Below are 57,077 nucleotides of genomic sequence, written 5' to 3'. Positions count from 1 at the left end.
GGGCAGGACAGTTGGGTCGCTGCCGAGCCACGCCGCCGCCCACCAAAGGGCCAGCAAGCCGAGCAGCGAAACAGAGAGGGCCGTGATGTCGAAGCGGGCGTCGTTCATGGGCCGAGCCTGTCACAAATGTGACCTTTGCCAAAGCATCTCCGGCCTTGGTGAGACCTTAGTCGCATAGGGTCGCATGGCGCACCGGAATAGGCTGCGACAGATGTCAGGGATCAAACGCATATCTGCTTGTCTTCTGGGTGCCATACTGTGGAGTATGTCGCTGGTCGCGAGCATGGCCGAACCCCTGCCGCGCGAGGTGCTCGCGCCTTACATCGTCCCGCCCATGTCACTTGGGGAACAGATCAACGATCAGGGCGTCTGGCAGCTGTTGAATTCCGGCGGGGCGGAGGCGGGATATGTGTTCGAGACCGAGCCGATGGCGCCGCTGCCGGGCTTTTCCGGTGCCGCGATCAATATGCTTGTCGTGCTTGATCTGGACGGCCGGTTTCTGGATGTGCAGTTGATCTCGCACAACGAGCCGATCTTTGTCTCCGGCCTGCCCGAGAAGCTGTTTTACGATTTCTTCAAGCAGTATCGTGGGCATTCTATTTCGGACACGCTGGTTGTCGGCTCGCCCTATGGCGCGGGCGGTGACGGGTCGGCGCTGGTCTATCTGGACGGCGTGACCAAGGGGACGGCCTCGGTCCGGATCGCGCATGAGAGCATTCTGGCGGCCGCCTTGCAGGTCGCACGGGAAAAGATGGGTGGGATTTCATCCGGTCCGCCCGCTTATCCGGATCCGGAGTACCGCGAGGATCTGACGTGGGATGATCTGGTGGCGCAGGGCATTGCGACGCGGAAGGTTGTCACCAATGCCGAGATGGATGTCGCCTTTGACGGCACGCTTTGGGAGGATGACGACCCGGAGGCCAAGGATGATCCCGACGGCACCTATCTGGATCTTTGGGTGGTCGACATCGGTGCGCCCTCCGTCGCTGAGGCCGTGCTGAGCCCGAGCAGTTTCGAAGAGCTGCAAGGCTTCATGGAGATTGCGGATACGGATGAGCCGGTGCTGGTGATCGAGGCTGGACGGCACGGGCTGGTGACCGACGAGTTCGTGCGCAACACCGCGCCCAACCTGATCAGCGCGGAACAAGGTGGCTTTCCCATCGCGTTCCGCGACAGCGATATCTATGTCGAGCTGAACGACGCGCTACCGAACGCGTTGCATAATGCGGTCTATGACGGGGCGGCGCTGATCCTGCGGACAGACCGGCGGCTGGGCTTTGATCCGGCGAGCGAGTGGGTGCTGAAGGTCAAGGCGCTGCGCGAGCACGGATCGTTCCAGCCGGAGATCGGGTCGGTCACGTTGGACGTGCCGCATGTGACGCCCGAGCGGTTCTACAAGCGCCCCGAGGTGATCAAGCCCGCGCCGCCCTGGGTCGATGCGCTGCGCAATCGGGCGGTCGATTTGGTGGTGCTGGGTGTGTTTCTGGTAGGCCTCGTCGCCTTGCTGCTCTTTGGGCAGAACCGGCTGGCTGGGTCGCCTTGGTTCACACCGCTGCGCTTGGGCGTCCTGGCCTTTGTCGTGGGCTTCATCGGCTGGTGGGGGCAGGGGCAGTTGTCCATCGCGACGCCCTTGGCCGTGGGCCGCACGGCGCTGGACGGGGGCAGCTTTGCCTTCCTGCTTTATGACCCGTTTTCACTGGCGGTCTGGGGCGTAACGATCCTCGGCTTTGTACTGTGGGGCAGGGGACTGTTTTGCGGCTGGCTTTGCCCGTTCGGTGCGTTGCAAGAGTTCGCCAACCATCTGGGACGCCTGCTGCGCCTGCCGCAAGTCGAGCCGAATGCGTTCTGGGACGCGCAGTTGAAGAACCTGAAATATGTGGTTCTCGCAGTGCTGGTGACGTTGATGATTAGCGCGCCCGCGGCACTTGACAAAGCCATTGAGGTGGAGCCGTTCAAGACGGCCATCACCACGTTCTTTGTCCGCGAATGGTACTACGTCGCCTATGCCGTCGCACTGCTGGTGCTGTCGATGGTGCTGTTCAAAGGGTTCTGCCGGTACCTCTGCCCGCTGGGGGCCGTAATGGCCATTGGGGGTCTGGTGCGGGGCCGCGACTGGATCGCCCGGCGGGCCGAATGCGGCTCGCCCTGTCAGCTGTGCAAGGTCAAATGCAGCTACGGCGCGATCAAAAAGACAGGCGAGGTCCAGTATTCCGAATGCTTCCAGTGTCTTGATTGCGTGACCATTCACGAGGATGAGCGTCAATGCGTGCCGCTGATCCTGGCGGCCAAGGGGCGCAAGCTGGGGATGGCCGCAGAATGATGGATCGGCGTCGTTTCCTGGCTGTTGCCGCCTGCTTCGCTGCCACGCCCGCGCTGGCGCAGCGGCATGGATGGGCAGGTCGTGCCTTTGGCGCTAAGGTGTCGATTGAACTGCATGGACCCGCGGATGTCGCCGGTCCTGCATTGCAAGAGGCCCGCGCCCTTATTGCAGAGATTGAGGGCCTGTTTTCGCTTTACGATCCGGCTTCGGAGCTTGCGAAGCTCAATGCTAAAGGCGCACGCAAGGTCCCCGCGCGGTTCACGGACCTGATGCGGATTGCGGATGCGGCGCATCAGGTCACCGGTGGCCTCTTTGACCCGACGGTTCAGCCACTCTGGCGCGCGCTGGTTGACGGCGGTGATGTCGAGGCGGCTCAGGCAGGCATTGGATGGGATCAGGTCACACGTCAGGGTTCTTACGTGACAATTGCGCCAGGACAGGCGCTAACCTTCAACGGCATCGCGCAGGGGTTCGCGACGGACCTCGTGTCGGACATGCTGCGCGCCCGCGGTTTTGAAAGAACTCTGGTCAACGTCGGTGAGCATCGCGGTACCGGCGGGCCGTGGCGGCTGGGCCTATCCGATCCGAGCCATGGGATGCTTGCCATGCGCACCATCGAAAATCGGGCAGTGGCCACGTCGAGCCCCATGGCAACGCCGGTCGGCCCGAACGGGCACATCGTGCATTCGGTTCAGTTGCCGCGCTGGTCTACCGTGTCGGTCGAAGCAGATACTGCCGCGATGGCCGACGCCTTGTCGACCGGACTGGTGCTGGCAGATCTTGAGCAGGTGAAACAGGTGCGCCGCGAACCTTATGTGCACCGGATCACGTTGGTGGATCCGGGCGGTGACCTCACCACACTCTGAAATGACAAAGGGCGGGGAAGCTCCCCGCCCTCTCAGTTTGATCTCGCCGAGGATCAGCTTGCAGCTGTCACGGCCCGGCCCGTCATCACCTTGACCAGATGCGCGCGGTATCCGGCGGATCCGTGCAGGTCCGCAATCATGTTGTCCGCCGAAACGCTCAAGCCTTCAAGCGCCGAGGCGGAGAAGTTGGCGCTCAGCGCCGCTTCGGCCTCGGTCCAGCGGAACACACCTTCGTTCGAGGCACCGGTGACAGCCACGCGCACGCCGTCCGCGTATTTGGCAACGAACACGCCGACCAGGGCAAAGCGCGAGGCAGGCTGGACGAACTTCTGGTAGTTCGCCGCCTGCGGGATCGGGAAGCTGACGGCGGTGATGATTTCACCTTCTTCCAAGGCGGTATCGAACATGCCCTGGAAGTAGTCATCCGCCGCAATCTCGCGAGTATTGGTGGCGATGGTCGCGCCCGAGGCCAACGCTGCTGCAGGGTAGCACGCCGCAGGGTCGTTGTTGGCAAGCGAGCCGCCAATGGTTCCCCGGTTGCGCACCGCCGGATCACCGATGTGCGAAGCCAGCGCCGACAGAGCCGGATAGCTGCCATCGGCGGCGACCGTGGCATGAGTCGTGGCGCCGCCGATGCGCAGGCTGTCACCATCCCGTGTGATCCCCTGCATCTCGGCCACACCTTTCAGCGACACAAGCGTGGACGGGCTGGCAAGTCGCTGCTTCAACGTGGGGATCAGGGTCTGTCCCCCACCCAGCGCCTGCGCGTCCTCTGCCGCCATGGCCGCGACAGCGTCCGCAACCGTAACCGGCGTTTCAACATCAAAGTTATACATCTCTTGTTCCTTTCATCTGAAACAGAGTGCGGGTTCTCGCTTCCCTGTTTCAAAAAAATCCCGGGGGTCCGGGGGCTGGCCCCCGGTCCTGCCCTCTCAGATCATTGCATCGCTTCCCAAACGCGGGCGGGCGACACGGGCATGTCAATATGGGTCACGTCCTTGCCCCCCGACTGCAGCGCGTCGATGACCGCGTTCACCACCGTGGGCGGCGAACCAATCGCGCCGGCCTCACCGCAGCCTTTCACCCCAAGCGGGTTGTGGGTGCATGGCGTGCCCTGGCTGTGATCCACCGCGAACATCGGCAGGTCGTCGGCACGGGGCATGGTGTAGTCCATGTAAGACGCGCTCAGCAGCTGGCCGTTCTCGTCGTAGGATGTGTTTTCCAGCAGCGCTTGCCCGATGCCCTGGGCCAGACCGCCCTGCACCTGACCGGTCACGATCATCGGATTGATCACGTTGCCGAAATCGTCCACGGCGGTCATCCGCTCGACCGTCACCTTGCCGGTCTCCGGGTCCACCTCGACCTCGCAGGCATAGGCGCCTGAGGGATAGGTGAAGTTCGCGGGATCGTAGAACGCCGTTTCCTCCAGCCCCGGTTCGATGTCCTCGAGCGGGTATTCGTGGGGGATGTACGCCTTCAGCGCGACCTCACCGAAGGTCACCGACTTGTCCGTGCCCGCGACCGAAAACACGCCGTCAGCCAGCGTGATGTCATGCTCGGACGCTTCCAGCATATGGCCTGCGATCTTCTTGGCTTTGTTGATGATCTTTTCGGTCGCCCGCACCACGGCAGAGCCGCAGACCGCCAAGGAGCGCGAGCCGTAGGTGCCCATCCCAAACGGGATCTTGGACGTGTCGCCGTGCACGATGTCGATGACCGCGGGGTCGATCCCCAGCATCTCGGCCACCACCTGGGGGAAGGCCGTCTCGTGCCCTTGCCCGTGGCTGTGCGCGCCGACCATGACGCTCAGGTTGCCGGTGGCGTTCACACGCACCGTGGCCGCATCATAAAGGCCCACGCGAGAGCCCAGCACACCGACGAGGTTCGACGGCGCGATGCCGCAAGCCTCGATATAGGCGTTGACACCAAAGCCGCGCAGCTTGCCGTTCTTCTCACTTTCGGCCCGGCGTGCAGCAAAACCTGCCACATCCGCGACCTCTTCCATCTTGTCCATGAGCGCATCGTAGTTGCCCGCGTCATATTCCAGACCCGCAGCGGAGGCGAAGGGGTACTGATCGGGCTTCACGAAGTTCTTGCGGCGCAGCTCGATGGGATCCATGCCCAACTCACGCGCGGCTTTGTCGATCACACGCTCGATGGAATAGGTCGCCTCGGGCCGACCGGCGCCGCGATAGGCATCTACGGGCGCGGTGTTGGTGAACACGGCCTTCACGTTCACATAGACCAGCGGCACCGTGTAGTTCCCGGCCATCAGCGTGCCGTGCAGGAAGGTAGGCGTCGCGGTCGAGAAATTCGACAGATACGCGCCCACATTCGCCTTGGTATCCGTGCGGAAGGCGAGGAATTTTCCGTCCTTGTCCAGCGCCAGTTCGATCTTGGTCACGTGGTCGCGGCCATGGGCGTCGGTCAGGAACGACTCCGTCCTATCTGCCGTCCATTTCACAGGGCGGTTGAGCCGTTTGGCCGCCGCCAGCACCAGCGCCTCTTCACCGTAGTGATAGATTTTCGAACCAAAGCCGCCGCCCACGTCAGGCGCAATCACCGTCAGCATGTTCTCGGGGATGCCGAGGACAAAGGCCGAAATCAGCAGCCGCGTCAGGTGCGGGTTCTGCGAGGTCGTGTGCAGCGTGTATTCACCTGTGCTGGCCTTATAGCTGCCGATGGAGGCGCGGGGTTCCATCGCGTTGGGGACGAGGCGGTTGTTCACCAGCTCCAGCGTGGTGACGTGATGCGCGTTCTTGATCGCGTTGTCCGTCGCTTCGCGGTTGTCCTCGATCCAGCCCCAGTCAAAGCATTGGTTGGTGCCGATCTCGTCATGGACGAAGTTCGAGCCGGAAAGGGCTGCGTTCATGTCGACGATGGCGTCGAGTTCCTCGATATCGGCTTCAATGGCTTCAACTGCGTCGCGCGCCTGTTGGACCGTTTCTGCGATCACGGCGGCGTAGGCGTCACCCACGTGGCGCACCTTGCCATGTGCCAGGACGGGCCGCTTGGGTTCCTTCATCGGCTCGCCGTCGCGCGAGTTGATCAGCCAGCCAGCGGGGTTGCCGCCCACTTCGGCGAAGTCTTCACCGGTGAACACGGCCAGCACGCCGGGCATCAATTCGGCGGCAGAGGTGTCGATGGATTTGATCGTGCCGTGGGCGACGGTCGAGCGAGCAAAGACCGCGTAGGTCTGTTTCGCCAGCGTGATGTCGTCTGTGTATTCGCCGGTTCCGGTCAGGAAGCGGACGTCTTCGCGGCGCACTGTGGCGGCGCCAATCCCTGTGTCCTTGGGCATTGTCTATCCTCCCCTTATTCAGCGGCGATGGCGGTCACGTCCTGACCGGACGCCGCCATGATTGCCTTGACGATGTTGTGGTAGCCGGTGCAACGGCAGATATTGCCTTCGAGGTACTCGCGGATCTCTTGCTCTGACGGCTTGGGGTTCTCCTTGAGAAGGGCCGCCGCCGACATCACCATGCCGGGTGTGCAGAAACCGCATTGCAAGCCGTGGTGATCCTGAAACGCCTGCTGGATCACATTCAGCGAGCCATCAGCATTCGCTTGCCCTTCGATGGTGTCAACGGTCGCACCGTCGGCTTCCGCCGCCAACATTGTGCAGGACTTTACGGCCACGCCGTCCACATGCACGACGCAGGCGCCACATTGCGATGTGTCACAGCCGATATGCGTGCCCGTCAGGCCCTGATCGTCGCGCAGAAAGGACGCCAGCAATGTGCGTCCTTCCACGTCTCCGGAAACGGTCTTGCCGTTCACCGTCATGGTTACCTTGGTCATTCGTTCCTCCCTTGGAATGTCTGATATGTTGGTCCGCGCCTAGCTGACGAGGCGCTTAAGCCAGCCCTTCTTGGGTGCGTCTTCTGACGTCTCCGGCTCTGGTTCTTCGGCAGGCGCAGGGGCGCCCACGTGGTCCTGGAAATTGTTGAAAAACTGGTCCGCCATCTTCTTGGCAAAGCCATCGATAATACGGCTGCCGAGCTGGGCGAGCTTGCCGCCGACCTTTGCTTCGACATCGTAGTGCAGCACGGTCTGGTCACCTTGCGCCTCAAGCCGCACCTTGGCGCCGCCCTTGGCAAAGCCCGCGGCGCCACCCTTGCCCTCGCCCGCGATGTTCACGCTCTCGGGGGCCTGCATATCCGACAGGGTGACTGCCCCTTTGAATGTCGCCTTCACCGGGCCGACCTTTTGCACTACTGTCGCGGTAAAGCCTTCCTCCGCCGTGCCCTCCATCTCCTGGCAGCCGGGCACGCAGGCCTTCAACACCTCGGGATCGAGGATCGCGGCCCAGACCGTGGCCCGGTCGGCGTCGATGACACGTGAGTCGCTGAGATTCATGGAATGCCCCCCTTTTGCTTGTTTGAAAGCCTATGGCGCAGGGGGCCCATGCACCATTCGACCAAGTGTGTACGACCAAAGTCGTGCTTATCTTTCAGGGGTTTGGTGGGTCAGGCCGTATTTCTCATAAATCGCCGGAATCCGCCCGTCTTGCAGCGCGTAATTGATCGCGTCGTCGACGGAATAGGACAGCGGGCGATAGCGGAAATTCACGGCCACGCCGAGGGTCCACTGGCTGACGGCAAAGCCTGCGAGCGGGGGCTGGTGCACACCGCTTGTGTCGCTCAGTCCGTGCTCCAATTCTCCCAAGGGACCCATGACCGCCTTCACCTCGCCGGTGTTCAGCGCCTCCATCGCCTCTGCCGTTGTGGTGAAGCGGCGGATGTTTGGCTGCAACTGACCCCCCACGAAACCGGACAGGTAGAAGTCCGAGATCGAATCGTTTTCGACTCCCACGGTGTCGAACCGGAAATAGGCGGGGACCGGCTTTTCTTCGGGGTAGGTCGCCTTGTCATAGGCAATCGCGATGCTTTCGCCTGCGTACTGACCGGTGAACACCACCTGCTCCACCCGGCACTTGAACGCACTGTCATAGGGGATGCGCATCATCACGTTGGCGATACGGCCGCCGATCAGGGCGCCGCGCCAAATATTGTTGCGCAGGTCCGCGTCCAAGTTCTCGCCCGCAGCCACGAAATTGAAGCGCGCCTCGACACCCAGATCCTCAGCGATGATACGAGCAATCTCGATGTCCACACCCATAGGTTCACGGCCCTCTTGCCACGAATAGGGTGGGTAATCCTCGTAGACGGCGAAGAGCATGTGCCCCTGGTCCTGGATCTGGTCCAGCTCCTTGCCGACGATGTCCCGCCCCACATTCTGGGGCTTGGGCTGCGGCACGTGATCCGCACAGGGATCAGCAGCGTGCGCCTGCCCAAGGGACAGACCCAACACCACCAGGGAGAAGATCGTTTGTCGAAATGTCATGCCGTCAGTTTGCGGCAGACAGACCAATCGTCAAGGCTTCGGACGCCGACTTGTATGCGCCGGGCGTCCCGTCGATCAGGTTGGCCGCGCGGAAGGCCACGCTGTCGGCCACCGGGGCACCAGACAGCGTCGGGATTTCGCCCGCGATTTCGCCAAGCCGCGCCTTGAGAGCGTCGGCATCGGCACCGCTTGCATCGCTGATGTACCCCGCCAATTCGTCACGCAGCGTTTTCAGCTCGTCCGCAACCTCTTCCATGGCAACATCATCCGGGCGCGCCTCGATATACGTGCGGATAGCCCAGGCGGCTTCTTGCCCCAAAAGCTCACCAAAAGCGGGCATTTTGGTGATGCCGTTCTGGGTGTAGCCCTCGACAAAGCGCTCCATGTACCATTCGTCGCCGTATTCTTCGGCCTCAAGGAACCGAAGGTCGGGTGCCAGACCGCCCGAGACGACTTCCAGCCCGTGGCAGCGCGCGCAGTTCTGGTTGTAGCCCGAGGCGCCGATTTCGATGGCGCGCAACCAGGTTTCCTCGCCCACCTTGTCGGCGCGGTAGGGGTTCTCGGTCAGCCAATCCCCTTCGATCGCGGGCAGGCCAGTGGTGTCCACGGCTTGCGGCGCGACGTCACCATGGGCGACAGCAAGGGTTGCAATGGCCGTCAATGCGCCGGCCAGCAGAAATCTTTTCTTGGATGTGCTTTTCATCACATGCCTCCCTGACATGAGTGCTCCTCTTGCCTTCTGTCCTAAGGCACAGGGCGGGGGTGGGATATTCGACTTTGGTTGTGGGCCTAAGGGAGTAAGACCATGGTCCTATACACACCCAATTCCCGCTCAAGTTAGCCTTGAGGGAGCGGGAGGAAAATTCGTGAAACACCTTGTTTTAGGTGCGCTCTTTGGGGGTGCACTGGCGGCACCCGTCTGTGCAGAGATCACGCTAAGTATCGGGTATTTGCGGGTTGAGCAGCCGGTGCCTCCGACCCTGTCGAACCTTGATCCGATCCCGGAAAGCAATGGCCTTGCGGGGGCTCAGACGGGTCTGGCGGACAATCTGACGACGGGCAAGTTTCTCGGCCAGAAATACGAATTGACCGTGGCAGAGGTGTACGAAGGCGAAGATCCACTGGCCGCCGCGCGCGACCTGTTGGCTGCGTCCCCGTACCTCGTGATTGACGCCACGCCCGAAGACATCACCGCCATTGCCGATCTGGCCGAGGCGGAAGGTGCAATATTGTTCAACACCTCTGCCGGTGATCTGGCCCTGCGCGATGCCGAGTGCCGGGGAAACCTGCTGCACACCCTTGCCTCTGACGCGATGCGCACCGATGCACTGGCGCAGATGCTGGTGAAGAAGCGCTGGGACGATCTGGTCATGATCACCGGCACGCACCCCGCCGACATCAGCTATGCCGAGGCGATGCGCCGGTCACTCACCAAGTTCGGTCTGTCGCTGGAAGCGGAAAAGGAATGGGCGTTCGACGCCGACATGCGCCGCAATGCGTCGCAAGAGGTGCCATTGTTCACGCAGGACTTCGGCGACTACGACGCGCTGATCATCGCGGATGAGGTGCACGATTTCGGGCGCTACGTCCTCTATAATACATGGGAAGCCCGGCCAGTGGTTGGGTCCGAGGGGCTGTCGTCGGTGGGCTGGTCGCCGGTCATAGAACAATGGGGCGCGGCGCAGCTGCATTCCCGGTTCGAGGAAGAACACGAGCGCGAGATGACCGCGCAGGACTACGCCGCATGGGCTGCCGTCCGCACGCTGGGCGAGGCGGTGACGCGCACCAATGCGACCAACCCCGAAACCCTCCGCGCATACATCATGTCCGATCAGTTCGAGCTGGCGGGCTTCAAGGGCCGTCCGCTGACCTACCGCAACTGGAACGGCCAACTGCGCCAACCCATCGCCATCGCGCACCCCCGTGCGCTGGTGGCCCAAGCCCCGCTTGAGGGGTTCCTACATCAGACCAACGAACTTGACAGCCTGGGGCTCGACCGCCCCGAAAGCAATTGCGAGGCCTTCCAATGATCCGTTTGACTGCGATGTTTTCCCTGTTGACGTCCACCGCGATGGCGGGCGAGATCTGGGTGACGAATGAGAAGGATGACACCATTTCCGTCATCTCGACCGAGACGCTTGAGGTCATCAAGACTTATGATGTGGGCGAGCGCCCGCGCGGCATCCTGTTCAACAGCGACTTCAGCCGCTTGTATATCTGCGCCTCCGACAGCAACGCAGTGCAGGTGATGGACCCGAACTCGGGCGAGATCCTGCACGAGCTGCCCTCGGGCGACGACCCGGAACAATTCGTGCTGCACCCGGATGATCGGCACCTCTACATCGCCAACGAGGATGACGCGATCACGACAGTGGTAGACGTCGAAACCCGCAAGGTTGTGGCGCAGATTGATGTCGGCGTGGAGCCGGAGGGCATGGCCGTCAGCCCCGATGGCAAGATCGCCATCACCACGTCCGAAACCACGAACATGGCCCACTGGATCGACACCGAAACGCAGGAGCTGTTTGCAAACACGCTCGTCGACAGCCGCCCGCGCCACGCCGAGTTCATCAAGGACGGAGCTGAGATGTGGGTGAGTTCAGAGATCGGCGGGACGCTGACCGTGTTCGATACCGCGACCCAGTCTGAGAAGGCCAAGATGAGCTTTGAGGTGCAGGGCGTCCACCCAGACCGCGTGCAGCCCGTGGGCTTTGAGTTTACTGCCGGTGACACCCACGCCTTTGTCGCACTTGGGCCGTCGAACCATGTCGCCGTAGTCAATGCCGAAACCTATGAGGTCGAGGATTACATCCTCGTCGGCCGTCGCGTCTGGCACATGGATTTCAACGAGGATCGGTCGATGCTGTTCACTACCAACGGTGTGTCGGGTGACGTAACGGTCATCGACGTGGAAAAACGCGAGGCCATCAAGTCCATCAAGGTAGGCCGCTTTCCCTGGGGGGCCGCATTCCGGCCTACCGGATCCTAATCACTGAATTTCGGGAGGAAACCCAATGAAGACCCTGGCTTTGATTGCCGCAATGGCGCTTGCCGCGCCCACACTTGCGCTGGCAGACAATGACGATGATGATGGTCCCGGCTTCGGTGCGGCTGGCCTGCTTGGCGGCAGCAACAAGGAAGACCTGCCGCCGATCATCCTGTCGGCAGGCGAACCGATTGCACCCGAAGGCGCATGGGAACTGAAATCCGGTACGTACTACGAGTTCGAAATTCAGGGCGACGGCAGCCAGGAACTGGCGTTAGTAGGTCCAGAGTTCTTCCGCGCCATCTGGATCGACGAGATTGTGGTGGAAGGCCTCGAAATCCGCCCGCTCGGCCTCGACAGCATCGAGTTTGATGAAGCGGGTGAGATGGAGATTGGTTTCGTCGCGATCAAACCCGGCGCATACTACATCAAGATCCCAGGCACATCGGGCGAAACGCAACGGTTGGACATTACCATTAAATGATAGGGCTTGAGGCCGCAGGCCTCAGTTATTCTTACGGACGGAAAAAGGCGCTGGAGGATGTCTCTTTAAGCGTCTCTCCTGGTGCGTTTTGCGCTCTGCTTGGGCCGAACGGAGCGGGGAAATCCACGCTCTTCAACTTGCTGACACGGTTGTTCGTGGCGTCTGAGGGGCGGATTGTCATTGCAGGTCACGACCTGCGCAACAACCCACGAGCGGCGCTGGCCGAATTGGGCATCGTGTTTCAACAAACGACGTTAGACCTCGATCTGACGGTCCAACAGAACCTGAACTACTTCGCGGCGCTGCATGGCCTGTCAGGCCGCACCGCGCGCGCCCGAATCGACGCCGCACTGGATCAACTCGACATGCGCGAGCGGGCAGGGGAAAAGGCGCGCGCCCTGAATGGCGGGCATCGGCGTCGGACCGAGATTGCACGCGCCTTGCTGCATGATCCCAGTGTGCTGCTGCTGGATGAGCCAACCGTGGGTCTGGATGCCGCCGCACGGGCATCCATCACGGACTACGCGCATACGCTGGCCGATCAGGGCAAGACAGTCCTGTGGGCCACACATTTGACGGACGAGGTGCAGCCTGACGACGACCTGGTCATCCTGCACCGCGCAAAGGTACTGGCGCAGGAGAAAGCGCGGGACATTGCAGGCGACGTGAGCCTCAAAGATCGCTTCCTGTCCATGACCGGAGCCGAGGCGTGACCGCCTACATCACCTCCATGCGCGCCATCGTGCTGCGCGAGGCGCTGCGGTTTATCCACCAGCGCGAACGGTTCATCGCGGCCCTTGTCCGGCCTCTGGTCTGGCTGCTCGTTTTTGCCGCCGGGTTCCGCGCGGCCCTCGGCCTCAGCATTATCCCGCCCTACCAGACCTACATCACCTACGAGACTTACATCGTCCCCGGCCTGTGCGGCATGATCCTGCTGTTCAACGGGATGCAATCGTCGCTCAGCCTCGTTTACGACCGCGAGATGGGGTCTATGAAGCTGCTCCTGACCTCGCCCCTACCGCGCGGATGGCTGCTCTTTTGCAGGCTGGTGGGCTCGACGGCCATTTCGGTCCTGCAGGTTTATGCCTTCCTCGCCATCGCCGCCCTGTTCGACATCCGGATGCCCGCGTGGGGCTATGTCACCGCGCTGCCGGCGCTTTTGGTCGCGGGGCTGATGCTGGGGGCGCTTGGCCTGCTCCTGTCGAGCTTCATCAAGCAGCTTGAAAACTTCGCGGGCGTGATGAATTTCGTCATCTTCCCGATGTTTTTCTTGTCCTCCGCGCTCTACCCGCTGTGGAAAATGGCGGAAAGCTCGGAACTGCTGCATGACATCTGCGCGGTGAATCCATTTACCCATGCGGTCGAACTGATCCGCTTTGCGCTTTATGTCGAATTGAACCCTAGCGCGCTGGGATGGACCCTACTGGCCACTGCGATCTTCGCGGTTGCCGCGCTGGTCGGCTACGATCCCGCGCGCACGCGGATCGGGCGCAGGGGCTAGGGCGCCATATCGCTCACGACTGTCGCGGGCTGACCGCCCAGCGTCACAATGCGGTTTGCCAGGCGTTTCGCCTCTTCCTCTGCATGCGTCACTAGGATCGTTGCGACGCCGTGCGATGCCCTAAGGCGGGCAAAAAGCGCCATCATCTCTTCCACCAGATCGGGATCGAGCGAGACAAAAGGTTCATCCAGCAACAACACATCAGGCTTCACCGCAAAGGCGCGGGCGAGTGCGAGGCGCCGCTGCTGGCCCAGGGACAACTGGCCCGGAAAATCGGCGCCGCGCCCCTTCAGACCCACATCGTGCAAGGCCGCCGTGACGTCTTGATCCGACGCCCCGGTGGGCAGCGCAACGTTTTCGGCAACTGTCCGCCAGGGCAGGAGGGTCGGTTCCTGAAACACCATTGCGCTGGTGCCGCACAGATCAGACCTGCCATCAAAATCCGTGTTCAACCCTGCAATGACGCGCAGCAGGGATGACTTTCCGATCCCGGATGGCCCGACAAGCGCCAGCGTATCACCACGATCCAGTTGAAAGGATATGTCCCGCAGAACGGGCTTGCCCCGATAGGCCAGCGCCCCTAATCGCAGATCAAGCAGTGGGGCCGTCACCTAGCTGCCGGAGTGCAGGAAGGTGCCGGCAGGCAGTTCCCTTGCATCGCCCACCAGGTCTTCACCTCCTAGCTCGACCATCAGGGCCAGCATCCGGGCGGCGGCCTCTTCATCGACCGGACCGGCGTCGGGAATGCCCGCTCGGAACCCGGCCTTAAGCGCGTCGAATTGCGCGTCGGTCTTGGCATTCATCCGGTCGCGCAGACGGTCCCATTCCGTATCATCCGACGCAAGCAGGTTCTTTGCATCACGCGACGCTGCGGCCAGACCGTTCACGAGATCAGGATTGTCCCGCAGCATCTCACCCTTGATCACATACCCCAGAAGCGGCGTGTTCGGATCAAGTCCGAGCGCTGTGGCAGCCTCCGCCACATCCACCAACTTGCGCATCCCCGACGCTTCCATCTTGGCAAGGAAATGCCAAAAGTTGATCGCGGCATCGACCTCGCCCGAGAGCGCCGACTTGAAGATCAGCGGCGGCGCGGCAAAGACCTGTTCGGTTTGCGCCTCAAGATCAGCGCCGTGGGCCTGGGCGGCGTAGGCTTGCAGGATCAACCAACTCTTGTCCAAGGGGCCGCCTGCGATCCCGATCTTGGACCCGGCCAGATCGGCCAGCGACTGCGCGGGGCTGTCTTGCGGCACCATCACACCACCCACGGCCTTGGAGTACGGAATGAAAACATAGTCCTTGCCCGCCGCCCGCTGCCGCGCAACCCACAGCCAGTCAGAGACGATCACATCGGCCCCTCCACCCTGAAAGGCGACCTTGGCCGCGGACCCGCCCGCGACACCCTGCACCTGCAAGTCGAAACCATTGGCGGTGTCAAAGCCATGATGCTTGATCGTGTCGAGTTCCCAATTCACGGTGCCGAACTTCAGGACCGACGCGCGCAACACAGGCGTGTCTGCAAGGGCAGCGGTGGCCAGAACTGCTGCGGCGATGGCCCCGCCAAATGCTTTGAAAAACATGCGTTGATCCTCCCGTATCACGTTAAACCTAGCAACATCGGGCCGCGCCGGAATACGACCAAAGCCGCAGGTCACGCACGGGGCACCTCAAGCGCGGCGGTGTGGAATCAGTCAAGTGGCCCCAAAGCGCTCAACGCATGAACCGACTCGCAGCACGACCAAAGTCGCACGCGATATGTCAAGTTCCCTCGGGTCTTACGACCATTGGCCAATACCTGTGTGCCGGGTTTGCGCAAATAATTGATGTAGGGCGAAGGCTGTGCCGCATCTGTTCACCGCTTTCGCAAGAACTGCCCACCAACGGGTTTTGGGAGGACTACATATGAACAGATTTATCGCAGCCGCAGTTGCGGGGGTCCTTGCGACCTCAGCCGCATTTGCCGAGGGCGTCACGGAGGAGATGCTGGCAAATGATACGGCGTCCACGGGTGACGTGTTGACCAACGGCATGGGCCGCCACCTGCAGCGCTACTCGCCGCTGGAAACGCTCAACAAGGACAACGTGAAAAACCTGGTGCCCGCGTGGGCCTTCTCGCTGGGGGGTGAGAAGCAACGGGGTCAGGAAACGCAGCCCATCGTGCATGATGGTGTCATGTATATCACCGGCTCCTATTCCCGGATGTACGCAATTGACGTCAAGACGGGGGAAGAGATCTGGCAGTACGACGCCCGCCTGCCCGAAGGGATCCTGCCCTGCTGTGACGTGGTGAACCGCGGTGCCGCCATCTATGGCGACAACATCTATTTCGGCACGCTCGACGCCCGCATCGTGGCGCTGAACGCCAAGACAGGCGACACGGTCTGGAACAAGAAAATCGCGGACTACAAAGCGGGTTACAGCTATACTGCCGCGCCGCTGATCGTTGACGGTCTGGTCATCACCGGCAACTCTGGCGGTGAGTTTGGCATCGTCGGTGCTGTTGAGGCGCGCGATGCCGAAACCGGAGAGCTGGTCTGGTACCGCCCCGTGATCGAAGGTCACATGGGAATGCTCAACGGCGAAGAAAGCACCATGACCGGCACGCTGAACGCAACATGGCCGGGCGATATGTGGAAAACGGGTGGTGGTGCAACCTGGCTTGGTGGCTCTTACGACGCCGATACAGACACGCTGGTCTTTGGCACGGGCAACCCCGCACCCTGGAACTCGTGGCTGCGCGATGCGGGCCAGAACAACGATGGCACGGGCGACAACCTTTATGCCGCCTCGCGTCTGGGCATCGACCCCAAAACGGGCGAGATCAAGTGGCACTTCCAGACCACACCGCGCGAAGGCTGGGACTATGACGGCGTGAACGAAGTGGTCGCTTACGAAAACCGTGCGGGCGAGAAACGCTTTGCCACCGCAGACCGCAACGGGTTCTTCTATGTCCTGAACCGCGAAGACGGCGCGTTCGTACGCGGCGTGCCCTTCGTCAAGGACATCAGCTGGGCCGAGGGTCTGGATGAAAACGGCCGCCCGATCTACAACGAGGCCAACCGCCCTGGCGATCCCGCCGAAGCAGCGGATGGCAAGAAGGGCGAGGTTGTATTCGCGTCGCCCTCGTTCCTGGGCGGCAAGAACTGGATGCCGATGGCCTTCAGCCAGCGCACAGGCAACTTCTATGTGCCCTCGAACGAGTGGGGCATGGACATCTGGAACGAGCCGATCACCTATAAGAAAGGTGCTGCGTATCTGGGCTCGGGCTTTACCATCAAGCCCAACTACGAGGACCACATTGGCAGCCTGAAGGCGATCGACCCCGACACCGGCGAAACCAAGTGGGAGTTCAAGAACGACGCTCCGCTCTGGGGTGGCGTGATGACAACCGCGGGTGGTCTGGTGTTTACCGGTACGCCCGAAGGCAAGTTCATCGCCTTTGACGACGAGACGGGAGAAGAGCTTTGGTCCTTCCAGACAGGCTCGGGCATCGTGGGTCAGCCGATCACTTGGGAGCAAGACGGCGAACAGTATGTTACCGTGATCTCCGGCTGGGGCGGTGCCGTACCGCTCTGGGGTGGTGAAGTGGCGAAAAAGGTCAACTACCTGAACCAAGGCGGCATGCTCTGGACCTTCCGTCTGCCGGAACAGCTGGCCTCCGCCAACTGATCCAATCAAAACCACCGAGACGCCTTCGCATCAGCGGGGGCGTTTTGTCTTGTGATGTAAGACCTTTTGACAGGTGACCGCAGGACGCCACGCAGGCTAAGCTGCACGTATGGCGCTACAAACATCACCCCTGTCCGAACCCACCGAAACCAAGACGCCGCAAGGCTGGGCGCTGGTGATCGACGATCATCCACTGTTCTGCGACGCGCTGGAACTCACGCTTCGGTCGGTCGCCAATTTCGACAAGGTGGTGACCGCCGACAGCCTGCAACGCGGGCTTGAACAGCTCGCCGATGATACCCCGCCCTCGCTGATCCTGCTGGACCTGAACCTGCCGGACGTCGACGGCCTTGACGGGTTGATGCGGCTCAAGCGCACGGCAGAGGCAACGCCGGTGATCATCGTGTCGTCCATGACCGACAATTCGATCATCGCGAATTCCATTGTGGCCGGGGCGCAGGGCTTTGTCCCGAAACACTCGCACCGGTCGGTGTTCCGCGACGCCATCGAAACCATCTCAGCGGGCGACATCTACAAGCCCGCCGGTTTTGTCGAAGGCAACGGGGCCGAGGGCAAGGACGACCACCTCGCCCGCCTGTCATCCCTCACGAACCAGCAGGCGCGCATACTCGACCTGATTTGCGAGGGCAAGCTGAACAAACAGATCGCCTTTGACCTGTCGATTGCCGAGACCACGGTGAAAGCCCACGTGACGGCCATCATGCGCAAGCTCGGGGTGCAAAGCCGCACGCAGGCGGTGCTTGTCGCGCAGGAAGCCAAATACTCAAATGTCTTGCCAACCGGCGACTGACGCTCATATCTTGAACGTCAGGGAGAGAGTAAATGACATTGCAGTCCAAGGCCGGAAGGCTTGAAGGACGTGCTGTGGCAGACAGGTATGACATCCTTCATACCGCAGAAGTGCGCGCTTCAACGACGTCGCCCGTCAAACACCTGAAACGCAAGCTGGGCGAAGGCCCGTTTGCGCTGGTCGCACTTTTTGTCACCCCAGCCGTCGACTTTCACGGCGTCGTGGCCGAGGCCGAGGCGCTGTTTCCGGACGTCGACGTATTGGCCTGCACGACAGCGGGCGAGATTGGAACGACAGGCTACGAAGAAGGTCTAGTGGTCGCCGTTGGCTTTCCCGAGGCCGGGTTTGCCACCACCTCCCTGATGATCCACGATCTCGACGCGCTCGACATTCAGGACACCGTTGATCAGATCACACTGGAACGGATCGCCCTGCGGGACAAGACACCCAATCTCAGCGAAAACTTCGCCTTCCTCGTTGTCGATGGCCTGTCGCTCAGCGAGGACACGCTCGCCGCAACCATCGCCCCCGCCCTGCGTGATTTCCCGATTTTTGGTGGGTCGGCAGGGGACGGCACCGCTTTTTCCCAGACCTTTGTCGCGCTGAATGGCGAGGTGGCCAGCAACGCGGCCATTCTGACGCTGGCGCGCAGCAAATATGAAACCCGCGTTTTCAGCCTGAACCACCTTGTGCCGGGCGACACGCAAATGGTCGTCACCGGCGCTGATCCTGCCCGACGCATCGTCAAGGAAATCAACGCCGAACCCGCTGCGCGCGAATATGCCCGGCTGGTGGGCAAGGATCCCGACCAGCTTGACCGCTTCACCTTTGCCTCACATCCGGTTGTGGTCCGCATCGGCGACACCCACCACGTGCGCGCCATTCAGCAGGTCAACGACCACGGCGAATTGGTCTTCTTCTCCGCCATCGACGAAGGCATGGTACTGACTGTCGCGTCGCAGGAAAACCTGTCGGCCCACCTGCAGGACAAGCTGTCAGACCTGGGCCGCCCGGACGCACCTGCAAACATCATTGGCTGCGATTGTATCCTGCGACGGATCGAGGCGGAGCAGTCGCAACAGACCCGCCAAATCTCTGACGTGCTCAGCACGTACCGTGTCACCGGCTTTTCCACCTACGGCGAACAAATCGGCCCGCTGCACGTGAACCACACCATGAGCGGCGTTGCTTTCTACCACCCGACGTGCCCAGACGAGGCGGGCGTCTGATGTCTCTGATCAACCCCGACGACTCGCTCGAACGGCAGAACGAAAAGCTGCTTCAAATCTCGCACGCCCTGATGCGCCGGGTGGAGCAGAAGACGGAACAATCCGGCTTTGCCTACCAGCAGTTCGAACGTGCCGCCCTGCTGGAATCCGAAGTGCGCGACCGCACCCGTGATCTGGAACGCACGCTGGACCTGTTGCAGGACTCCAACGCCCGGCTCGAACAGGCCAACCGCGAAACCGAAAACGCGCAGGCCAACCTGACCGAAGCGATCGAAACTATCAACGAAGGTTTCGCGCTCTTTGATCAGGACGACAGGCTTGTCCTTTACAACAGCCGGTTCTGCCGGGATTTGCAGGATGTGGAGCCACTTCTCAAGGAAGGTCTGACATTCAAGGACTACGTCAACTACATCTCGACCAGCCGCTTCCTGGCCCTGCCAGACGGTCAGACCGCCGACGAATGGGCAAGGCTGCGCCTCGAACGGCACCGCGAGGAACACGTGGTGTTCAACGTCAGCCTGATCTGGGACCGCTGGCTGCAAGCCTCCGAACACCGCACCTCGCGCGATGGCACCGTGATCCTGCAAACCGACGTGACCGACATCATCCGGATGGAGCGGCAGGAACGCGACAAGATGCGCCACCAGGAGGCGCGCAAGCTGCAAGCCACGCTCGATCACCTGAACCAGGGGGTTTGCATCTTTGATCACGACAAGACGCTCGTGGGCTGGAACAAGCGGATGGATCGCCTGCTCGACATCGCGCCCATTCGGCTGCGCGACACGCTCAATTTTGACGACCTGATGGAACAGTTTCGCGAAGAGCTGGTGTTCGACACCAGCTTTCCCGCCGAGCGGTTCATCAACTGGACCAACCGCACCCGCACTCGCGAACCCATCGCCTTCGAAGTGACGCGCAAGGGCGAACAGATCTACAGCATCTTCGCGCAGGAGATGCCCGACCGCGGGTTCGTGATCAGCCTGACCGACGTGACATCCGAACGCGCCGCCACCCGCGCCCTGTCCGAAGTGAACGAACGTCTCGAAGGGTGGGTCGAGGAGCGCACCGCCGAACTGGAAGAGGCGCTGAGCGAGGCCGAACGCGCCAACGCCTCCAAGTCCCGCTTCGTCGCTGCCGCCAGTCACGACCTGTTGCAGCCCCTCTCAGCGGCCAAGCTGTTCGTTTCATCCATCGCCGACCAGACCGACAATCGGTCCATCAAACAGGTAGTGGCCAAGACAGAAACCGCCCTGCAAGGGGTCGAGCAGATCATCGAGGCGCTGTCGGCCATCTCAAAACTCGACGCAGGCAAGGCGGTCTTCGATGTCCAACCCGTTTCGCTCACCGAAATCTTCAACCCGCTGCGCGACGAACTGGCCCCGACAGCGCGCGCCAAGGGGCTGACATTCTCTCTCGTGCACAGCGGCCTGACCGTGGTCAGCGACCCCGGCTACCTGCGGCGCATCGTGCAAAACCTGCTGTCAAACGCCATCCGCTACACCGACGAGGGGCGCGTGCTGGCCGGGGTCCGCCGTGTGGGCGACTTTGCCCGGATCGAGGTGTGGGACACCGGTTGCGGCATCCCGGAAAAAGATCAGGGCGCGATCTTTCAGGAGTTCAAACAGCTTGCGCCGGGGGCGGCCAATGCGGGCCTTGGCCTTGGCCTCGCCATCGTGGAACGCGCCTGCAAGGGCCTGCGCCATCCGCTCGAGCTGTGGTCGAAGCCGGGCACCGGCAGCTGTTTCTCCCTGATGGTGCCCGCGTCGGCCCCGGCCGCGCGGTTGCTCGACCCGCACCGCGCAACGCCATCCAACGCCTTGCGCGACCTCAGCGGCCTTCTTGTCATGCTGGTCGAAAACAACCGCAGCGTTGCCCAAGCTATCATGCACCTGATCGAAAGCTGCGGTGGCGAGGTAATCCTGGCCGAAACGGGTGAAGAAGCGCTCGAGACAATTTCCGAGATCGACCTCGTGCCTGACGTGTTCCTTCTCGACTACCAGCTCGGCACCGGCATGACCGGCGTTGAGCTTTACGAAGACATCCTGTGGCGCTACGGCGATGTACCCGCCGCCATCGTCTCCGCCGACCGCACCACCGAACTCAGGGCGCATTGCAAACGGCTGGGCCTCAAGCTGCTGGCGAAACCGGTGAATGCGCAGCGCGTTTGCGATTTCCTGAGCGAGGGATACCGTCCCGCCATGGCTGATTTTACATAAATCAAATTACCTGTCGCTTTCCAGAATGCGCCGCAAGATGTGCCGCCTGTGGTCCTGCCCACCAAAAAACACACCCAGCACCCGCACCTCGCCACGCACCTCATCCGAGATAAAGTAGAACACTGCCTGATCCTTGGTCACGTGCCGCAACCCATCCATGATCTGCGGTGCGAGCGTCCCCTGAAATGGCAGATCACCCAAGGCCGCCAGCGCATCCTCAATCCCGCGCACACGCACCGCGGCACGGTTCAGGGCATCCTCCAGCGGATCGCCCAGATCGCGATAGGACTGAAACAGGTGGTCAAAGATGATCTCGATGTCCACGTCGCAGGCTGCGCTGCGCAGAACCCTATAGCCCGTGGGCACGGGACTGGGCCGCAATCATGTCCTCGGTCCGGCGGCGACCTTCCTCTGCCGTCACAAACGGCCCCTCCGCCCGCTCGGCAAAGAACGCCTGAAGCGCTGCCAGCTCGGCCCGCTCGCGTTCCTCCTCGGTCCTGACGAGTTCCAACCCGCGCTGCACCACCGCACTTAGGCTCGCATACTGCCCCTCCGCCACAAGCTGACGGGCAAACTCATCCTGTTGATCCGTGATCGAGACTGAGGCTTTGACAGACATCATACGCTCCCATTGCTACTGAGTAGTATATGGGCGCGCACCCGATCCATGCAAGTCAGTTCAGATCCCGCAACAGCCGCCCGTGCTTCTTGCTCTCTGCAATCACATCCCGCAGCGTCCGCAGCCCCTTGCCCTCCAGCAACGGGATCAACCGTACCAGCGCCTCCGCAGTCACCTGCGCGTCACCCAAGGCGGTGTGGCGCCACTCGGGCGGAATCGTGATGTCGAGCCGATCACAGAGCGCGTCGAGCGTATGCTCCTCCGTCGTGCCAAAGACGATCGCTGACAACAGCACGGTGTCCAGCACGGGATGATCCCACTCCACCCCCATTGCGCCCGCGCCACGACGCAGAAAGGCTATGTCAAAGGGCGCATTATGCGCCACCAAAACCGCATCCTGACAAAACCCGTGCAATGCCCGCCCGGCTGTCGCAAAGTCGGGCGCACCCGCCACATCCGCATCCGACACATGATGCACAGCGGTCGAGGCCGGCGGGATCGGACGCCCGGGGTCCACATAGCTTTCCAGCACCTCACCCTCGACAATACGGCCATTCAAAACACGCACAGCGCCCAACTGCACCACGTCATCATCTGCCGTGGACAAGCCCGTCGTCTCGGAATCGAACGCCACGAAACACAACTCGGACAGGGTCGTGTCCTGCAAATCCTCTGCATCGCCAGCATTCAGCAAATCGAAATCGTAGACCAAGGGTCGGGCCGCCTCCGGCGACATAGGCTCCTCCGGCATCTCGATCAGCAGCATGTAGCCCGCCCCATCCAGCGGCTTGAACTTCGCAGCAAAGGTGGTCAGCGCATCCTTGTCCCGCAGGTCAAAGGCAACCTCGGCCCCCGTCTGGTTCATGGTCGATTTCGCGCGGCCCAGATCGGCAGCATAGAAATAATCGACCAACGGCGCCTTCAGCCGCGGCGGCGCAATACCGGCAAGAATCTCCGCGGCCTGCCCGTCATAAAGGACAATGCCCATCCGCTCGTTCACCATAATCGTGGCAACCGGGATCTCGGTCAGAAGCGCGGTCAGCCGCTCCGCCTCTGCCTGCAAACGCGCGGTCTTGTGAGCGACCTGCGTCGCGCTGTCCATGACGCTGGAACTCAACACCTCCGACACGGCCTGCGCGGCGGGGGCAAGATCCCCCAGATACCGCGCCGCATCGGCATCCACCTCACGCGCTACACCGGAATGGGCGCGCAGGCGCAACTCTGCCGCAAGCGCGTTTATGGGTTTGGCGACATTCTCGTCAAAGAGCAGCCAGACCACAGCCGCCAGCCCCGTGTTGAGAAATGCAAAGAGGACAAAGGCAGTGACAAACGGCCCGCCCGGCAACGCGGCATCACCCCGCGCCCAGCCAAAGTAAAGCGCCCCCGCCGCCAGCGCCGCGCCACCCGCCGCCATCAGGCAGAAGAACAGGAAGATGCGTAGGCGCAGGGACAGGCGAGTCAGCATCTCACGCCCCGCATACCATGCTCAGGATCGGATCGTCCCCAGGCATCGCCTGCCAATCGGCGTCGGTGACACTGCCATCGGCCCCAAACTTCGCCCCGTCGATCAGCACAGCGGACCGGGCGCCAGCGCAATCCAGCAGCATCGGTGTCTGGTTCACCGGCGACCAGCGGCCAAAGAAGTACAGATCCACCATCCGTTGATCCGGCTGCGCCTCGTTCCGGCGCAGGTTCGCAACATCCACCGCGACAAAGCGCTTGGTATAGGGGGCCACCTGTGTCCAGGGCCGGAACCAGCTTTGCTCGTCCACGGTCATCGCAATCTCAACCCCGTCAGGCAACCGCTCCGCCGTGCGCCCGAACCACGTGTATTCATTCGAAATGGTCATCCCAATCATCCCGGCCCCCGCTGCCACTGGCATCAGCCACTTGGGCAAGCGCCGCCCGGTCATCAAATTCAGAACCATGACCAGACCCGCGGCGCCGATGCCCGCGAAAACCGTCGCAATCAATTCCACAAACATGGCCTACCCCAATGCTCCCTTGCCCGTCCCCAGTGCGGATTGCATGGTTTTGACGATGACAAACGCCTCCCGCAAGTGGCTGCGCTCAAAACCCGACAAGACGTCCGGCGGCAGCGTATTGCCCGGCGCCTCGCCCTCCCTGATCTGCCGCGCCTGCCGCCGCAGCCGCGTGGTGGCGATCATATCATAGGCGTCAATCAAATCCGCCCCACCGCTCGATGACATCGCGCCGGTCTCCAGCGCCGCCTCCAACCGCGCGCGCGTGTTCACCGCCGTCACCTGCCCTTGCAGGGCATAGACACGGCCCAGATCAACCACCGGCACGACCCCGGTATGCTTCAGATCCAGCGGTGTGCGCGGCATGCGGTTGAACAGACCCAAGGGCGGCGCGTGCTTCAGCGAATTCGACACCATGTGTGCGACGAAAATCGAGTTACTTGCCGCCTTCGCCAGCGTCTCAGCCTGCAAGTCGGCAAACAGGCTCTCCTCCCCGCCGATCGCCCGCAGATCGAACATGACGGAGGCGAGCATCTGCGCCTCCGGGTTCGGCTTGGCGATCCACCCGTCGAAGTAGCTACGCCACTTCGACAAGGGCTGACACCAGCGCGGGTTCGTCGCCATCATGTCGCCGGGGCAGTAGACGTATCCACAGGCGTGCAACCCGTCGCTTACGATCTGCGCCAGCTTGGCAAAGTAAAGCATATCGGCGTCAGAGACTTCATCCGACAGGATCAAGCAATTGTCCTGATCCGACACCCCGGTCTGCTCACGCCGCCCCTGGCTGCCGCAGGCAAGCCACAGGTACGGCACAGGCGGCGTGCCGATTTCCTCTTCGGCCATGGTCAACAAACGGCGCGTGACGGTATCGGCAATGTCAGTGATCAGCCGCGTCACCCCATCATGCCGCGTCCCCGCACCAACCAACTGCGCCAACAGACCGGGAATGCGTGCCGTCACCTCGGCCATCGCCTCCACATCCGGCGCCTCAGCGACTGACCGCACCAACTCGGCGGACGACAACGCCTGAAAGCGCGTCAAATCAGTCTGGGTCACGATGCCCACCAAACGCTCTGCATCGACAATCGGAACGTGACCGATATGGCGCTCCATCATCATGTGAAGCACATCCAGACCCAGCGCATCGGGCGGCAACGTCAAAGGCGCGGGCGTCATCACCCGCTCCACGGGTTCTTCCGGGCTCAGACCACCGGCAACCACCTTCGCATTGATGTCACGCACCGTGACGATGCCGCGAAAGCTATCTTGATCGACAATGCAAACCGATGAAATCCGGCGCCCGGCCATCAACTCCGCCGCCGCGCGGATGGTGGCATCAGGCCCACAAATGACCGGATCGCGCGTCATCAACTCGTCCACCGGCAAAACGGTCAGATCCTGCGATGACATCGGCTACCTCCCGGTCAAGAACATGGCCTGCCCACGAGCATCGCGGACAGGCCGATCATTTCAAGGCGCATCGCAGGGAAGAGAGGGCCGCGATGCGCCCAAAGGGCCTTAGTGGTCGGCGGCTGCCGCACCCGCTCCACGCGGGATACGCACGCTTTCCACCAGGTCCTTGATCTCTTGCGGGGTCTCCTTGGTCATGCCGGACACCACGTAGGCGACCGCGAAGTTGACCATGGCCCCGATCGCACCGAACGATGTCGACTTGATCGGCCCCAAGAGCGGGTCAGCATCCGTGAACGAATTGGTGTCCGGGATAAAGAACCAGCCCTTGTGCAGGAAGATATACAGCAAGGTCACAACCAGACCGGCCAGCATACCCGCAACCGCGCCCACGTTGTTGATGCGGGTCGAGAAGATGCCCATCATCAGCGCGGGGAAGATCGAGGCCGCAGCCAGACCAAAGGCCAGCGCCACCGTCTGGGCCGCAAAGCCCGGCGGGTTCAGACCCAGGATCACAGCCACCACAATCGCCGCGGCCATCGAAATCCGGGCCGCAAGCAGCTCTGATTTCTCGGACATGTTCGGCGTCAGTTGCCCTTTCAGCAAGTCGTGGCTTACCGCCGACGAGATTGCCAGAAGCAGACCCGCCGCCGTGGACAGAGCAGCCGCAAGACCACCCGCCGCCACAAGGCCGATCACCCAGCCCGGAAGGGACGCGATCTCAGGGTTGGCCAGCACCAGGATGTCACGGTTGAACTTGGTCAACTCGTTACCTTCCCAGCCGTTTGCTGCGGCACGTTCCTGCAACTCGGCATTTGCGTCGTTGTAGTACTGGATCTTGCCGTCACCGTTCTTGTCTTCCCAATCCAGAAGACCGGTCTTCTGCCACGTCGCCATCCACGCATATTCCGGATCGCTGTCGATGGCTTCGACCGTCACGGCTTCACCCGCAGTCCCATTGGGCCACATCAGTTCCGAGATGTTCAGGCGCGCCATCGCACCAACGGCAGGGGCCGTCAGGTACAGGAGAGCAATGAACACCAGGGTCCAGCCAGCCGACCAGCGGGCGTCAGACACCTTGGGCACCGTAAAGAAGCGCATGATGACGTGCGGCAGACCCGCGGTACCGATCATCAGCGATAGGGTAAACAGCACCATGTTCAGCGTCGAACCATGCGCCGCCGTATACTCGGCAAAGCCAAGGTCGGTCACGATCTGGTCCAGCTTCGCCAGCAGCGGCTCACCGCTCTCGGTCGACCCAAACAGACCCAGCGCCGGGATCGGGTTGCCCGTCAGTTGTAGCGAGATGAAGACCGCCGGAATAGTGTAGGCGGTGATCAGCACGCAGTACTGCGCCACCTGGGTATAGGTCACACCCTTCATGCCGCCGAACACGGCATAGGCAAACACCACACAGGCACCGATCAGCAGACCCCAGGTCGTGTCGATCTCAAGGAAACGGCCAAAGGCAATGCCGACACCCTGCATCTGACCGATCACATAGGTGATCGACGCCACCAGAAGGCAGATCACGGCCACCAGGCGCGCAGTCGAACTATAGAACCGGTCACCGATGAACTCGGACACCGTGAACTTGCCAAACTTCCGCAGGTAAGGGGCGAGGAGCAGCGCCAGGAGCACATAGCCCCCGGTCCAACCCATTAGGAAGGACGAGTTGTCGTAGCCGGTAAAGGCAATCAGACCCGCCATCGAAATGAACGAGGCCGCCGACATCCAGTCCGCCGCAGTGGCCATGCCGTTCGTGACAGGGTGTACGCCGCGACCGGCGGCGTAGAACTCGCTTGTCGAACCCGCGCGGGCCCAGACAGCGATGCCGATGTACAGCGCAAACGACGCGCCGACAAACAGCAGGTTAAGTGTAAACTGATCCATGGCGATTACTCCTCGTCCACGCCGTATTGCTTATCGAGCTTGTTCATCCGCCAGGCGTAGAAAAAGATCAGCGCCAGAAAGACGAGGATCGACCCCTGTTGCGCGAACCAAAAGCCCAGGTCCGTCCCGCCAACCTCGATGCCGCTGAGAAGCGGACGCAGGATGATGCCAAAGCCAAAGGACACGAGCGCCCAAATGACAAGTGATATCAAAATCATACGGACGTTGGCCGCCCAATAGCCCTTGTCCGTTTCGGACGCTTTGGCAATGTTTGTGGTTTCTTCCGCCATGGCGGCTCCTCCTTTGGTTTCAGTGCGGGGCCGCGCGTGGCCCCTTCGGTCGGTGCAGGTGCCCGGAGGCTCCGGTCACCGCATAATTCCTCCAGTTTGTGCGGTCCGGACCCGGCATGCGATGATGCAGATCATGGGCGGCGGATACGCGGCCCCGGACATACCGGGGCCACCCTGCCCCCACGCACACGAAGGGCAGGCGCGGCCAGACACACGCCGCGTTGGTACATTTGTCAGGACACGCCGGTTGTCAGGTGGCGGCGCCCTTCACCATCCCCGACAACTCGGTCGCGATCACCTCGATCGATCCCATCGCGTCGATGGACTGCAGCACGCCCTTGGCATGGAAATAGCCAAGCAGCGGCGCTGTCTTTTTGTAGTATTCCGTCAGCCGCAGCTTCAGGCTTTCGGCATTGTCATCGGCCCGAACAGGCTGCCCCGCGGCACGCGCCTCTTCGGCACGGCCCACGATCCGGTTCACCAGGATCTCGTCGTCAACCTCAAGTGCGATAACTGCATCCAACCGGTGCCCCGTCTTTTCGAGGAGCGCACCCAGCGCATCAGCTTGCGCCAGGGTTCGCGGGAAACCGTCAAAGATGAAGCCCGCAGAGTTGCCCTCCATCAGCTTTTCTTCGATCAAGCCAATGACGATCTCATCCGTCACAAGCTCACCCCGCGCCATGACCTCAGCCACGCGGTTGCCCATCTCGGTGCCGGACGCCTTGGCCGCACGCAGCATGTCGCCCGTCGACAGCTGCACCATGCCGTGCGTGTCCACCAGCCGCTGCGCCTGCGTCCCCTTGCCCGCCCCCGGAGGGCCAAGCAGGATCACGTTCACGGGCCGCGTCTGCGTATCTACCGTCGCTCCGTCCATCAGTCGTCGCTCCGGTTCATGCGGTTCTCGATCAGGTCATCGACAACCGACGGATCGGCCAGCGTGGACGTGTCACCGAGCGAACCGAAATCATCCTCGGCAATCTTGCGCAGGATACGGCGCATGATCTTGCCTGAGCGTGTCTTAGGCAGGCCAGGCGCCCACTGGATCAGGTCGGGCTTGGCAATCGGGCCAATCTCGGTCCGGACCCAGGTTTCCAGCTCCTTGCGCAGCGCGTCCGAGGGCTCTTCACCGTTCATCAGGGTGACATAGGCATAGATACCCTGCCCTTTCACATCGTGCGGATACCCAACCACGGCGCTTTCCGCGACCTTGGCATGGGCGACCAGCGCGCTTTCGACTTCCGCGGTACCCATCCGGTGACCGGACACGTTGATCACATCGTCCACACGACCCGTGATCCAGTAATCGCCATCCTCGTCCCGACGGCACCCGTCGCCCGAGAAATAGTATCCCTTGTAGTCCCCGAAATAGGTCTTCTCGAACCGCTCGTGGTCACCCCACACGGTGCGCATCTGACCGGGCCAGCTGTCCTTGATGCACAGCACGCCCTCGATCCCGTTGCCGTCCAGTTCGATCCCGCTTTGCGGATCCAGAACGACAGGCTGCACACCAAAGAATGGCTGTTGCGCCGAACCGGGCTTAAGATCAGTTGCACCCGGCAGTGGGGTCAGCATGTGACCCCCGGTTTCGGTCTGCCAGAACGTATCGACAATCGGGCACGCGCCCTTGCCGACAACCTCGTGATACCAGGTCCAGGCCTCTGGGTTGATCGGCTCACCGACCGAGCCCAGCAGGCGCAGCGACGACAGGTCGTACTTCTCGACCCACTCATTGCCGGCACCCATCAACGCACGGATCGCGGTCGGCGCGGTGTAGAACTGCGTCACCTTATGACGCTCGCACACATCCCAGAAGCGGCCAGCATCCGGGAAGGTCGGCACGCCCTCGAACATGATGGTGGTCGCGCCATTGGCCAACGGGCCATAGACGATGTAGCTGTGGCCCGTGACCCAACCCACATCCGCGGTACACCAGAACACGTCACCTTCGTGATAGTCGAACGTGTACTGATGGGTCATCGCGGCATAGGTCAGGTAGCCGCCAGTCGTGTGCACAACACCCTTCGGCTGACCCGTGGACCCGGACGTATACAGAATGAACAGCGGATCCTCGGCACCCATCTCGGCAGGGGCAGCATAATCCGAGGCTTCCAGCGCCATCTCGTTGTAATCATAGTCGCGGTCGGTCCAGGTCGTCTGACCGCCGGTCCGCTTCACCACCAGACATTTCACGCTGTCCTTGCAATGCAGCAGCGCCGCATCCGTGTTCGACTTCAGGGGTGTCTCCCGTCCGCCTCGGGGCGCGTAATCAGCGGTGATGACAACCTTGGCATCACAGCCGTTGATCCGCGCCCCAAGCGCGTCCGGGGAGAAACCGGCAAACACGATGGAGTGGATGGCACCGATGCGGGCACAGGCCAGCATCGCATAAGCGGCTTCCGGGATCATGGGGAGGTAAATGACAACCCGGTCGCCTTTGCGAACGCCCAGCTCTTCCAAAATGTTTGCCATCTTGCAAACAGAGCGGTGCAGTTCGCGATACGTGATATGTTTCGGCTCGACCTTCGACGTATCATCCGGTTCCCAGATGATGGCCGTCTGATCGCCACGCGTTTCAAGATGCCGGTCGATGCAGTTGGCCGCCACGTTCAGCGTACCATCCTCAAACCAGCGAATGTCGATATTGCCCGGCTCGAAGGACGAGTTCTTCACCTTGGTGTAGGGCTTGATCCAGTCCAGCCGTTTGCCCTGCTCACCCCAGAACGCTTCGGGGTCGGCCACAGACGCGGCGTACATCTTGGCATAGCCATCAGCATCCAGATGGGCGCGGGCTTTCGTCTCCTCCGATGGCGGAAATGTCGCCGCATTCGGCGTGCTTTGAATGTTCATGGTGTCTCCTCCGGTTTGGGCTCTGATCCGCTTTGCATCGGCTTCATCACCCGGGGCGTGTTCAACTCGCCTGTTGAGGATCACCATACACGGTTCTGTAAAATCGCGCTTTGTCTGCTGGTGTTATTGGATTTTTTTGTAAATTTTTGTTCTGCCAGACGATGCAGTTTGTAAATGATTTTATATTTGTCTCATTTTTTCCAAGGTTTTCGGTGCTCTAGCGTTTTCACGCAAAACGGGAACGGTATCCGTTTGCATACTGTTAGCGGACAACAGTTCGAGGTCCGCCCCTGTGACAAATTGTCAACCCAACCTGACAGACCGGGTGCATACCCAGAATCACGTAGTTTTCGACAACCTGAGTCGCGACTCAGGCGCTGTGGGTCAGCGCCATATCGTCCTGCGCCGCCACCGGCAGCCAGATCTCAAAACAGGCGCCACCGGTGGTACGGTTGCGCGCCCGGATCAAACCCCCTGCCCTTTGGATCAGGGTTTGAGAGATCGACAGGCCCAGCCCAGTCCCCTCTGCCTGCTTGGTGGTGTAGAACGGGGCAAAGACATCATCGACCCGCTCCGGCGCAATACCCGGCCCGGTGTCTTGCACCGCCACACGCACACCCTGTACGCCCTCCTGCACTGCATCTTCGGCCTCGATGGTGAGGGTCCCCTGCCCATCCATCGCCTGCACCGCATTCATGATCAGGTTGATCAACACCTGCTGCATCTCTCCGGGATCAATCCGCACGTCGTTCAGCGCGTTCAGCTCCGTCACAACCTCAATCTCGGTCTGCGAGATGACGTGATTGACCAGGACCAGACAATCTGAAATCACCGGCCCGACTGGCACGCTGTGTTCCACATCCGCAAACTCACCCGGCCGCGCAAACTGCAACAGCTTGCCCACGATGGTCCGGATGCGCGCCACCTGCCTGTCGATCAGCCCCAACTCGGTGCGGATCGCATCGCCATCCTCGCCGAGCGTTTCGCGGATCACATCCACATTGCCCTGAATTACAGCCACGGGATTGTTGATCTCATGCGCGACACCTGCCGTGATCTCCCCGATCGAGGCCAGCTTTTCGCTCATCACCAGTTGCCGGAACGTCTCTTCCAGCTTTTCATTCGCGCTCTGCAACTCGGCCGTCCGCTGCGCCACGCGCACGTTCAATTCCTCGTCCCGCTCCTGCACCTGATCGAGCAGATCATCGAGGTGCCCCGCCACTTCCCCGATCTCGCCCGTGCCGCCGCTCTCGCCGTTCCGCGCCGAAAGATTGCCGCGTCGGACCAGGAACATGGTGTGGGTCATCCGTTCAAGCGGCGCAAAGATCCCCTTGGCCAGCCACAGGAACACCGGCGCCGACAACAGCAAAACCGCAACAAAAGCGCCCAGAATGACAAGGAATGCGTTCCGCTTGGCAATCGTAAACGGCTCTTCCAGAACGCCGACATAAAGCATGCCCACATAATCCCCGAAGCTGTCCGTAAGGGGTAGATAGCCCGAGATATACCAGTCATTCACCACGAAGGCCCGGTCGAGCCACGTGCGCCCCTCGCCCAACACCTTGCCGCGCACGGCGGCTGAGACGCGGGTGCCAAGGGCGCGCACATCCTCGAACAGGCGCACATTTGTCGAAACGCGCACGTCCTCAAGAAACAGAGTGGTCGTGCCTTGCCGCGACCCGCCCCCAACGGCGTCCTGATAAACAAGCGCATTGATCGTATCGATGAAGCCCAGGTTCCGGTTCAACAGGATGCCCCCCACCAGCACCCCATCGCGGCCCGGCAGCGACACCGGGGTGGCCGAATGAATGACCATCCCCCGATCCTCGACGGTGCGATCAGTGGGCACCGCGGCTTCGGTATCAATCAGCGGCAAGCGCGCTTGTGCCGCGAGCTCAGGCGAAATGGCCGCAAGCGCCGCGCCTGAGAAAATGTCGATCTCGGTCCGCCCCTGCCCTGCCGCCGCACTCTGTTCGACGGGCCACTGGTCCGTCACCGCGTCGCGCGGCAGATAGTAAAGAAAGTCCAACTCAAGCGCGGCGCGCTTGTCTTCAAAAAAGACGTCGAAGCCTTCGGGCGGCGTCTGTGCAAACTCGACCGATCCGGCCACCGCCTGCACCTCATCCCCGGTCTGTACCATCAGCCGCGACAGGTACTGCTCCGCAATCCGCAGGTCGCTTTCCACATTCGCGATGAGTACCTCGTCATAATCCGCCGTCCACCGCGTCATGCCGAGAAAGAGCAGCAGCGGCATCAGCACGACCATCGGCGCGAGGGCCAGGATCAACAGACGGAAACGGACGGAGTTCATGGGCGTACGCTAGCGCAGCGGGTTGTTTTCCGCAAAGCTCCGGAAAAAGGCGAGGTAGGCGCGGTCAGCATCCCGCGGTGGCTCCTTCGACGCGGCCCAGGCGCGCCACTCCTTTTCCACATGGTAGATATCATAGCCCGGATAGCGCAGCCGCGCAGTCTCGTAGGTCTCGGTGCGCAACGCGGGACCTGCTGCTTCCAACCAAGCGGGACGGGGTTTCAATTCTTCGGTCGTGTTTGTCATCCGCGCCTTGCGCCCAACCTTGGAGAATGTGAGTTCGCGCTCCGCCTTAACGGTCCCTGCTCCGTCCTTGCGCCACCATTTCAACTCGATATGCGTCACACGCCGCCCGGTCTTCACCGGCTCAATCTCGACCATGTAGTCCGACAGCATGTTCACTTCGGCCACCGCCGGTTCAATCGCCCGCAGCTTGAGGTTTGACCAGGATGTCAGCTTGCCCTTGGGCACGCCAAGCACGCCCCGCAGATCATCCAGCGCAAATTTTTCAGACGACCGATAGCGCAAGTTCCCCCGCTTCTGGATCATCTCGTAGAGTGTCAGCGCGTATTTGGAACTCAGCGCAAACATCACCTCGCGCTGCAGGCGGGCAAACACGGTCGAATCCTTAATGATCTTGCGCAGGCGCTGCGGGATCTCGTATTCTAGCACCCCGTCGCGCCGCGTCGTCTCGATGTTCCCGCCCAGCAGTTGCACCCGCTCGATGGCATCCTCGCCCTCATGGGTGACCTTCACCTTGACGATGGCCGACATCAGCCGCTCGACCGACTCCCCTACCCTATCATTGGAATTGTGCGACCCACGCAGATCAGATTTCGAGATCACATGCGTCACCGGCTTTTCAATCGCGTCCCAGGCATTCTCAAGCAGCTGATTATAGATGCGCCGATCCGCCAGCGTCAGAGGCGTAACTTCCACCAGGTCCACCAGCTCACCCGGCTTCACCAGGCTCTGCGCATTTGGCCGGGCGTCAATGGTCCGGTAGGATTGTGTCGGGCGTTCCGCCATGCTGCTCTTCTCTTACCTCTGACGGGCAGTGTGGCGTAAGAATAACGGCGTTGCCGAGAGGCGTCCACAAAAAGCGGGGCACCCAATTTGTAAGGTTAAGCGAACTGTGCGGATTCGAGGCTTCGGGGAAGTGATTCGAAATACACCAGAAAATCAAAGGCCTGAGTCGGAGCACGGACAAACCCAATACGTAAGGATTAAGGCTCACCCGAAACGTAAGAGTAAGCGCCCCGAGACGTAGGAATTGCCGTCCCGGAACGTAAGCCAAACCGCCCCGGAACGTAAGCGGTAGAGCCGTTTGGGCTTTGAAACACAGGGATTTGCGCAACCTGAACATAGAACTCTAAGAATCCTGAATAGAGCGTGTTTTTAGATTTAGATTTCCAGGTAATTTCGGGGCAACCGTCTGGGATGCTACTCCGAACGCACACATCTGGGTTAGGCTCGGCTAAAAACAGTCTAATACTTCCATACATCGAAGCATCGGGGCGCAGCTTCTGACCATTTGCGCCCCTCCCGCAGATTTCCGCTTTTTTCGAACCCTTCCCTAAAAGTTTGCACTTGAGGCAATCGCCCGCACCCGTCATGATTCGGACCAACACCCCCTGAAGAGGTCCGAAATGGAGCAGTCCGCCCTACCCCCCGTCTCCCTCGAGGAGTTGGACAAACTCGCCACCCGCGCGTCCACGGTTATCGACCGGCTGCGCGACAGGCTGTATGCCCCCGGCGCACAAAAGTCGCTCGACCTGCGGTTCAACGTCAAGCGCGCTGCGGATATGGTCGGACGCAGCGACAAACTGATCCGCGACGCCGAAGCGGATGGTCGGCTGCCGATGCCAGAGAAGGATCCAACCACTGGACGACGCACGGGCTACAGCCTTGCCGACGTCAACCGCATGCGACAGGTGTTCGGCACCCTGCCCCAACGCGCCGACAGCGATCCGGCGATGGTTCTTGCCATACAGAACTTCAAAGGCGGTGTCGGCAAGTCCACGATGGTCTGCCACTTCGCCCAACACCTCGCGTTGCAAGGCTACCGCGTTTGTGTCGTGGATTGTGACAGTCAGGCCAGCACAACCTCCGTCTTCGGCCTCAACCCCGACGTGGATGTCGATGAAGAGGAGGACACGCTCTACCCCTTCTTCCGCCACGGCGGGCCGCAAGACCTGTCCTACGCTCTGCGCGCCACCTACTGGCCAAACATCGCGCTGATCCCCGCGAACCTTGGGCTCTATGACGCCGAGTACGAATTCGCCGCCCGCATGGCGCGGGAGCAGGTCTTCGTTTTGGACCGCCTGCGCAACGGATTAGAGACGATCAAGGACCGCTTCGACGTCATCCTGCTCGACCCGCCCCCTGCCCTTGGGATGCTGTCGCTCTCTGTGCTGCGCGCGGCAGATGCCTTGGTCATCCCTGCCCCGCCGAACAACATCGACTTCGGCTCCACCGCGCATTTCCTCAAAATGCTGGGCGCCACGCTCAACGAACTCGCCCGCCACGGGGGTACGCGCGATTATGCCTTTGTTAAGATCCTCGCAACCAAGATGAACGACTCGAAATCGGCGCATATGGCGATCAAACGGATGATGGACGCGGTCTTCCCCATGGACATGTTGCAATCGGTGCTCAAGGACAGCGCCGAGATCGACAATGCCGCGGCGAACCTGTCCACCGTCTACGAGCTGACCGGCCCGGCCACCCGGACCGAGACGCACAAACGCTGCCGCGCCTACCTGGATGCCGTCTGTCGCGAGATCGAGGTGTTGATCCGCAAGACCTGGCCAAGCCATCACGCGCAATTGCGCAAGGAGGGACTGCTATGACCCGCAAGCACGATGCAATCTTTGACGATGTCCTGAGCGATTTGGAAGGCGTTCCCGATGCGTCTGACCGCGCCGGGGCACGCTTTCTAAAGCGGACGACCGCGATCAGCGATCGGCTGGCTGGCGAGGTTGAGGAAAAGACATTGCGCTGGGTCGATCCGGCCCGCTGTCGCATGTGGGCGCGCCACAACCGCGATTACGCACTGCTGACCGAAGACAATTGCCGTGACCTGATCGACGGTATCCGGTCTCAGGGTCAGCAGGAATTCCCGGCTATCGTGCGGCCTGTCGATGACGAGGAGTATGACTTCGAAGTGATCTGCGGCGCCCGTCGCCACTTCGCCGTATCCTGGCTGCGCAACAACAACTACACGCAGTACAAATATCTGGTTGAGGCGCGGCAACTGTCCGACGAAGAAGCGTTCCGGCTGGCGGACATCGAAAACCGCGACCGTGAGGATATCTCGGATTATGAACGCGCCTTGGACTATGCGGACGCAGTTGCGCGCTACTACGGCGGCAAGCAAAAGGCGATGGCGGAGCGGTTGGAGGTGAGCCAGCCCTGGCTGTCCCGCTATCTGCAACTGGCAAAGCTACCGCAGGCTATTGTCGAGGCGTTTCCGAACATCCGCGAAATCCGCGAGCGCAATGCGCGCGAGCTGAAGCCGCTTTTGTCCCAACCAGATACCTCCCGTGTCGTGTTGGAAGAGGCTGGCGCCATCGGGCGCGAACAAGCGCAAGCGCGCTCTGGTCGAGGGTCGTTCGTGGATGCAGCGACAGTGATGCGCCGCCTGACGCGCGCTGGACGGCCCGCGATGCCAAAGCCTGAACCAACTGGAAAGGTCTACCGCCGCAGCACGCATGATCGCGGGATCGAGGTGTCGCGCAAGGGGCGTAAAATCCATGTGGAGTTCGATGCGGATCTAAGTCGCGCTCAACTGGAAGGGGCGTTTTCCGCCTATTTGAAAACCGAATTTGACGGCTGAATTGGAAAATTGCCCATGGGCAATTTCTGATCCCGCACCCGAACATTGCCCGTGGGCAATTTTTGTTACGCGGACAATCTGACCACACCGAATAGAGCCATGCGACCCGCCAGCGACAAGCTGGCGGGTCGGCAGAACAGGGGTGGTATCCCCCCGAAAAACCGTTCAATTTCAGGCAAAATAAAGCAATGGGAGGATCGGCCATCGTCGATCTGTGGGAGGGTCTGCGCCACGCATTCTGGCTGATCGTCACGTTCGATGCCGAACTGGCGGACATCGCGTTGCGCTCGCTGCGCGTGACGCTGACGGCTCTTGTGATCGCCTGCCTGATCGCGTTGCCCTTGGCCGCGTTGCTCGCTGTACGTCGCTTCCGGTGGCGGCGCGCAACCATTGCTGTTCTTAACGCCTTGATGGGCCTGCCGCCGGTCGTCGTAGGGTTGATTGTTTACATCTTTCTGTCGCGTTCCGGCCCGTTTGGCGCGCTTGGCCTGCTGTTCACACCGACGGCCATGATCATCGCGCAGGTGATCATTATCGTCCCGCTCATCGCCTCCATCGCGCATCAGTCTCTGCGCGAGTTGTGGGCCGAATATCACGATCTCCTAATCTCCCTGAACGTCACGCAGATGCAAAAGGTGCGCACGCTGCTCTGGGACGCACGCCGGGCGCTCCTGACGGCCGCATTGGCGGGCTTTGGACGGGGCATCGGAGAGGTCGGTGCCATCATGATCGTCGGCGGGAACATCGATAACGCCACGCGCGTGCTGACCACTGCCATCGCGCTTGAGACAGGTAAGGGCGAGTTTGCACTGGCATTGGCCCTGGGCTTTGTCCTCATCGCTCTGGCGCTCGGGGTAAACCTGTTGATCCACTGGGTCGGCCAGACGGAAAGGGACAGTCGATGGTAAGCGACCTCTTTCCATTGACGCTGAAAGGGGCGGAGACGTCTCGGCGCGGAAAGCGGCTCGTCGGGCCGATTGATCTGTCGCTGGACGGGCAGGGGCTGTGCGTCGTCATGGGCCCCAACGGGTCCGGCAAGACGACGCTTTTGCGCCTGATGCACGGCACAGCGCGGCTGACCGGCGGGACCGTAAAGTGGACCTGTGACACGGACACGGCGCGTCATCATCAGGCCTTTGTGTTTCAGCAACCGGTCGTGCTGCGGCGTACGGTGGAAGAGAACTTGGCCTACCCGCTGCAGCTGCGTGGTGTCGCGCGGAAAACGGCGCGCGCGGCGGCGCGGGACTGGTCCGAAAAGGTCGGATTAGAGCCGCATCTGCAGCGCCGCGCGATGGTCCTGTCGGGTGGCGAACAGCAAAAGCTGGCCATCGCACGCGCCCTCATCACCGACCCCACGCTCGTGTTCCTGGACGAGCCGACCGCCTCGCTCGACGGGCGCGCCATGCGCGAAATCGAAGCGATTCTGCTGCAGGCCAAGGCGGATGGAACACGTTTGATCCTGTCGACCCATGACATGGGTCAAGCACGCCGGATCGCGGACGAGGTAGTTTTCATGCTCGGTGGTAAGGTGCACGAAACCGGCGCCGCGCCACAATTCTTTGACGCCCCCCAAACGCCCGAAGCACGGGCCTTTCTGCAAGGAGACATCGTGGAATGAAACAGAGAGTGTTCTTCGCCTTCTTGGCTCTGATGGCAGCCAGCGTGGCCCAGGCCGCGGACCAGATGCGCATGGCGGTCACCACGTCGTTCCATAACTCCGGTCTCGCCGATGTGCTGCTGCCCGAAATCGCAAATGATCTGGACCTTGAGGTGCAATTGCTTGTGGTCGGCACAGGCCAGGCGCTCAAGCTGGGGGAGGCGGGTGATGTCGACGCGATCCTCGTGCATTCCCGCATGGCCGAAGAGGCCTTTGTCGCCGACGGGTTCGGTACGCACCGGCGCGAGATCATGTATAACGATTTCGTCTTTGTCGGCCCGTCCGAAGACCCTGCCGACATCGCGAGCGCGGAAACGGCTGCTGAGGCGCTCCAGCAAATTGCGGCGTCCAATGCGGCTTTCGTCAGCCGTGGTGACGACAGCGGGACGCACAAGAAAGAGCTGAGTCTATGGACCGATGCGGACCTGGCCGCCGACACGTTCGGCGAATGGTACCGCGCCGTGGGCGCCGGGATGGGGGCAGCCCTGAACACGGCGTCGGGCCTCAACGCCTACATCCTGTCGGACCGCGCAAGCTGGCTGAATTTCGGGAACAAGGGCGAATTGGCGCTGCTCTTTGCAGGCGATCCGGTGCTGTTCAATCAATACGCCTATCTCCCCGTGAACCCGGAACGCCACCCACATGTCAAATCCGAGCTGGTGATGAAGCTGGAGGACTGGCTGACCTCGGACCGGGCGAAGGCGCTGATCGACGGATACAGGATCAACGGCGAGACCCTGTTCGTCTTCAACGCACAACCTGTCTCTAACTAGACGGTTTTGGCTTCTTCTCTTTAAAAATATGTCGGGGGCGCGGGGGCAGCGCCCCCGCATCAGTCGGATTGGTCCAGCGAATTCAAAACCATCTCAGTGGCTGTGGCCGCCATGATCGCCTGTATCCCCGTGGACCGCGAACTGGTCCAGGCCCGCATCCTGCGGCTGGATCGTGCGGTAGGCTTCGCGTACGCCGGCCTCAGTCAATTCGCGCGCCACGGTCAGCAACGTATTGGGATCGTGGTCTTCGCATAGCTCGATCATTTGCGACAGTTCCTCGGTCGCAACAGGGCGTGCAGCCTCGACTGAGGGCGCGCCGTAGTAAGTGACGAAGTGCTGCGCCAGCAAGTCGGTCAGCGTCTCCAACTCGGCCTGTTCCATTTGTGTGACCGCGACAAAGGTCACACGCCCACCGGTCTCCAACCCGAACCAGCCGTTGGCAAAGGCTTGGCGCGCCTTACCCGTCAGGTCGCCTTCGCCCCAGTTTGAAAACTCGAATCCGCCGGAAATGCACCACTCGCCCGTGCGGGCAGGAGAGGCAAAGACGTTCATGTCGCTTTCGTCAAAGTGGATCGCGCGGGCGAGTTTCATGTCTGTGCCTCCAGCACTTTGGTCAGCGGGATCAGGTGGGTGGTGGTGTCGTCGCGCAGAAGCATTCCGAAATCCTCATCCACACCCAGGAATGTGCCGGTTAGAGACTGGTTTTTCACATCTTCACCGATCCCGTGCGCCAACCCACGCCATTCGGAATGCAACGGCGCGGAGCCTTCATCTTCCCAACGGTTCAACCAGTTCAGCGTATGTCGCGCCCAAGCTTCCAGCAGGGTAGGGGGATCAACCTCGGCGCAGCCTTCGGCGAAAAGCGCGGTTTCATCCGGCGTGTGCCCCATGTCTTCAGAGGCGGGGATCAGCGGCAGTGTGAAGCCGATGACCAGCCAGTCCGGTACAGCATCGCTATCGGCCCCCGACGCCATCGCCCTGAACCCACCGCAGCGCGCGCCGTTCACGCGAATGCCGCCCCACCAGTCGAGATGCACGGCGACCTCGGGCGGGGCCAGTGCGCCAAGCGCGTTTTGAAAGCCCACACCGCAGAGCGGTAGCATGGTCATCGCCTTGGCCAACGGCACTTCGGGGGCGAAGACAAGCGCCGCCTCCATCTCTGCTGCACCCAATTTGTAAGCGATCAGACCCGCGTCACAGCCCAGCGTCGCGCGCATGACGGCGTGGTCAAACGCACTGTTCGGGGCTTCCTCGCCCCACATCAGCGGGGGGAAGGTGACGGCTGCCTCGCTCATGCGGCCCCCTTCTTGACCAGGTCGGCGGCGACCTCCTGAAACGCGCGCGCCTGCGCGCTGTCGGGCTGGCTGACGGTGATTGGCGCACCGCCATCGGCGGCAAGGCGGATCTGCAGGTGCAAGGGCACTTCGGCCAGCAGGGGCACGCCCAGCTTCTCGGCTTCCGCTTTGACACCTCCATGGCCGAACACGTGTTCCTCATGCCCGCAGTTCGAGCAGATATGCGTGCTCATATTCTCGATCATACCGACGATGGGCACGTGCAGTTGTTGGAACATATCGACGCCTTTGCGCGCGTCGATAAGGGCCACATCTTGCGGTGTAGAGACGATTACGGCCCCATCCACCGCGAATTTTTGCGCGAGCGTCATCTGCACGTCACCGGTGCCCGGCGGCAGGTCGACGATCAGCACATCCAGCGCACCCCACTGCACCTGAGACATCATCTGCTGCAGCGCGCCCATCAGCATCGGGCCACGCCACACGACCGCCTGATCGTCGTTCATCATCAGGCCTATGGACATCATCGTGACGCCGTGGTTGCGCATCGGCAGGATGGTTTTCCCGTCGGGCGATGCGGGGCGTCCCGAGACACCCAGCATGCGCGGCTGGGACGGCCCGTATACATCCGCATCCAACAGACCCACGCGCCGCCCCTGTTGAGCCAGTGCGCAAGCGAGGTTGGCGGACACGGTGGATTTACCCACGCCGCCCTTGCCCGAGGCGACCGCCAGAATGCGGTCGATGCCCGGCACTTTCTGTGGCCCTTTTGGCTCGGCCGGGCGCTGTGGTTTCAGATCGGGCGGCGGTGCCTTTTCCGTATGTCCGGTCAGCACAATCGCGACGCTCTCGATCCCGTTCAGCGCACCCAAAGCCGCCTCGGCCTGCGCCTTCACACCCTCATAGGCGGCGGCCTGCGCCGGGTTGATCTCCATCACGAAGCGCACGGTGCTGCCGTCCACGTTCAGCGCGCGCATCACACCTGTCGATACGATGTCACCGCCCGGTGCTTCGATCCCTTTCAGGACCTCCAGCACCTCATCCCTGCTTGTCGTCACGTGTCAGTCCTGTCCCGTGATCTCGCCCGACACTTCATGTGTCATATCAAGCTCTTCGATGGTGACCACGGCCTTGACCTTGTAGGTCTTGCCGCCTGTCTCGGCCTCGCGCATCGCTTCCTCGATGGCTTGCTGGGACGTTACGCCGACCTGTTTCAGGAACTTGCGCATGGACATGTTGAAATCGTCGCTCATGGGGCTTCCCCCTCCCTCTTGTTGACGCAGCGCAGAGCGGGACCGTAGGCTGGACCCATGCGCATGTTGGTACTGATCTTGGCCCTGTTGCCCGGTTTGGCAATGGCCGATGACAAACGGGTGGTGTTCTATGCCCCGCCCGTGCTGGTCGAAAGCGGGCTGATCAAGCATATCGCGCCGCGTTTTTCGCTGAAAACCCAGGTTAGGGTCGAAATTGTGGACGATCCCGGCAGCGCCGATCTCGTTCTGGGGTCCGACGGCCGCGCGCTGTTTTCCGGGCTGGGCCAGACGTGGCACATGGATCTGCGCGGTGACGGAAAGGGCGCGCAGCGCTTTGCGGACTGGCTGACCTCCGACGTGGGCCGCCGCACGGTACAGGGGTTTGCGCCGGATGGAGAGGCGCTGTTCACTGAACCGCAGGTGCAGGAGCGCGTCGTGGCCGAGGTCGAGATGACGGGCGATGCCATCGCGGGGCAGGGCGTGTCCTGGGCCAAATGCGGGCGCTGTCACGTGACCGAGCGGGGCAGGGGCGGCTTCGGAATAGGTTCGACGCCGAGCTTTTTCGTCATGCGCGGGTTCGAGGACTGGCAGGCGCGCTTTGCGGGCTTTTACGTGCTGAAACCCCACGCGGCCTTTACCCAGCTTGAGGGCGTAACCGATCCGTTTCCCATCGACCGCCCGTCGCCCATCGCGCCTATCGAACTGACGCTCGACGACCTTGAGGCCATCCTGGCCTACGTGGCCGTGCTGGACCCCGCCGATCTGGGCAAGCCGCTCGAACATCAGTGATCGCGCCGTTTTGACAGGTAGTCGTCGGTGGTGCGCACACGGGGGCGTTCGCCGCCCTGGAACGGATTGTCGTCCGCGTGGAACTGCGCTTGCACCCGGCAATTGTCGCACATCTGGATCATCCGCAGCTTGTCGCCCGAGAACATGGCGTGATCCTTCAGCTTGTCCGTGATCCGGTCGATGGCGGATTTAGAGCCGAAGAGCGCGCCGCATTCGATGCAGGGGAACGGTTCTTCCTCGTTCAGGATGGTTTGTGTCAGCGCTGCGTCGGTGAGGTTCAGGCGCGGCTCGTAGGTGATCGCATCCTCGGGGCAGATATTGGCGCAGAGGCCACATTGCAGGCAGGCGTCTTCCTGGAACCGCAGTTGCGGCTTGTCGGAATTGTCGCCAAGGGCACCCGAGGGACAGAGCGAGACGCAGGACAGGCAGAGCGTGCAGGCGTCCGTATCGACCAGCACGGCCCCGTAAGGCGCGCCGTCGGGCAGCGCGATGGTTTCGGTGCCGGGGTGAAGGGCCTTGGCCGCTTGCCGGGTGATCTGCCGCCGCGTGCCCATGGGGCGGACGGGTGTGGCGACCGGGGCAGGGGCCTCGGCGCCGTAGAGCGCGTCGCTCATCGCGTCGGGGTCGGGTGTGTCGAGAAGGGTCGCCATGCCCGCGCCTGCGATGGCATTGGTAAGCGCGATTTGTGTCTCTAATGCGGGGATATCGGCCTTGGGGCCGGGCAGCACCGTGACGTTCGCGAAGCTTGCGGCGAGGGCTGCGACCGCCTCCGCATGGCCGAAGGCGCCGATGGCCGACATCTCCAGCGGGATCACGTCGGCGGGCAGGCCGCGGCCGTGGCGGGCCGAGAGCCGGATCATCTCGGCCCCGTGCGCGTCGTGGACCAGAAGGCGTGGGGCGGTACCGCCTGCGTCGAGGAACGCCTTGGCCATCGTCTGTACCCGCCGCATCGTCAGATCGACCGGCGGCGCGTCGTAGGTGATAGCGCCCGAAGGGCAGGCGGCGGAACAGGCGCCGCAGCCCGCGCAGATCATCGGGTCGATGGCGACGTGCTCGCCTGCGGAGGTGATGGCGCCGGTCGGGCAGAGGTCGAGGCAGTTGGTGCAGCCGGTCTGTTCGGCGCGGGAATGGGCGCAAAGCAGGGGGGTGGTTTTGACGTAGAGCGTCTTTTCAAACGTGCCGGTGAGGTGCGAGGCGGCAAGGATGGCTGCGGCGACGCCCGGCGCATGGCCGGGTTCGGCGCGCAGGTAGCCGTCGCGCTTTTCATGGGCCGGGAAGAGGGGCGTGTCGCCGCGCAGGTCGAGGATGACGTCGCATTGCGATTTGGCGCCGTCCTGCGGGTCGGTAAGGGTGAAGGCCCCGCGCCCGCCCGGTTCGATCTGTTGCAGGGCGTCGATGACCACTTCGAAATTGGCGAAGGCGCCGGACGCGCGGCGCAGTTTGCCCACGACCACGTCGAAGTCGCGGGTGTCAGGAACGTCGCTTGCATCGCTCAGCAGGACGGTGACGCCCAGGTGATCCTTGAGTTGTTCTGCGGCGTCCAGCGCCACGTCGGCGGGGCCAAGGATCAGGCACAGCCCCTCGCTGACCACATCCAGGGTCTTCTCTGGCTCACCGGGCAGCATGGCGTCGGCGACGAGTGCGGACATTTTGGGCAGTTTTGGAACGTCATCATCGCTCCACCCCGCCCGGTCGCGCAGGTCGAGGGTGGGGGGTGCGGGCAGGTCCAGACCCTCTGCCAACTCCTCGAAAACGCGGGCCTGCTGGGTGCAGCAAAAAACTGCATCGCCCCCTTCGAGGGTGGCTTGGGCGCGGTCCAACTGGGTGGTGCAGAGGGCGGAACAGGGGGGGCGGACGTCGAGGCCAGTGGCCTGCGACAACCCTTCGGCATCGATGGTCTGGGTGCCCAAACAATCGCATGTAATCAGTGACTTGGCCACGTGTTTTCCCCTTGCTGCGACGGCTGAAAAGCCCGTCGTCCGGCTTGATGTTTGGCGTAGCGTAGCCCCGATTCGCAGGCGTTCACAAACCGATTTCTTGTGTCGCGACCGCGCCGGACGGTGCCGAATTGGCCCAAGTGATTCGTGCTTCGGTATACGGCGGTATTCCCGACTGAAACGCTCATGATGGACATTTCGTCCATTGCGCTGCGGATCGGTGGGACAGGGTGGCCAAATTGCCTTTGCTTCCGCAAACACCGTGAAACCTCACATAAGACGCTTCTCGGATCAGAAATTAGGCAGTTTGATAACTGTACGGAGGAGATAGGTTGATCCGAAACCCAGACAAGTACCAGTCCATGCCTTTGGGCGTTGTTTTGCGACGACTGCCCGGCGTGACGCGGTGGGCCGCCTATTCCTGGAAAGCCGTGGCCGTTCTACCCGGTGCCGGTCCCGCCGATTGGCAGGAGCTGCGGCGCGAGGGCGAGGCGGTGGAATACCACGCTGCGACCCTGCAGCTGGATCTGCACGGAGCGGAGACCGAAGCCTATCTGCACGGTCTGTCCGCCGAGGTGCCCAGCATTTATGTGGTGATGCGCGAGGGTGTGAGTGATCAGCCGCTGGACGTCGTGCTGGTCACGGCGTCGCCCTACGAGGCGCAGGATTACACCGACAGCGGTGAAGAGATTGTCGAGAAGGTCGCGATGCCTGCCGGGCTGGTGGCGTGGGTGCAGAACTTTGTCACCAACTTCCACGAGGAAGAGGTGTTCATCAAACGCAAGCGAGACAAGAAGCGGACGGACTTGACACAAGACGGCATTGGCGATCCGCGTATTGCGACGGCGGCGGACATTTATGCGTCCCCCGCACGGCAGCGGAGGCGGGTGCATTGAGCGCGCGTGACTTCTGGTCCCGGCGTCGTGCTGGCGTGGAAGCCGAAGAGCAGGCGCTGGAGGCGCGTGCGGTTCAGGCTGAAGCGGCGAAGCTGGAAGATCGGCCGGATGAAGAGATCCTCGCCGAGCTGAACCTGCCGGAACCCGAGACGCTGGACAGCCCCAATGCGGTCCGTGACTTTCTGAAAGCTGAACTGCCCCAACGCCTCAAGACCCGCGCGCTGCGCCGCTTGTGGCGGTTGAACCCGGTGCTCGCCAATCTGGATGGGCTGGTCGACTACGGTGAGGACTTCACCGACGCGGCCATGGTCATCGAGAAGATGCAGACCGTGTACCAGGTGGGCAAGGGCATGGCGACTGCGTTCCTTGAGGACGAAGACGATGAGGATGTCGAAGAAGCCCCCGCCCAAGAGATGGAAGAAGAGGAAGAGGCGCCGCTGATTGTGGCTGCCGAACCTGTGCCTTTGCCCGAGCCAGAACCCGAACCCGTCGCGATGCCGCAACGCCGGATGCGCTTTGCCTTTGACACTGCATGATGGACGACCCGAAGATGACAGCCGCTGAAGATATTCAAATCGCAGACATGGATCGGGCCCGCGCCGATCTTTACAACTTTCTGGGCGCGCTGCTGGCCGGTCCGCCGGACGAAATGTTGCTGGCGCAGACCGCTGGTTTGTCCGGGGATGACACTGAGCTGGGTCAAGCCATCGGCACACTGTCGAAGCTGGCGCGCGTGACCAAACCCAAGGCGGCGCAGTCCGAGTTCAACAAGCTGTTCATCGGTCTGGGTCGGGGCGAGTTGTTGCCGTTTGCCAGCTATTATCTGACCGGGTTCCTGAACGAAAAGCCGCTGGCGGTGCTCCGTCAGGATATGACCCGCATCGGGATGCAGCGGTCGGAAACCGTGTTCGAGCCCGAGGACAGCATTGCCAGCCTGATGGAGATGATGGCGGCCATGATCGTGGGCCGCTTTGGCACGCCCGCCGATCTGGGCGCGCAGAAAGAGTTCTTCAACAGGCATATCGGCCCCTGGGCGGGCCACTTCTTTACCGATCTGGAAGAGGCGAAAACGTCCGTTTTCTACACGCCTGTCGGGACGGTGGGGAAGATTTTCATGGCCGTGGAGGCGGAAGCCTTCCGGATGAGCGGCGCCGACTGAGGCGTCAGGGTGGGCAGGGAGACCTGCCCGTAACAGCGAGAGGAGACGATCGCATGACGAAGAAAGACGAGCGCGCATCGCGCCGTGACTTTCTGAAGCTGGCTGGAACCACGGCGCCCGTTGCGGCGGTGGCGGTTGCGACCGGTGCGCAGCAGGTCGAGGCGGCAGAGCCCGACCTGAGCAAAGAGACCATGCAGGATACCGCGCACACGCGCGCGTATTTTGACAGCGCCCGGTTCTAACGCCGGATGGGAGGACGCCACGCCCGGGAATAAGCCCGGACGGGGCAGGGGATCAGCGACTGGTTGCGTGACGCCCGACTGCTGAGAGCCAAAGAAGAAACCAAGCGAGCGGCCCCGGCAAGGGGGTGCAAGCAAGGGGAGAGCGATATGCTTAGGAAAAAGACCAACGGGGTTGCGAGACGCCCCCAGCGGACAAGTATCCTGACTGAAGCAGCCAACGCTTCGGTAGACCGGCGCGCGTTTCTGCGCGGAACGGGACTGGTGATCGGGGGCCTGTCGGCCATTGCCGCCACGGGCGGAACCGTCACCCAGGCCAACGCTGCCACGGCGGCAGCGGGCAAGGTGGAATTGAAGAAATCGGTGTGCACGCACTGCTCGGTCGGCTGTACGGTCGTCGCCGAGGTGCAGGACGGCGTCTGGACGGGTCAGGAGCCCGGCTGGGACAGCCCGTTCAACCTGGGCGCCCACTGCGCCAAGGGCGCCGCGGTGCGCGAGCACGCCCATGGTGAACGCCGCCTGAAGTATCCCATGAAGAAAGAGAACGGCGAATGGGTCCGTATCTCGTGGGAGCAAGCCATCGACGAGATCGGCGGCGGCATGATGAACATCCGGGAAGAAAGTGGCCCGGACAGTGTCTATTGGCTGGGATCGGCCAAGCACAACAACGAACAGGCGTACCTGTTCCGCAAGTTCGCGGCCTACTGGGGCACGAACAACGTGGATCACCAGGCGCGGATCTGTCACTCGACCACTGTTGCGGGTGTTGCGAACACATGGGGCTACGGCGCCATGACCAACAGCTACAACGACATCCATAACTCCAAGGCGATCTTCATCATCGGCGGCAATCCGGCCGAGGCACACCCTGTGTCTCTGCTGCACCTGCTGCGCGCCAAGGAGCAGAACAATGCCCCCGTCATCGTGTGTGACCCGCGCTTTACTCGCACCGCAGCCCATGCGGACGAGTATGTGCGCTTCCGTCCCGGCACCGACGTGGCGCTGGTCTGGGGGATCCTCTGGCACATCTTCGAGAACGGGTGGGAGGACAAGGAGTTCATCCGCACCCGCGTCTGGGGCATGGACCAGATCAAGGATGAAGTCGCCAAGTGGACGCCCGAGGAAGTCGAGCGTGTGACCGGTGCCCCCGGTTCGCAGCTGAAGCGTGTGGCCCGGACCATGGCCAACAACCGCCCCGGCACCGTGATCTGGTGCATGGGTGGCACGCAGCACACCAACGGCAACAACAACACCCGCGCCTACTGCATCCTGCAGCTTGCCCTTGGCAACATGGGCACGTCCGGTGGCGGCACCAACATCTTCCGCGGCCACGACAACGTGCAGGGTGCGACGGACCTTGGTGTTCTGTCCCACACGCTGCCCGGTTACTATGGCCTGTCGGCAGGCGCATGGGGCCACTGGTCCCGTGTTTGGGGTGAAGACCCTGAATGGCTGGCGGGTCAATTCGCCACCACCACAGGTGCAGATGGCAAGGAAAAGGCGCTGCAGAACCTGAGCGGTATTCCCGTGTCGCGTTGGATCGACGGCGTTCTGGAAGACCCGGAGAACACGGACCAGGCCGCCAAGGTGCGTGCCATGGTGCTGTGGGGCCACGCGCCCAACTCGCAGACCCGGATGGTCGAAATGAAGAAGGCGATGGAGCAGCTGGATATGCTGGTCGTCATCGACCCCTTCCCGACCGTCTCTGCCGTGCTGCATGACCGCACCGATGGGGTGTACCTGCTGCCCGCCTCGACCCAGTTCGAGACGCGCGGGTCGGTCACTGCATCGAACCGGTCCATCCAGTGGCGTGAGCAGATCATTGATCCGCTGTTCGAGTCCAAGCCCGATCACGAGATCATCGCGCTCTTTGCCAAGAAGTTCGGCTATCACGACCGGATGTTCCGCAACATCCAGCTGGAAGAGGATGGTCTGACCCCGAACCCCGAGGACACGCTGCGCGAGATCAACCGCGGCATGTGGACCATCGGGTATACCGGCCAGTCGCCCGAGCGGATCAAGACTCACATGGCCAACCAGCACACGTTCGACCGGACGACGCTGCAAGCCATCGGGGGGCCTGCCGACGGTGACTATTACGGGATGCCATGGCCAAGCTGGGGCACGCCCGAGATGAACCACCCGGGCACGCCGAACCTCTATGACATGTCGAAGCCTGTGGCTGAGGGTGGTCTCACCTTCCGCGCGCGTTTCGGTGTCGAGCGGGACGGTGACAACCTGCTGGCCGAGGGGGTCTATAGCGTCGGGTCGGAAATTCAGGATGGCTATCCCGAATTCACGATGCAGATGCTCATGGATCTGGGCTGGGACGGTGATCTGACCGACGAAGAGCGGGCGACCATCGACGCCATCGCAGGGCCGGGCACCAACTGGAAGACCGACCTGTCGGGCGGCATCCAGCGGGTCGCGATCAAGCATGGCTGTGCGCCTTTCGGGAACGCCAAGGCCCGCGCGGTCGTGTGGACCTTCCCCGATCCGGTGCCGCTGCACCGCGAGCCGCTTTACACCAACCGCCGGGATCTTGTTGCGGATTATCCCACATACGAGGACCGTCACGCCTACCGGCTGCCGACCTTGTATGCGTCGATCCAGAAACAGGACTTTTCGAAGGACTACCCGATCATCCTCACTTCCGGCCGTCTGGTCGAGTATGAGGGCGGTGGGGACGAGACCCGTTCGAACCCGTGGCTGGCCGAGTTGCAGCAGGACATGTTCATCGAGATCAACCCGCGTGACGCCAACAACCTTGGTGTGCGGGACGGTGCGCAGGTCTGGGTCGAAGGGCCCGAAGGCGGCAAGGTCAAGGTGATGGCGATGGTCACCAACCGGGTGGGCGAAGGCGTGGCCTTCATGCCCTTCCACTTTGGCGGTCATTACCAGGGCGAGGATTTGCGCAGCAAATATCCGGAGGGGGCTGACCCCTACGTGCTGGGTGAATCCACCAACACCGCCCAGACCTATGGCTATGATTCAGTAACCCAGATGCAGGAGACCAAAGCGACTCTCTGCAAAATCTGGACAGCGTAAGGAGGAGACGACATGGCATTAGGAGGACAGGCACGCGCCAAGTTCCTATGCGACGCCGAGCGCTGCATTGAATGCAACGCCTGTGTCACGGCCTGTAAGAACGAGCATGAAGTGCCCTGGGGCATCAACCGCCGCCGCGTGGTCACCATCAATGATGGTGATCCGGGCGAACGGTCGATTTCCGTGGCCTGCATGCACTGTTCCGATGCACCTTGTATGGCGGTCTGCCCGGTAGACTGCTTTTACCAGAACGAGGAAGGGGTGGTTCTGCACTCCAAGGACCTCTGCATCGGGTGTGGTTATTGCTTCTATGCGTGCCCCTTCGGCGCGCCGCAATTCCCGCAGGCCGGCAACTTCGGCAGCCGCGGCAAGATGGACAAATGTACCTTCTGCGCCGGTGGCCCCGAAGAGACCCACTCGACCGCCGAGTTCGCCAAGTACGGGCGCAACCGGATCGCTGAGGGCAAGCTGCCCATCTGCGCCGAGATGTGTTCGACCAAGGCGCTGCTCGCCGGTGACGGCGACGTTGTGTCCGCCATCTACCGCGAGCGTGTCGTGGCGCGTGGCTTCGGCTCCGGCGCCTGGGGCTGGGGCTCTGCCTACGGCCGTCAGGACGGCTAAGCGACGGGGACCACTGGCCAGTGTGCTTAGCCAGCCGCGGTGATCCCCTCTGGCCCGGACGACGGCAAGGTCGTCCGGGCACTCTCAATCAAAAAAGCGGGTGAATGCCCGTTTCCGCATCGGTGTGCAGCGAGGTTTCGCGCGCTCCGCTTCTGTTGATTTGGGTTCGACCCCCGCAGGGACTAGCAACGGCGCCATGATGTTTTCTTATCTTGAAAGGTTCACCATGCATCGTCTTACCTCTGCGCTGACTGTCAGCGCCCTGCTTATGTCTGCTGCACCTCTGCTGGCACAGGACGGCCCGCCGCTGGAGTCGGTGGATTCCCGTGTCAGCTACGGCTTGGGTCTGCAGATTGGCGAAAATCTGGCCCAGAATGACGAGTTGGAGTTTGACCTCGACGCCTTTGTTCAGGGCATCGCTGATGTCGAGGCGGGGGCCGATCCGCGTCTGGACCAAGAGACAATCGTCGCGGCTTTCGAGGCACTGAATGCCCGCGCGTCCGAGGCGAAACTGTCCGAGAATACGGAATTCTTGGAAGAGAACGGTGCGCGTGAGGACGTGACCACCACCGACAGCGGTCTGCAATATCAGGTGGTCGAGGAAGGCACAGGCGAAACCCCGGCCGAGACCGACACTGTGACCGTGCACTATGAGGGCCGTCTGTTGGACGAGACTGTCTTTGACAGCTCGATCGAGCGTGGGGAGCCTGCGAGCTTCCCCGTCAACGGCGTCATCCGGGGCTGGCAGGAGGCCCTGCAACTTATGAAACCGGGTGCCAAGTGGGAGGTCTGGATTCCGTCCGAGCTTGCCTATGGCCCCCAAGGTGCGGGTCAGGCGATTGGCCCCAACGAAGTGCTGAATTTCACCATCGAGTTGATCAGCATCGACAGTTAACGCCGCGTCCTTGCGCGGCATATGGAGAGACATGACATGCTACGCGCATTTCTGGTTTTGGTGCTTTGCCTGGGGCTGATGCCCTTTGCAGCGCCTTATGCCGCCGCTCAAGAGACGCAAGACACCATCGACCGCTCCGCCACCGGCGGGGCGCAAACGCTGGACGACATCCTCGCCCGCCAGCGCGGGGAAGAGGTGGCGCCGAAGACCGGCGATGCCGCAAGCAAGGCCCGCGATCTGTCGGGCCAGCTTGGGACTTTGGGTGGTTCTTCTGACCCCGACCTGTGGCGTGCGTTGCGCTACGGGTCGGCTGACATCACCGTGTCGTCGGGCGGCGAGGTGGCGACAGTTCTGGTGCAAGACGGCGGCATGGGTTGGCTGGAGTTCCGCAAAGGGCCGCTTGCCACTTACGGTGGCTATCTGCTGCTGGGTACCATTGCGCTGCTCATTGTGTTCTTTGTCCTGCGGGGCAAGGTGAAGCTGGACTATGAGAAAACGGGTCGTACCGTGACCCGGTTCAAGAGCTTTGAACGGGCGGCGCATTGGCTGCTGGCAGGGTCGTTCATCTTGCTGGGCGTCACGGGCCTGCTGACCCTGTTTGGGCGGATGTTCATCGCGCCCTACATCTCGAAAGAGTTCAACGCGACGCTGTTGATGGCGTCGAAGTATATCCACAACAATGTGGCCTGGGCCTTTATGGTCGCTTTGGTTGCGATCTTTGTCATGTGGGTCTGGCACAACATTCCGAACCGCACTGACATCACGTGGTTCGCGCAAGCTGGCGGCATCGTGGGGTCCAAGCACCCGCCCGCCAAGAAGTTCAATGGTGGGCAGAAGATCATCTTCTGGTCGGTGATCCTGCTGGGGGGGTCTATTTCTCTGTCCGGCGTGTCGCTGCTGTTCCCCTTCGAATTTCCCATGTTCATGAAGACTTTTGACCTGATGCGCAGCGTCGGGATCGAGAGCCTGCCGATCTACGGCCCGCTGCCCACGGCGATGGCCCCGCATGAAGAGATGCAGTACGCGGCAGCCTGGCACGCCATCGTCGCCTTTGTCCTGATGGCGATCATCATTGCCCACATCTACATCGGGTCGGTCGGCATGGAAGGGGCCTATGACGCGATGGGGTCGGGCGAGGTGGACGAGGCCTGGGCCCGCCAGCACCACTCGCTGTGGCTGGAGGAGTTGCAGGCACAGGACAAGGCCGCGCCCAAAGATGCGACGCCTGCTGAGTAGCCTGTTTCTGTGCCTTGCCCTGCCGGTCGGGGCGCAGGAATTCACCACCTACAAAGGCCACGGTGGACCCGTCATGGGTCTGGTCGTGACCGGGGATGGCACGCTTGCGTCGGCCAGTTTCGACAATTCTGTCGGGGTATGGGACGACGCGGTGCCAGCGTGGCTTGAAGGCCACGATGCTGCCGTGACGGCCATTTCAGAAGATGTAGACGGTGCGCTTGTAACCGGGGGCGATGACTTCGCTGTCTGGCACTGGAGCGATGCGCCGCGCAAGATCGGCCAGCATAAGGGCAAGGTGACGTCGCTGGCCCCGTCCCCTGATGGGGCTGTGGTAGCTGCTGGGTCGTGGGATGGGGATATCGTGCTTTGGCCGCTTGGGGCAGGGGAGGCAGAGACGCTGCCCTATCCCGGTGCCGGGGTGAACGCGGTGGCCTACTCTGCGGATGGTGCGTTTCTATATGCGGCGACGTCCAAGGGTGATGTGCTGCGCTATGATATGGCCACCCGCGACACGCCGCGCCCCTTGGTGCGGCATGGGTTTGGCGTCAATCGGTTGATCGTGGGCGATGACTGGCTGGCCTATGGCGCTGTCGATGGCGGGACGCGGGTGATTGATGCGGAGACGGGTGATGCGCTCTATGATTTCACCCTCGACCGTCGTCCGATCCTGTCGATGGACCACCACGTGCAAACCGGGCAGCTTGCCATTGGCGATGGTGAGGGCCACATCATGATGGTGGACACCAACGATTGGCGCATCACCCGTGACTTTCGCGCGATGCGACAGGGGCCGGTCTGGGCGCTGGCGTTCTCCACCGATGGGACCGTGATCCATGCCGGGGGGATCGACGATGTGATCTATGCCTGGCCGGTGGCGCTGCTCGACACATATGATCCGGCAGGCGGCGAGACGCGCAGTTTCCTGCGCGATGCAGAGACGATGAGCAACGGAGAGCGGCAGTTCATGCGCAAATGCTCGATCTGCCACAGTCTTGAGGATGGGCCGTCGCGCAAGGCGGGGCCAACGTTGCATGGGGTGTTTGGGCGCAAGGCGGGGGTGGTGCCGGGCTATCGCTACTCGCCAACGCTCGACGGGTCGGACATAGTGTGGGACGACACCACCATCGACGCGCTGTTTGATGAGGGGCCGGACCACTATATCCCCGGCTCGAAAATGCCGATGCAGGTGATTGCCGCACCGCAGGACCGCGCCGATCTGATCGCGTACCTGCGCGGGGCAACGAACAAGGAGTAGAGAATGAAGGCCATGATGATGGGCTTTGCCGTGATGATCGTGATTTCGGTGGGGGCGTATTTTGGCTTGCAGGAGCTGGGGCTGACGGCTGGTGCTGTGGGCTCGGGCGATGCGGTGAGGTTGGATTGAACGCATGAACGCGCCACGCTCCACCCCGGATATCTACGGCAAGTCGCTGGCTGGCGCGAAGGTACTGGTCATCGATGACGAGCCGGGGATGCGCCATTTCCTGGTCAAAACGCTTGAGACCCGCGTGAAGCGCGTCGATGCCGTGGGCTCGCCCGCGCAGGCGACCAAGGCACTGGATGAGGCGCAGTACGATCTGGTGATCCTCGACAATCTGATGCCGGGGGGCACGGGGTTGGACTGGCTGACGGAGCAGAAGCGCAAGGGGTTCTTTGCCGATGCGATCCTGATCACCGCCTATGCCGATCTTGAGACGGCAATTGCCGCGCTGCGTGCAGGTGTCAGTGATTTCGTCTTGAAGCCGTTTCGGGCGAACCAGATTCTGAGCGCTGTGGCACGGACGTTGGACCGGAAGTATCTGCAACGGGACAATACGTTGTTGCGGCGTGAGCTGTCTTCGGGGCAGGGGCACGGTAAGCTGTTGGGCAACTCCGAACCTATGGAAGATGTGCGGGCGATGCTGGCGCGGCTGGCGCCTTTGCCGACGCCGGTGCTGTTCACCGGCGCCAGTGGGACGGGCAAGGAGATGGCGGCGCGGCATCTGCACGACTTGTCGGACCGGGCGGAGGCGCCTTTTGTCCCTGTGAATTGCGCGACGATCCAGCCGGAACGCTTTGCCGAGGAGCTGTTTGGGCTTGTCGAAGCGGAGGATCGGTTGAAGCCGGGGCTTCTGCTGCTTGCGGATGGCGGCACGCTGCTGCTGGATGAGATCGCGCAGATGCCCGAGACGGTGCAGGCGGCGCTCTTGCGTGTCCTTGAGGATAAGAAGGTGCGCCCCGTTGGGGCGGAGCGGGAGATCCCGCTCAATGTCCGCTTCCTGTTTGCCACCAATGATGACATCGAGGCGTCGGTAGCTGCGGGTCGCTTCCGCGCGGACCTGTATCACCGCATCCACGTGGTCAAGATCGACATGCCGCCGCTCAAGGACCGGATGGACGACATTGTCGAGTTGGCGGCGCACTTCATGGCGCAGTTTTCAGCCTCGCTTGCCATGCCATCGCTGGAGCTGGACGAGGAAACGCTGCTGAAGCTGCGGCGCTACGACTGGCCCGGCAACGTGCGCGAGTTGCGGAACATGATTGAGCGATCCGTGATCCTTGGCGCGTTCCCCGAGGAATTTGCGGGTGAAGGGACGGTGACAGGCGCGCAAGCGATCGAGAACCTGGAGCTGGTCGTGCAGCGCCATATCCTGCGCATGGTGGATCTGTGCGATGGTAACAGGGCCGAGGCGGCGCGCCGGTTGGGGGTATCGCGCAAGACCATCGACCGGCGCATGGCGGCCTGGCTCGAGTGATTGTGAACCGCCTAGGGCTAAAGTCGCATATGGTGGGGCGGGGTGCGACGCTATCTTGGCTGAGTGAAAGAGGAGGAATCTGCAATGGCATGGACAAAACCCAAGGCGCGCGAAGTGAAGTGCGGCATGGAGATCAACATGTATGGCCCCGGTGAAGATGATGACCGCGGCGCCGAGCGTGACGTGATCTAAACCACTTTTCAGTTCATGAGACTGATTGTTCTTGGGGCAGCCGCCGGTGGGGGGCTGCCCCAATGGAATTGTGGCTGCCGCAATTGCGTTGATGCGCGTGCCGGTGTGATCCCGCGCATGACGCAGTCGTCGGTCGCGGTGTCGGTGGATGGGGCGGCTTGGGTCGTGCTGAATGCCTCGCCTGACATCCGGGCGCAGGTGGATGCTTGTGCCGCGATGCACCCGCCCGAATTGCGCGGTTCGCCCATTGCTTCGGTGGTGCTGACCAATGGGGATATAGATCACATTGCGGGCCTACTGACGCTTCGCGAGAAGACTGGGTTTGATGTTTATGCAACCTCGGCCGGTTTGGATATTCTGCGGTCGAATTCGGTTTTTGGCGTACTTGATCCGGCGTTGGTGGCGCAGCATCAGATTGCGTTGGATGTGCCATTCGAGCCTGTGCCGGGCCTGACGATCACGCCCTTTGCGGTGCCGGGCAAGGTGGCCTTGTTCCTGGAGGGCGATACGCTCAACCTGGAAGAGGTGGGCGAGCAGACAGTGGGGTTACTCTTGGATAACGGAACATCGCGAGCGGCATATGTGCCGGGCTGTGCGGCTATTCCGGATTGGTTGCTCGACCGCTTGGGCGGTGTCGATCTGCTGCTTTTTGACGGGACCGTATGGAACAATGATGACATGCAGCGCACCGGCACCGGAGAGAAAACGGGCGCACGGATGGGCCATGTGCCGCTGAACGGTGAGCTGGGCAGTCTTGAGCGTTTATCGGGTGTGGAAGGCCGCAAGGTGTTTATCCATATCAACAATACGAACCCGATCCTTCAGCCGCACAGTGCCGAGCGGGCGGAGGTGACGGCCCAAGGGTGGGATATCGCCTTTGATGGGATGGAGATTGCGCTGTGATGGACATGCCGGACAGCCAAGAGGTGTTCGAGGCGCGGCTGCGCGCGGTTGGTGAGGCGCAGTATCACGACAAGCATCCTTTTCATCACAAGCTGCATTCTGGCGGCTGCACTCCGGATCAGGTGCGGGCTTGGGTGATCAATCGCTATTACTATCAGACGCGGATCCCGATGAAGGACGCGGCCTTCATGTCGCGCGTGAACGACCCGGCGCTGCGTCGGTCGTGGCGGTCGCGGATCGAGGATCACGACGGGTCTGCGCCGGGTGAGGGGGGTATCGCCCGCTGGCTGAAGCTGGCCGAGGGCGTGGGCCTTGACCCGGACTATGTTGCGTCGGAGGTTGGGATTTTGCCTGCGACGCGCTTTGCCGTTGATGCCTATGTGCGCTTTGTGCGGGATGAGCCGTTGCTGCCGGCGGTGGCCTCATCGCTCACAGAGCTCTTCGCCCCCGCCATTCACAAGAACCGGATTGCGGGGTTGCTGGAGCACTATGAGTTCGCCAACTCCGAAACGCTTTCCTACTTCCAGAACCGGTTGAGCGAGGCGCCGAAGGATGTTGCTTTTGGCCTCGGGTGGGTGATGGATCATGCCGTGACCAAGGCCGATCAGGATGCTGCCGTGCGCGCGTTGACCTTCAAGACCGAGGTGCTGTGGGCGCAGCTCGATGCGCTGTGGTCGGCCTATGTCGAGCCGGGGCGCATTCCGCCCGGTGGCTGGCAACCAGGCGAGGGGTTGGCGCGGTGACGCAGGACGATGTCCCATTCCTGCCCCGTGGCGTGCGCACGCAGTTTGATGCGGTGCGTCAGGTGGATGTGATCCTTGGGCCGGAACGGGT

The 57,077-nt window shown here is 62.0% G+C and carries 56 protein-coding genes (1 of these 56 running past the window's edge); 31 read left to right on the top strand and 25 right to left on the bottom strand.

The genetic code is table 11. The features are described 5' to 3' along the window. A protein-coding gene (locus tag FD715_RS19370; protein WP_147113907.1) for an ABC transporter permease crosses the window boundary here: on the bottom strand, positions 1–108 show its 5' portion. It extends 657 nt beyond the left edge of the window; 108 of the gene's 765 nt are visible here — the first part of the coding sequence; the start codon lies at positions 106–108; the stop codon falls past the left edge of the window. A 175-nt stretch (positions 109–283) separates the two neighbouring features. Between FD715_RS19370 and FD715_RS19365 the strand changes: the two genes are divergently transcribed. Together FD715_RS19365 and FD715_RS19360 are read left to right on the top strand one after the other, a co-directional pair. Continuing rightward, the gene (locus tag FD715_RS19365; RefSeq protein WP_223274984.1) at positions 284–2,320 is read left to right on the top strand and encodes a 4Fe-4S binding protein; all 2,037 of its coding nucleotides are present in this window, start codon (positions 284–286) and stop codon (positions 2,318–2,320) included. Then, a complete protein-coding gene (locus FD715_RS19360; protein ID WP_147113902.1) occupies positions 2,317–3,186 on the top strand; it encodes an FAD:protein FMN transferase in 870 nt (289 codons plus the stop codon). The genes FD715_RS19365 and FD715_RS19360 overlap by 4 nt, the downstream gene beginning before the upstream one ends. Positions 3,187–3,239: 53 nt before the next feature. Here the strand turns inward: FD715_RS19360 and FD715_RS19355 are convergent, their stop codons facing one another. From FD715_RS19355 to pedF, 6 genes are all read right to left on the bottom strand, one after another. Beyond that, positions 3,240–4,022: a xanthine dehydrogenase family protein subunit M gene (locus tag FD715_RS19355; RefSeq protein WP_147113899.1), complete on the bottom strand. Its 783-nt coding sequence runs from the start codon at positions 4,020–4,022 to the stop codon at positions 3,240–3,242. A 101-nt stretch (positions 4,023–4,123) separates the two neighbouring features. Continuing rightward, positions 4,124–6,487: a xanthine dehydrogenase family protein molybdopterin-binding subunit gene (locus FD715_RS19350; protein ID WP_147113896.1), complete on the bottom strand. Its 2,364-nt coding sequence runs from the start codon at positions 6,485–6,487 to the stop codon at positions 4,124–4,126. A gap of 14 nt (positions 6,488–6,501) precedes the next feature. Beyond that, positions 6,502–6,987 carry a (2Fe-2S)-binding protein gene (locus FD715_RS19345; protein WP_039689556.1) on the bottom strand — a complete coding sequence of 162 codons (486 nt, stop codon included), beginning with the start codon at positions 6,985–6,987 and terminating at the stop codon, positions 6,502–6,504. 39 nt (positions 6,988–7,026) lie between these two features. Then, on the bottom strand, positions 7,027–7,545 hold the full coding sequence (locus FD715_RS19340; protein WP_039689554.1) for a CoxG family protein: 519 nt from the start codon (positions 7,543–7,545) through the stop codon (positions 7,027–7,029). 87 nt (positions 7,546–7,632) lie between these two features. Continuing rightward, positions 7,633–8,532, bottom strand: a complete 900-nt coding sequence (locus tag FD715_RS19335; RefSeq protein WP_147113894.1) for a transporter substrate-binding domain-containing protein — start codon at positions 8,530–8,532, stop codon at positions 7,633–7,635. A 4-nt stretch (positions 8,533–8,536) separates the two neighbouring features. Further along, positions 8,537–9,235: a cytochrome c-550 PedF gene (gene pedF, locus FD715_RS19330; RefSeq protein ID WP_147113891.1), complete on the bottom strand. Its 699-nt coding sequence runs from the start codon at positions 9,233–9,235 to the stop codon at positions 8,537–8,539. A 163-nt stretch (positions 9,236–9,398) separates the two neighbouring features. Here pedF and FD715_RS19325 point away from each other — a divergent pair, with 163 nt between their 5' ends. Genes FD715_RS19325 through FD715_RS19305 form a run of 5 tightly spaced genes read left to right on the top strand, consistent with a single transcriptional unit; the run spans position 9,399 to position 13,503 of the window. Next, positions 9,399–10,562, top strand: coding sequence for an ABC transporter substrate-binding protein (locus FD715_RS19325; protein WP_223274983.1), 1,164 nt, complete (start codon positions 9,399–9,401; stop codon positions 10,560–10,562). Continuing rightward, positions 10,559–11,521: a YVTN family beta-propeller repeat protein gene (locus FD715_RS19320; protein ID WP_147113884.1), complete on the top strand. Its 963-nt coding sequence runs from the start codon at positions 10,559–10,561 to the stop codon at positions 11,519–11,521. Before FD715_RS19325 ends, FD715_RS19320 begins: the two co-directional genes overlap by 4 nt. A gap of 25 nt (positions 11,522–11,546) precedes the next feature. Next, positions 11,547–12,002: a hypothetical protein gene (locus tag FD715_RS19315; protein ID WP_147113881.1), complete on the top strand. Its 456-nt coding sequence runs from the start codon at positions 11,547–11,549 to the stop codon at positions 12,000–12,002. Beyond that, positions 11,999–12,715, top strand: coding sequence for an ABC transporter ATP-binding protein (locus FD715_RS19310; RefSeq protein ID WP_147113878.1), 717 nt, complete (start codon positions 11,999–12,001; stop codon positions 12,713–12,715). Before FD715_RS19315 ends, FD715_RS19310 begins: the two co-directional genes overlap by 4 nt. A gap of 17 nt (positions 12,716–12,732) precedes the next feature. After that, a complete protein-coding gene (locus FD715_RS19305) occupies positions 12,733–13,503 on the top strand; it encodes an ABC transporter permease (RefSeq protein WP_370455426.1) in 771 nt (256 codons plus the stop codon). Here the strand turns inward: FD715_RS19305 and FD715_RS19300 are convergent. Continuing rightward, on the bottom strand, positions 13,500–14,114 hold the full coding sequence (locus tag FD715_RS19300; RefSeq protein WP_223274982.1) for an ABC transporter ATP-binding protein: 615 nt from the start codon (positions 14,112–14,114) through the stop codon (positions 13,500–13,502). The genes FD715_RS19305 and FD715_RS19300 overlap by 4 nt on opposite strands. Next, positions 14,115–15,083, bottom strand: a complete 969-nt coding sequence (locus tag FD715_RS19295) for an ABC transporter substrate-binding protein (RefSeq protein WP_147113872.1) — start codon at positions 15,081–15,083, stop codon at positions 14,115–14,117. It abuts the gene before it with no gap. A gap of 322 nt (positions 15,084–15,405) precedes the next feature. On the opposite strand from FD715_RS19295, the gene FD715_RS19290 reads away from it, so the two are divergent. The 4 genes from FD715_RS19290 (at position 15,406) to FD715_RS19275 (ending at position 21,428) form a co-directional block, all read left to right on the top strand. Beyond that, positions 15,406–17,172, top strand: a complete 1,767-nt coding sequence (locus FD715_RS19290; protein ID WP_147113869.1) for a PQQ-dependent methanol/ethanol family dehydrogenase — start codon at positions 15,406–15,408, stop codon at positions 17,170–17,172. Between the two features lie 109 nt (positions 17,173–17,281). Next, on the top strand, positions 17,282–17,983 hold the full coding sequence (locus FD715_RS19285) for a response regulator transcription factor (RefSeq protein WP_147113867.1): 702 nt from the start codon (positions 17,282–17,284) through the stop codon (positions 17,981–17,983). Between the two features lie 32 nt (positions 17,984–18,015). Beyond that, on the top strand, positions 18,016–19,212 hold the full coding sequence (locus FD715_RS19280) for an FIST N-terminal domain-containing protein (protein WP_147113864.1): 1,197 nt from the start codon (positions 18,016–18,018) through the stop codon (positions 19,210–19,212). Continuing rightward, the gene (locus FD715_RS19275) at positions 19,212–21,428 is read left to right on the top strand and encodes a PAS-domain containing protein (RefSeq protein WP_147113861.1); all 2,217 of its coding nucleotides are present in this window, start codon (positions 19,212–19,214) and stop codon (positions 21,426–21,428) included. Before FD715_RS19280 ends, FD715_RS19275 begins: the two co-directional genes overlap by 1 nt. A 6-nt stretch (positions 21,429–21,434) precedes the next feature. On the opposite strand, the gene FD715_RS19270 is transcribed toward FD715_RS19275, so the two are convergent. From FD715_RS19270 to FD715_RS19220, 11 genes are all read right to left on the bottom strand, one after another. Continuing rightward, positions 21,435–21,794, bottom strand: a complete 360-nt coding sequence (locus FD715_RS19270) for a type II toxin-antitoxin system RelE/ParE family toxin (protein ID WP_147113858.1) — start codon at positions 21,792–21,794, stop codon at positions 21,435–21,437. Continuing rightward, positions 21,778–22,047 (bottom strand): type II toxin-antitoxin system ParD family antitoxin, encoded by a 270-nt coding sequence (locus FD715_RS19265; protein WP_147113928.1) that lies wholly within the window; start codon positions 22,045–22,047, stop codon positions 21,778–21,780. Before FD715_RS19265 ends, FD715_RS19270 begins: the two co-directional genes overlap by 17 nt. A gap of 55 nt (positions 22,048–22,102) precedes the next feature. Continuing rightward, the gene (locus FD715_RS19260; RefSeq protein ID WP_147113855.1) at positions 22,103–23,512 is read right to left on the bottom strand and encodes a PolC-type DNA polymerase III; all 1,410 of its coding nucleotides are present in this window, start codon (positions 23,510–23,512) and stop codon (positions 22,103–22,105) included. 1 nt (position 23,513) lies between these two features. Then, positions 23,514–24,032: a hypothetical protein gene (locus FD715_RS19255; protein WP_147113852.1), complete on the bottom strand. Its 519-nt coding sequence runs from the start codon at positions 24,030–24,032 to the stop codon at positions 23,514–23,516. 3 nt (positions 24,033–24,035) lie between these two features. Further along, a complete protein-coding gene (locus tag FD715_RS19250; protein WP_147113849.1) occupies positions 24,036–25,439 on the bottom strand; it encodes a DUF294 nucleotidyltransferase-like domain-containing protein in 1,404 nt (467 codons plus the stop codon). Positions 25,440–25,547: 108 nt separating this feature from the next. Beyond that, a complete protein-coding gene (locus FD715_RS19245; protein WP_147113846.1) occupies positions 25,548–27,332 on the bottom strand; it encodes a sodium:solute symporter family protein in 1,785 nt (594 codons plus the stop codon). 5 nt (positions 27,333–27,337) lie between these two features. Next, complete coding sequence (locus FD715_RS19240; protein ID WP_147113843.1) at positions 27,338–27,622, bottom strand: DUF4212 domain-containing protein; 285 nt, start codon at positions 27,620–27,622, stop codon at positions 27,338–27,340. Between the two features lie 250 nt (positions 27,623–27,872). After that, complete coding sequence (locus tag FD715_RS19235; protein WP_223274986.1) at positions 27,873–28,460, bottom strand: adenylate kinase; 588 nt, start codon at positions 28,458–28,460, stop codon at positions 27,873–27,875. Between the two features lie 35 nt (positions 28,461–28,495). Next, positions 28,496–30,469: an acetate--CoA ligase gene (acs, locus tag FD715_RS19230; protein WP_147113838.1), complete on the bottom strand. Its 1,974-nt coding sequence runs from the start codon at positions 30,467–30,469 to the stop codon at positions 28,496–28,498. 370 nt (positions 30,470–30,839) lie between these two features. After that, complete coding sequence (locus FD715_RS19225) at positions 30,840–32,780, bottom strand: cache domain-containing protein (protein WP_147113834.1); 1,941 nt, start codon at positions 32,778–32,780, stop codon at positions 30,840–30,842. A 9-nt stretch (positions 32,781–32,789) separates the two neighbouring features. Next, positions 32,790–33,806: a replication initiation protein gene (locus FD715_RS19220; protein WP_147113831.1), complete on the bottom strand. Its 1,017-nt coding sequence runs from the start codon at positions 33,804–33,806 to the stop codon at positions 32,790–32,792. Between the two features lie 620 nt (positions 33,807–34,426). Between FD715_RS19220 and FD715_RS19215 the strand changes: the two genes are divergently transcribed. From FD715_RS19215 to FD715_RS19195, 5 genes are all read left to right on the top strand, one after another. Beyond that, entirely contained in the window at positions 34,427–35,629 is a 1,203-nt protein-coding gene (locus FD715_RS19215; protein ID WP_147113828.1) for an AAA family ATPase, read from the top strand. Next, the gene (locus FD715_RS19210; protein ID WP_147113825.1) at positions 35,626–36,615 is read left to right on the top strand and encodes a ParB/RepB/Spo0J family partition protein; all 990 of its coding nucleotides are present in this window, start codon (positions 35,626–35,628) and stop codon (positions 36,613–36,615) included. Before FD715_RS19215 ends, FD715_RS19210 begins: the two co-directional genes overlap by 4 nt. A gap of 203 nt (positions 36,616–36,818) precedes the next feature. Further along, positions 36,819–37,523: an ABC transporter permease gene (locus FD715_RS19205; protein WP_147113926.1), complete on the top strand. Its 705-nt coding sequence runs from the start codon at positions 36,819–36,821 to the stop codon at positions 37,521–37,523. Continuing rightward, positions 37,517–38,233 carry an ATP-binding cassette domain-containing protein gene (locus FD715_RS19200; RefSeq protein WP_147113822.1) on the top strand — a complete coding sequence of 239 codons (717 nt, stop codon included), beginning with the start codon at positions 37,517–37,519 and terminating at the stop codon, positions 38,231–38,233. Before FD715_RS19205 ends, FD715_RS19200 begins: the two co-directional genes overlap by 7 nt. Further along, entirely contained in the window at positions 38,230–39,045 is an 816-nt protein-coding gene (locus FD715_RS19195) for a substrate-binding domain-containing protein (RefSeq protein ID WP_147113819.1), read from the top strand. The genes FD715_RS19200 and FD715_RS19195 overlap by 4 nt, the downstream gene beginning before the upstream one ends. A 93-nt stretch (positions 39,046–39,138) precedes the next feature. Here the strand turns inward: FD715_RS19195 and FD715_RS19190 are convergent, their stop codons facing one another. The 4 genes from FD715_RS19190 to FD715_RS19175 are packed head-to-tail and all read right to left on the bottom strand — an operon-like array spanning position 39,139 to position 41,593. After that, the gene (locus FD715_RS19190) at positions 39,139–39,636 is read right to left on the bottom strand and encodes a DUF6505 family protein (protein WP_147113816.1); all 498 of its coding nucleotides are present in this window, start codon (positions 39,634–39,636) and stop codon (positions 39,139–39,141) included. Beyond that, positions 39,633–40,340 (bottom strand): biotin/lipoate--protein ligase family protein, encoded by a 708-nt coding sequence (locus FD715_RS19185; protein WP_147113813.1) that lies wholly within the window; start codon positions 40,338–40,340, stop codon positions 39,633–39,635. The genes FD715_RS19190 and FD715_RS19185 overlap by 4 nt, the downstream gene beginning before the upstream one ends. Continuing rightward, positions 40,337–41,398: an Mrp/NBP35 family ATP-binding protein gene (locus tag FD715_RS19180; RefSeq protein WP_147113810.1), complete on the bottom strand. Its 1,062-nt coding sequence runs from the start codon at positions 41,396–41,398 to the stop codon at positions 40,337–40,339. The genes FD715_RS19185 and FD715_RS19180 overlap by 4 nt, the downstream gene beginning before the upstream one ends. A gap of 3 nt (positions 41,399–41,401) precedes the next feature. Then, entirely contained in the window at positions 41,402–41,593 is a 192-nt protein-coding gene (locus FD715_RS19175) for a DUF6494 family protein (RefSeq protein ID WP_039689592.1), read from the bottom strand. Positions 41,594–41,650: 57 nt separating this feature from the next. On the opposite strand from FD715_RS19175, the gene FD715_RS19170 reads away from it, so the two are divergent. After that, positions 41,651–42,382, top strand: a complete 732-nt coding sequence (locus FD715_RS19170) for a hypothetical protein (protein ID WP_223274981.1) — start codon at positions 41,651–41,653, stop codon at positions 42,380–42,382. Here FD715_RS19170 and FD715_RS19165 read toward each other — a convergent pair. Next, the gene (locus tag FD715_RS19165; RefSeq protein WP_147113807.1) at positions 42,376–44,322 is read right to left on the bottom strand and encodes a 4Fe-4S binding protein; all 1,947 of its coding nucleotides are present in this window, start codon (positions 44,320–44,322) and stop codon (positions 42,376–42,378) included. The two genes, FD715_RS19170 and FD715_RS19165, sit on opposite strands and share 7 nt — an antisense overlap. A gap of 359 nt (positions 44,323–44,681) precedes the next feature. Here FD715_RS19165 and FD715_RS19160 point away from each other — a divergent pair, with 359 nt between their 5' ends. From FD715_RS19160 to pqqC, 14 genes are all read left to right on the top strand, one after another. Then, a complete protein-coding gene (locus FD715_RS19160; protein WP_147113921.1) occupies positions 44,682–45,215 on the top strand; it encodes a DUF3305 domain-containing protein in 534 nt (177 codons plus the stop codon). Continuing rightward, entirely contained in the window at positions 45,212–45,751 is a 540-nt protein-coding gene (locus FD715_RS19155) for a DUF3306 domain-containing protein (RefSeq protein WP_147113804.1), read from the top strand. Before FD715_RS19160 ends, FD715_RS19155 begins: the two co-directional genes overlap by 4 nt. Before the next feature lie 14 nt (positions 45,752–45,765). Next, positions 45,766–46,374: a molecular chaperone gene (locus FD715_RS19150; protein ID WP_147113919.1), complete on the top strand. Its 609-nt coding sequence runs from the start codon at positions 45,766–45,768 to the stop codon at positions 46,372–46,374. 53 nt (positions 46,375–46,427) lie between these two features. Further along, the gene (locus FD715_RS19145; protein WP_147113801.1) at positions 46,428–46,616 is read left to right on the top strand and encodes a twin-arginine translocation signal domain-containing protein; all 189 of its coding nucleotides are present in this window, start codon (positions 46,428–46,430) and stop codon (positions 46,614–46,616) included. 147 nt (positions 46,617–46,763) lie between these two features. Next, complete coding sequence (locus tag FD715_RS19140; RefSeq protein WP_147113798.1) at positions 46,764–49,661, top strand: formate dehydrogenase subunit alpha; 2,898 nt, start codon at positions 46,764–46,766, stop codon at positions 49,659–49,661. A 12-nt stretch (positions 49,662–49,673) separates the two neighbouring features. Next, positions 49,674–50,282, top strand: coding sequence for a formate dehydrogenase FDH3 subunit beta (gene fdh3B / locus FD715_RS19135; RefSeq protein ID WP_039689579.1), 609 nt, complete (start codon positions 49,674–49,676; stop codon positions 50,280–50,282). Between the two features lie 268 nt (positions 50,283–50,550). Then, a complete protein-coding gene (locus tag FD715_RS19130; RefSeq protein WP_147113795.1) occupies positions 50,551–51,177 on the top strand; it encodes an FKBP-type peptidyl-prolyl cis-trans isomerase in 627 nt (208 codons plus the stop codon). Positions 51,178–51,213: 36 nt separating this feature from the next. Beyond that, entirely contained in the window at positions 51,214–52,413 is a 1,200-nt protein-coding gene (locus FD715_RS19125; protein ID WP_147113792.1) for a formate dehydrogenase subunit gamma, read from the top strand. Beyond that, positions 52,394–53,668, top strand: coding sequence for a c-type cytochrome (locus FD715_RS19120; protein ID WP_147113789.1), 1,275 nt, complete (start codon positions 52,394–52,396; stop codon positions 53,666–53,668). The genes FD715_RS19125 and FD715_RS19120 overlap by 20 nt, the downstream gene beginning before the upstream one ends. A 3-nt stretch (positions 53,669–53,671) precedes the next feature. Beyond that, positions 53,672–53,797: a hypothetical protein gene (locus tag FD715_RS22970; protein WP_255450674.1), complete on the top strand. Its 126-nt coding sequence runs from the start codon at positions 53,672–53,674 to the stop codon at positions 53,795–53,797. A 4-nt stretch (positions 53,798–53,801) separates the two neighbouring features. Beyond that, the gene (locus FD715_RS19115; RefSeq protein WP_147113786.1) at positions 53,802–55,148 is read left to right on the top strand and encodes a sigma-54 dependent transcriptional regulator; all 1,347 of its coding nucleotides are present in this window, start codon (positions 53,802–53,804) and stop codon (positions 55,146–55,148) included. Between the two features lie 84 nt (positions 55,149–55,232). Further along, positions 55,233–55,340: a pyrroloquinoline quinone precursor peptide PqqA gene (pqqA, locus tag FD715_RS19110; protein WP_076630733.1), complete on the top strand. Its 108-nt coding sequence runs from the start codon at positions 55,233–55,235 to the stop codon at positions 55,338–55,340. A 15-nt stretch (positions 55,341–55,355) separates the two neighbouring features. Then, positions 55,356–56,243 (top strand): pyrroloquinoline quinone biosynthesis protein PqqB, encoded by an 888-nt coding sequence (gene pqqB, locus FD715_RS19105; RefSeq protein ID WP_147113783.1) that lies wholly within the window; start codon positions 55,356–55,358, stop codon positions 56,241–56,243. 5 nt (positions 56,244–56,248) lie between these two features. Further along, positions 56,249–56,986, top strand: coding sequence for a pyrroloquinoline-quinone synthase PqqC (gene pqqC / locus FD715_RS19100; protein WP_147113917.1), 738 nt, complete (start codon positions 56,249–56,251; stop codon positions 56,984–56,986). The last annotated feature ends 91 nt before the right edge of the window (positions 56,987–57,077 follow it).

The sequence above is a fragment of the Tateyamaria sp. syn59 genome (assembly GCF_007995245.1).
Taxonomy (GTDB): Bacteria; Pseudomonadota; Alphaproteobacteria; order Rhodobacterales; family Rhodobacteraceae; genus Tateyamaria.
The sequence above is the reverse complement of the archived record's forward strand: the minus strand, read 5'-3'. Positions and strand labels throughout refer to the sequence as shown.

Excerpts from the sequence above, each read along its gene's own strand:
- FD715_RS19365 (WP_223274984.1), top strand. The coding sequence starts at position 284 with ATGGCCGAACCCCTGCCGCGCGAGGTGCTCGCGCCTTACATCGTCCCG.
- FD715_RS19360 (WP_147113902.1), top strand. The coding sequence starts at position 2,317 with ATGATGGATCGGCGTCGTTTCCTGGCTGTTGCCGCCTGCTTCGCTGCC.
- FD715_RS19355 (WP_147113899.1), bottom strand. The coding sequence starts at position 4,022 with ATGTATAACTTTGATGTTGAAACGCCGGTTACGGTTGCGGACGCTGTC.
- FD715_RS19350 (WP_147113896.1), bottom strand. The coding sequence starts at position 6,487 with ATGCCCAAGGACACAGGGATTGGCGCCGCCACAGTGCGCCGCGAAGAC.
- FD715_RS19345 (WP_039689556.1), bottom strand. The coding sequence starts at position 6,987 with ATGACCAAGGTAACCATGACGGTGAACGGCAAGACCGTTTCCGGAGAC.
- FD715_RS19340 (WP_039689554.1), bottom strand. The coding sequence starts at position 7,545 with ATGAATCTCAGCGACTCACGTGTCATCGACGCCGACCGGGCCACGGTC.
- FD715_RS19335 (WP_147113894.1), bottom strand. The coding sequence starts at position 8,532 with ATGACATTTCGACAAACGATCTTCTCCCTGGTGGTGTTGGGTCTGTCC.
- pedF (WP_147113891.1), bottom strand. The coding sequence starts at position 9,235 with ATGAAAAGCACATCCAAGAAAAGATTTCTGCTGGCCGGCGCATTGACG.
- FD715_RS19320 (WP_147113884.1), top strand. The coding sequence starts at position 10,559 with ATGATCCGTTTGACTGCGATGTTTTCCCTGTTGACGTCCACCGCGATG.
- FD715_RS19315 (WP_147113881.1), top strand. The coding sequence starts at position 11,547 with ATGAAGACCCTGGCTTTGATTGCCGCAATGGCGCTTGCCGCGCCCACA.
- FD715_RS19310 (WP_147113878.1), top strand. The coding sequence starts at position 11,999 with ATGATAGGGCTTGAGGCCGCAGGCCTCAGTTATTCTTACGGACGGAAA.
- FD715_RS19305 (WP_370455426.1), top strand. The coding sequence starts at position 12,733 with ATGCGCGCCATCGTGCTGCGCGAGGCGCTGCGGTTTATCCACCAGCGC.
- FD715_RS19295 (WP_147113872.1), bottom strand. The coding sequence starts at position 15,083 with ATGTTTTTCAAAGCATTTGGCGGGGCCATCGCCGCAGCAGTTCTGGCC.
- FD715_RS19290 (WP_147113869.1), top strand. The coding sequence starts at position 15,406 with ATGAACAGATTTATCGCAGCCGCAGTTGCGGGGGTCCTTGCGACCTCA.
- FD715_RS19285 (WP_147113867.1), top strand. The coding sequence starts at position 17,282 with ATGGCGCTACAAACATCACCCCTGTCCGAACCCACCGAAACCAAGACG.
- FD715_RS19280 (WP_147113864.1), top strand. The coding sequence starts at position 18,016 with ATGACATTGCAGTCCAAGGCCGGAAGGCTTGAAGGACGTGCTGTGGCA.
- FD715_RS19275 (WP_147113861.1), top strand. The coding sequence starts at position 19,212 with ATGTCTCTGATCAACCCCGACGACTCGCTCGAACGGCAGAACGAAAAG.
- FD715_RS19265 (WP_147113928.1), bottom strand. The coding sequence starts at position 22,047 with ATGTCTGTCAAAGCCTCAGTCTCGATCACGGATCAACAGGATGAGTTT.
- FD715_RS19260 (WP_147113855.1), bottom strand. The coding sequence starts at position 23,512 with ATGCTGACTCGCCTGTCCCTGCGCCTACGCATCTTCCTGTTCTTCTGC.
- FD715_RS19255 (WP_147113852.1), bottom strand. The coding sequence starts at position 24,032 with ATGTTTGTGGAATTGATTGCGACGGTTTTCGCGGGCATCGGCGCCGCG.
- FD715_RS19250 (WP_147113849.1), bottom strand. The coding sequence starts at position 25,439 with ATGTCATCGCAGGATCTGACCGTTTTGCCGGTGGACGAGTTGATGACG.
- FD715_RS19245 (WP_147113846.1), bottom strand. The coding sequence starts at position 27,332 with ATGGATCAGTTTACACTTAACCTGCTGTTTGTCGGCGCGTCGTTTGCG.
- FD715_RS19240 (WP_147113843.1), bottom strand. The coding sequence starts at position 27,622 with ATGGCGGAAGAAACCACAAACATTGCCAAAGCGTCCGAAACGGACAAG.
- acs (WP_147113838.1), bottom strand. The coding sequence starts at position 30,469 with ATGAACATTCAAAGCACGCCGAATGCGGCGACATTTCCGCCATCGGAG.
- FD715_RS19225 (WP_147113834.1), bottom strand. The coding sequence starts at position 32,780 with ATGAACTCCGTCCGTTTCCGTCTGTTGATCCTGGCCCTCGCGCCGATG.
- FD715_RS19220 (WP_147113831.1), bottom strand. The coding sequence starts at position 33,806 with ATGGCGGAACGCCCGACACAATCCTACCGGACCATTGACGCCCGGCCA.
- FD715_RS19215 (WP_147113828.1), top strand. The coding sequence starts at position 34,427 with ATGGAGCAGTCCGCCCTACCCCCCGTCTCCCTCGAGGAGTTGGACAAA.
- FD715_RS19210 (WP_147113825.1), top strand. The coding sequence starts at position 35,626 with ATGACCCGCAAGCACGATGCAATCTTTGACGATGTCCTGAGCGATTTG.
- FD715_RS19200 (WP_147113822.1), top strand. The coding sequence starts at position 37,517 with ATGGTAAGCGACCTCTTTCCATTGACGCTGAAAGGGGCGGAGACGTCT.
- FD715_RS19195 (WP_147113819.1), top strand. The coding sequence starts at position 38,230 with ATGAAACAGAGAGTGTTCTTCGCCTTCTTGGCTCTGATGGCAGCCAGC.
- FD715_RS19190 (WP_147113816.1), bottom strand. The coding sequence starts at position 39,636 with ATGAAACTCGCCCGCGCGATCCACTTTGACGAAAGCGACATGAACGTC.
- FD715_RS19185 (WP_147113813.1), bottom strand. The coding sequence starts at position 40,340 with ATGAGCGAGGCAGCCGTCACCTTCCCCCCGCTGATGTGGGGCGAGGAA.
- FD715_RS19175 (WP_039689592.1), bottom strand. The coding sequence starts at position 41,593 with ATGAGCGACGATTTCAACATGTCCATGCGCAAGTTCCTGAAACAGGTC.
- FD715_RS19170 (WP_223274981.1), top strand. The coding sequence starts at position 41,651 with ATGCGCATGTTGGTACTGATCTTGGCCCTGTTGCCCGGTTTGGCAATG.
- FD715_RS19160 (WP_147113921.1), top strand. The coding sequence starts at position 44,682 with ATGCCTTTGGGCGTTGTTTTGCGACGACTGCCCGGCGTGACGCGGTGG.
- FD715_RS19150 (WP_147113919.1), top strand. The coding sequence starts at position 45,766 with ATGACAGCCGCTGAAGATATTCAAATCGCAGACATGGATCGGGCCCGC.
- FD715_RS19145 (WP_147113801.1), top strand. The coding sequence starts at position 46,428 with ATGACGAAGAAAGACGAGCGCGCATCGCGCCGTGACTTTCTGAAGCTG.
- FD715_RS19140 (WP_147113798.1), top strand. The coding sequence starts at position 46,764 with ATGCTTAGGAAAAAGACCAACGGGGTTGCGAGACGCCCCCAGCGGACA.
- fdh3B (WP_039689579.1), top strand. The coding sequence starts at position 49,674 with ATGGCATTAGGAGGACAGGCACGCGCCAAGTTCCTATGCGACGCCGAG.
- FD715_RS19130 (WP_147113795.1), top strand. The coding sequence starts at position 50,551 with ATGTCTGCTGCACCTCTGCTGGCACAGGACGGCCCGCCGCTGGAGTCG.
- FD715_RS19125 (WP_147113792.1), top strand. The coding sequence starts at position 51,214 with ATGCTACGCGCATTTCTGGTTTTGGTGCTTTGCCTGGGGCTGATGCCC.
- FD715_RS19120 (WP_147113789.1), top strand. The coding sequence starts at position 52,394 with ATGCGACGCCTGCTGAGTAGCCTGTTTCTGTGCCTTGCCCTGCCGGTC.
- FD715_RS22970 (WP_255450674.1), top strand. The coding sequence starts at position 53,672 with ATGAAGGCCATGATGATGGGCTTTGCCGTGATGATCGTGATTTCGGTG.
- FD715_RS19115 (WP_147113786.1), top strand. The coding sequence starts at position 53,802 with ATGAACGCGCCACGCTCCACCCCGGATATCTACGGCAAGTCGCTGGCT.
- pqqA (WP_076630733.1), top strand. The coding sequence starts at position 55,233 with ATGGCATGGACAAAACCCAAGGCGCGCGAAGTGAAGTGCGGCATGGAG.
- pqqB (WP_147113783.1), top strand. The coding sequence starts at position 55,356 with ATGAGACTGATTGTTCTTGGGGCAGCCGCCGGTGGGGGGCTGCCCCAA.
- pqqC (WP_147113917.1), top strand. The coding sequence starts at position 56,249 with ATGCCGGACAGCCAAGAGGTGTTCGAGGCGCGGCTGCGCGCGGTTGGT.